Source organism: Bacillus sonorensis NBRC 101234 = KCTC 13918 (genome assembly GCF_001592005.1).
Taxonomy (GTDB): domain Bacteria; phylum Bacillota; class Bacilli; order Bacillales; family Bacillaceae; genus Bacillus; species Bacillus sonorensis.
In genome coordinates this window covers 57672-113640 of sequence record NZ_BCVZ01000011.1, presented here as the reverse complement: position 1 = coordinate 113640, position 55969 = coordinate 57672, and the positions used below count along the sequence as shown (strand labels likewise).

Sequence of the window (55969 nt, the reverse complement as noted above, 5' to 3'; positions counted from 1 at the left end):
CTTTTACCTCTTTCAATACCGCGGCAATGCTTTCAAAGGCGTCGGTTACCTTCCAATCAAGCTGCGCATAAATCGGATAATACGGCACCGTCACGCCAAGAACGGCGATGGCGATGCCGCTTTTCAGCGTTTTGATCCAATACGGCTGCGCCCATGGCGGTCTGTTTCCGTCCATGTCATACAAGTTGGAAACGATGACCGGAAATTCCGCATGATCATAGAGCGTGTCCAGCTCTTGATGCGGAAGCGTGATTCCTTCGTTGTTCCCGATCGTCACCGCATCATAGTGAAGGCGGTTCAAGAGCTCCACATTCGCTTTTCCGAAGGATGCCTCTGATACCGGGTGAAATCTGTCCACATGGTCGCCGATATCGAATAGCAGCACTTCCTCATGCTCAGCCGCGTGTTTTTGTCTTTGGGTTTGGATGTAATCAACGATGGCCGGCCAGTTTTCAAAATGGCTGTGCAAATCGTTTGTGTGATAGATATGGAGCTTTTCCCGCATGCAAATCTCTCCCTAACGTGTAAACTAAAATGCGCCTTGATAGATGAGTCTGAGTCCGATCAGAATCAACACAAGCCTCATGACGAAAACGATCGTTTTCGTCTGCATTTTTTTATTGATAAAAGCGCCGAGCTGCCCGCCGAACCAGGCGCCGGGGATAAGCGCCACAGCATAAAGCCAGTTGACATGGCCGGAAACGACGTGGCCTGCAGAGCCTGCCACAGATGAAAGAAAAATGATGAACATCGATGTGGCGACGGCGACCCGTGTGGGAAATAAAAACAAAAGCATCATCGCCGGCACCATTAAAGAACCTCCGCCGATTCCGAACAATCCGCCGAGGAAGCCGACGAAAAACGCGATTGCGATTCCGGCCCACGCCTGGTAGGAATACGTATAATCATTTCCCTCGTCGTCTTTAAACGTTCTGATGACGCCTGTGTGTATTTTATCGAGCGGTTTCGCTTTTTTCTTGATCATTAATGAAAGGGAAATCAAAATCATAAAAATGCCAAACCACAGGGAAAACGAATCAGCGCTGAAGTATTTTGATACATGGGCGCCGATGATGCTTCCCGGACCAGATCCGATAAAAAAAATAAGCCCGCTCTTGTAATCAACGGTTTTATATTTCATATAGGCGATTGTTGAAGACAAGCCCGTAAAAATGATGACAAGGAGCGAAGTCCCCACCGCCATCTGCGGTGTCACATGGTCAAACACCCCGGGGATGCCTGATAAAAAAAGCAAAGAAGGAACGATGACGATCCCGCCTCCAAGGCCGACGAGACTGCCGATGGTTCCCGCGATCAAGCCGAGTATGATCAGTATAAAATATTCCATCAATAAGTCCTCTTTTCTCAGTTGAATAAATCGAGCTGCCTCGGCGCAAGCCCTTTATAATCAAGGCCGAGCAGTTCCATCATTTGTTTTCCGTTCGCGGCTGCGGCTGCGTCCCCGCCCGAATTGTTGTTGAACAGCACATACAGCTGCTTGGACTGCTGCTGTAAACGCTCCAGATGTTTTGTCCAGTCTTTTAATTCCTGCTCATTATATAAATACAAATATCTGACTTCCCGCCAGTTTTGTCCTGAAGACGGACGGACCCATCCTTCTTTATTGCGGCCGTGGAAGCGGACCAGCGTTTTTTCGCTGTCTGTCGCATGAAGAACGGTCGGAATGCTCCCTTCTCCGATTTGCGGTTCATCGCACACACTATGTATCCAGCCTTGCTCTTCCATAAAAGCAAGCGTCTTATCGTAAAATTGCGGCATGAACCATGACCGGTGCCTGAATTCAAGGGCGCACGGAATCCCTTGCATTTTTTCCCTGCACCATCTTAAGTAATTGACGTTTTCTTTTTTGCAGTCAAACCATGGCGGAAACTGGAACAGAACCATCGCCAGCTTTCGAGCTTTTATATAAGGCGTAAGGGACAGCTTAAAAGCGTCAAACATCTCATCCTTTGATTCAAAAGGAATGTCGCCGCGCTGATGTCCGGTCATCCCCTGATAAGCTTTTATGATAAATTGAAAGGATTCCGGTGTTTCTTTTACCCATTTCTCATTGTTTTTTTCCGGCTGGATCGCATAAAAGCTTGCATCAAGCTCGACGATCGGAAAATGGGACGAATAGTGGATCAGCTTTTTTTGGCTGCTCGTTTTGGGCGGATATAGGCTGTCGTGGTCCCCCCAACCTGTCAATCCGATATAAATCAATCTCGTTCACCTCTCTTTTTAGTTTATCACAGGTTTTTTTCAGAATCCTTTATTTCGGCCTGCTTGTTAGCTTTTCCTTTTTGGAATCCCGAATACTCCGCGTAAAAAAAAGAAGCCGGATCAACCGGCCACTTAAGGCGTTTTCTTTGGAAAAATGGTGAAGCTGAAACTATAGATAAAATCGATGGCAAGTATGATCGACCATGCGGATGCGATGCGCAACAAAGATTGTGTTCTTTCGAAGTCTCCGATGAACAGGTGCAATCCGGCCAACAGCCCCGCCCCGATCACCCAGGCGGCAAAATGGCGGATCCAGCCTTCACGCTCTTTTTTGGCGTGTTCTTTTCCGTACCGCGGGCCCTTATCAGGCTTCGGTCCCCCCGCAAACCGATGAGCGAAGCGGACATCCGCCCATTTGATCATCCGGCTGCCAAACGCGATGCTGACGCCGATATAGATGGCGGCCAATCCGTGGAAAGTGTCCGCTGTCGCACCATTGTGCAGATCTATGGCTGTCGCAATCAACAGCACCAAGTCAAGAACAGGCGTTGCGGCAAGAAAAAACAAACTGATTTTTTTCTTATTAGCGATATAGCGAAAAAACAACCCTAACAAAATAAATGCCCAAAATCCGATTTCACATGCAATAATCAACAATCCGATCATCTATGTTTCTACTCTCCTTTTTTAATACATTTGTGTCAAAAAAATAATAGCACAAATGTATTAAAAAACACAACTGTGTTATAATAAATGTATGCCTAAAATCGTTGACCATGAAAAACAAAAAGAAAAAATTGCCGAGGCCGTCTGGAAGGTGATTCATCATGAAGGCCTCGACCATTGCACAGTCAGGAAAATAGCGAAGGAGGCAGGACTTTCCCCAGGTTCCATGCGCCACTACTTCCCGAATCAGTCACAGCTTTTGATTTATTCGATGCAGCTGGTTACCAATCGGGTCAAAACGCGGATCGAACATATGGAATGGCCGGGGACGCCGTTTGAAGCTGTCAAACAGCTTCTTCTTCAGTTTTTGCCCGTCGATGAGGAAAGAAAACTGGAAATGGAGGCATGGCTGGCATTTACGGCTAAATCGCTCAGTGATCCGGAGCTTAGGCCGTTACGAAAGGAGATGAATGAAGGAATCTATTCGGCCTGCAAAAAGGCCGTTGACACACTGGCCCAAACCGCGGAGAAGCCGGATATCGATGTACGGCTGGAAACGGAGCGGCTTTACGCCCTGATTGACGGGCTTGCGCTCCACTCCCTGATAGAGCCTGAACAAATTTCTCTTGAAGTGATCGATTCCGTGCTGACCAGCCATTTAAAATCTTTGGGCGGATGAACCAGAACCAGTCTGATGGCGGATCAGGCTGGTTCTTGCGTTCTCCGGGCCTTTGCATATTCTACCGTTTTCAGCCATTTGCCGCCGTTCTGGCGTAGCGGCCCGCTGCCGTCATAGACAAGCCTTCCCCTGTTGAACGTCGCCGTTATGCGGCAGGGAAAAACGCGCCCTTCGTAAAGGCTGTGCGACGATGAGAATATGTTTCGCGCTTGGGGCGGAATCAGCGGCGGCCAGTTTACGCTTTTGGCCATGATCGAAACCGCTTTAACATACAAGGTGGCGGACTGGACGGCGCGGACGCCCGCACGACGATTCGGCCTTGGGGAGAAAAAAGGCCGGATCAAAGTCGGTTTTGATGCCGATTTTGCCATCGTCAATTTGAATGACTCCTATACTGTGACAAAGGACACCATGTTTGCCAGACATAACGGCTTCGGCTTCCGCCTCAGGCGGTCTTGATGCCGCATAGGCATTACCGTCTGTCCGCCCCGATTGCTCCGCTTCCTTTTGCAGAAACTGAATCATTGCATCGCTTTCAGCATGAAGCGCCAGTATTTTCTTGCAGGCGGCAATTTCCCTCATGCCCTCTAAAAGGCTCATATCATCTGCGGCTTGAAATTCTGCGGTGCCTGTTTGAGAAAGGAACGCCTTAAAACCGATAGCCCCTGCATCTGTCATTTTCTTAATGTGCCGGCGGTTTCCGTGGACAAGACCGCCCCAAAGCGCAAAATCGACGAGCGATTTTTCTTTTGCAATCCGCGCCTTTTCCTTGAGCGCCTCAACGGTGACGGTTGACGGAATGCCGTTTAAAGGCATGTCAAAATAGGCGGTGCATCCGGCGGCAGCCATCATTTGCGAGCCGTGTGAAATGCCCTCCCAGTCCGCCCGGCCCGGTTCACTGAAATGAACATGGCAGTCGACGGCGCCCGGAAACACGTACTGTCCTGTTGGGATGCCATACCTTTTCGGCAGCTTTTTCGTTCAGCTCGCCGATTGCGGCAATGATGCCGTCTTTAACGCCAATATCGGTTGTTTCCACCCCATCCGGCATTACGGCGTGTGCATCTTTCAGCAGCAAATCGTACTTCGTCATGACACTCCCCCTTTTACAGCCGTTTTTTCATGATAAAAAGAAAGCACTGCCTGCAGGGCACGGCCCGGCTGCACCGGCGCTCCGACATGAATGAGAACCGCTTCAAGCGCCGCCAGCGTAAATAGGACATTTTCCTTGCGGCAGCTGTATCCCATCGTCCCGATCCTCCAAATCTTCCCGTGAAGGGGACCGAAAGAGCTGGCAATTTCGACGCCGAATTCGTCGAGCATCATGTTGCGGACAAGATCAGCATCAATCTGCTCAGGCACCTTCACACAGGTGACAGTCGGCAATTTTCTCCTGCCTTCCGCAAACAATTCCAGCCCCATCGCCCTGATTCCTTCCACCAATGCCGCTTCATGCAGCCGATGCCTCTCAAAGCGTTCGCCAAGCCCTTCTTCAAGAACGACGCGCACGCCCTCGCGAAGGGCATACAGCATGGAGGTTGCTTCTGTATGATGGTTCAGCCGCCGCGGACTCCAATAATCCATCAGCTGGCTGATGTCAAAATAATTGCTGAATATCGGCGCCCGCTCCCTTTCCCGCTTCAGGTCTTCTTCTGTCGCAATACCGCGCTCGACTTTTTTCCTTTCGTTGATCCGCTTTTCAATCCGGCTGTTAAACGTGATCGGCGCCATGCCCGACGGAACGGATAAACACTTTTGCGTACCGCCGATGACCGCATCAAGACACCATTCGTCCGTGTTCACATCAGTGCCGCCGATCGTCGCGACCGCATCGACAACACACAGCACGTCGAGCTCGCGGCAGGCACGGCCGATTTCTTCCAATGGCTGCATGCATCCGGTCGATGTCTCCCCATGGACAATCGCAACAATCTCCGGTGCGACCCGTTTGATTTCCCTGATGACGTCTTCAGGAGCAAAAACTTCTCCCCACGGACATTCCATTGTATAAACATCGGCACGGTACCGCTCGCATATTTCTGCAAGCAGATAGCCGAACCTTCCGAATATCGGAACGAGCACTTTGTCGCCCGGTCTGATGATGCTTGCAAGGACGGCTTCCAGCCCCGCTCTCGACGTTCCGTCAACAGGGAAAGCCCAATTGTTTTTCGTCCGAAAGAGCTGTCTCAGCATCGCCATGACCTCGTTCATCATTTCCGTAAACGCCGGGTCAAACTGTCCAAGCACAGGATATGAGAGGGCCCTCAGCACCCTTGGATGGACCTCTACAGGCCCCGGCGTCATAATCGTCCGCTTAGGAATATTGATTTCTCTGATTGTCATTGTCTTTTCTCCTCTCATTCATAAGCCAGTGTATATAGCAGATTGCTCAAAACTTTGATTCCCGAAATGAGATCTTCGGGTTTTGTCCATTCTTCAGGCGAATGGCTGACACCGTTCCGGCTTGGAACGAACAGAAGGGATGTCGGGCAATGCCTCCCAAAGATCTGGGCGTCGTGCCCCGCACCGCTGATCATTTCCCGATAGGAAACATTTATGTTCTCTGCCGACTGTTTAGAAAGCCGCGTCAATTCCGGATCCATTTTTACCGGCTTCACATCCGTCGTCTGCTGCACGCTGATCTGAACGCCCGATTCTTCGGACAGCTTTGCGAAATCGGCAAAAAGATCCTCGCTGAATTGATCCAAAACCGTTTCATTGTGATGGCGAAGATCAAGAGAAAAAACGGCTTCACCGGGTATGACATTCGGGACGTTCGGCTTTGCTTCAAGCTGTCCGACAGTCGCCGTTAGGAACGGATCTGCGGCTTTTGCTTTTTTCATCAAGCAGGAAATACATAATGACATCATCGCGACCGCATCCTTTCGCATATTCATCGGCGTCGTTCCGGCATGGTTGCTTTCGCCTTTGAGGATGATGGTGTAGCGCCTTTGTCCGACGATGTCGGTGACGATACCGATCTGCCGCCCGCTCGCTTCGAGGATGCCGCCTTGTTCAATGTGGAGCTCGATAAAGCATTTGGCATCATGTCTGAAAGGCTTCCGATACCGTCCTTTTCCAAAGCCGCAACGCTTCATCGCCCCTTCGATCGAGACCCCGTCGCGGTCATAAACAGCGGGGGCCTTTCCGCAGTCAAACAGACCCGTCAAATTGCCCGATCCCCAAAATGTGAGGGGGAAACGGCTTCCTTCTTCCTCACACATGGAGACGACCTCGATTGACGTTTTCGGCGCTCCGTAAGCATCGCGAAGCTGTTTCACTGCGATGAGGCTTGCGAGAATCCCGTATGCCCCATCAAACCGCCCGCCGTTGGTGACCGTATCAATATGAGATCCGGTCAATATCGCACCGCTCATATTCTTCGTTCCTGCGATTCTTCCAAACAGATTCCCGGAGTCATCAAAATACGCCTCCATTCCCCAGTCTGTCATCTTTTCTTTTAACGCATGCTGGGCTTCAAGCCATGGCTTTGAATAAAGAAACCTTGTCACTCCGCCTTCCCCGCTGCCTCCAAATGAAGCGAGCCAGGTGATTAAATGTTCAATTTCGCTTGCCGTGCTGCCGGTTATGCTTGTGTCAAAGGTCATGTAAAGAAACTTCCTTTCTATTTTCTTGTTATATTTCTTTACAACTTTATATATAAATATCAGTTTACTGATAATATAAAAAATAAGCATCGGCATAATCGTCATAATTTCATTGTTTTTTTGTACATCTTAACCAAAACATCGAAAACATTCTTGTCAGATGACATAACAAAAGGAGGCCTGAAAAAGATGAACGTTTTCGACATCATGCAGCTCCCTGTTTTTAAAGGCGCAAGGCTGGCCGCCGGGGAATCGGGGGGCTTTCGCAATATTCAGCATATCAATATGATGGACGCCCCGGATATCGCGGATTTTCTGCATCCGGGCGAGCTGCTTGTCACGACCGCCTATCATGTCAAAGACCGTCCGCAATTGTTAAAAGAATTGATCGAAAAGATGATCAGGCGCGGATGCGCCGGACTCGGCATCAAAACGAAAAGGTTTTTGCGGGAAATCCCCAAAGAGGTGATTGAATATGCCGACAAGAAGTCTTTTCCGATTATCGAACTAAATGAGGGCATCCGCCTCGGCGACATCGTCAACCATACGCTGAGCCATATTCTTGATAAGCGCACCGCTGAGCTTGAACAAGCGATCAATGCGCAAAAGCAATTCACAGACCATGTGATGAGCGGAAAAAGCATACAGTCGCTGTTGAAGAACGTCTCTCGTATCTTGGATCTCCCTGTCCTCCTATTAAATCAGCATCTCAAGCCGAGATTCTCTTCAGGAACGGATAGAACAGAAGCACCGCCGCTTTATGAAGGCGTTTTTCACAGAGGGAGCAAAACGGCATTCACATGCTTTTCCACCCTTTCCAAACAGAAAACCTATTCCGTTTTCCCGATCTACACCCATGAAAAAAAGTGCGGGTTCCTCGTCGTTTGCGGGATGATTCCCTCATCTGACAAAGGCCTGCTTTTAACAATTGAACAGGCAGCCAATGTGATCGGCTTTGAACTCATGAAAGAAAACGCGCTTAAACAGTATGCGAGAAGAGCCCGCAACGAGTTTTTCAGCAATTTTTTGGACGGCGCTTTTTCTTCGCCTGAAGAAATCAAAAATCGGGCCAAAGAGTTTCAGCTTAAGTGGAACCAAAAATATATATGCATCGCCGGCAAATTGGACCGCAATGAAAAAGGCGTCAGCTTCACGGAAAACCAGCTTGATTCAGACAGCGTGTTCGAGTTTTTGGAAGAAGAGCTTGATGCTTTTCCGTTTCCTCCGCATTTGTTCATCAAAGGAAATATGTGCATCCTCCTGGCCGAAGGGACGGACAGCTGGGCGGAAATGAATGCTCCCATTTGCGCGTTTTTAAGGCGGTTTCAGCAAAATGCTGCAGAGTATTTTCAACGAACGATCTCCTTCGGCATCAGCAATCTCAGCCACCAGCTGTTCGATGCTCCTGATATTTGCAAAGAAGCTGTTGATGCTCTGCACTCCGGCCATCTTTCCGGCAGCACCGCATTCATTCAGACGTACCATATGAAAGATGTGTCAGAGCTCCTGCGGATGATCCCGATCGATGATTTAAAAAAATTTCATGCCTATACACTGCAAAACCTGGCAAACCTGCCTGGTGATGACCAAGTGCTGCTGCATACATTATCCGTCTATTTAGAAACGCACTGTCAGATTTCCGAGACAGCCAAACGCCTGTATGTGCACAGGAATACGGTCATCTACAGACTTGAAAAATGCGAGGAGATGCTCGGAAAGAGCCTGAAGGACGCTGATACAACGCTGCGCTTAAGGCTGGCTCTCAGAATTCAAATGCTGCTTGGTTTGTGAGGAGCCTTGCGCTTATGGTCATAAAGAGGGATGATTTTGTATCAACATCTAAATCGAAAATTGAAGATTGGAGAGTGCATACAAAAAACGCCCGGCATTTCTGCCGGACGCTTTACACTTTTTCCGGGATGGCGCTGGTCTGTTTTTTTCGTCCCCAGCTGACAGCAGCAAAAAAACTGAGTACAAGGACGGCGGCGCCAAACATATATGGAATTTCGACGTTTACATCGAAGAGCAGCCCCGCTATTGCCGGTCCGCCAATATTGGCAAGGCTCATGAACGCATTATTCATCCCTGCGGCAAAGCCTTGTTCATCTCCCGCCATTTTCGAAATCAGCGTATTGATCGCCGGGCGGAGGATGGAAGTCAGCATAAAAAAGACAATCGTCGCGCCGAACACTAGCCAATAGGAGCCGGCTAATGAGCAGACGAGAAGAGCTGCCGCCGAACCGATCAATGTGATGTTCATCAGGCGCTTTTCCCCGAAGCGGTTCGTCAGCATTCCAAGCGCAACGGCTTGCACAAACACGCCGATCAAGCTCGCCGCCGTGATGACAAACGCGATGTCTCCAGGTGTAAACCCGTGTTTATGATCGACATACAGGCTGAAGACAGCTTCAAAATTCATAATGCCAAAGTTCAGCACGAACACCAAAATCAGCAGAAATGCGTATGGAGATTTCAGCGCCCGCGCCATTTGCTTCAGCAGCGGTTCGCGCCGTTCAGCCGACTGCCGCTTTTCGAGCATTTTTTCTTTACTGAGCGTTTCAGGGAGCACGAAAAGCGACAATACGGTTGCCAGGCAGGCCAGCCCGGCTGACACGTAAAACGGAAAAGACAGTCCGAACGCCACTAAATAACCGCCGGCTCCGGGGCCGATGACAAATCCGAGGGACATCGCTGCACTAATCAGCCCCATCCCTTTGCTCCGATCCTTTTCCGAGGTGATGTCAGCGATGTAGGCAAACATCGCCGGAACCAAAAAGGCCGCACCGGCTCCCCCCAAAAGGCGCGACACAAACAAGAGCCACAGGTGGCCGGCCCAGGCAAAAATCAGCTGTGATACCGCAAAGGCGCCGATACCCAAAATAATCATTTTTCGTCTGCCATATTTGTCTGTCATTTCACCCGCAACAGGCGAAAACAGCAATTGCGTGACACCTGAAGCCGCAATCAACAGACCGAGGGTGCCTCCTGAGGCGCCGAATTTTTCTATAAATGTAGGCATGAGCGGAATAATCAGCCCGATGCCGAGCATGACGATAAATACGTTCAGCATGAGAATATATAATCTGGCCATTTTTTTCATGTGCAAATCCCTTCCTTCTGTGCGAGATCAGAACCCCTCTTCTCAAAGCCAAACTGCTACTCAATCAGTATATCCAGCAGTGGGATTAAAGTCTAGTTTTTTCATATTTTATTTATTTTTCAAATTTTTACTTATCCAAAGGTCTCAATTGAACGATGTTCTTCACTGATTCTCAAGCTGTTGTGAAACGGTGGGATATGCCGATAACGCGCAGTTTGCAGAGGCTTAAACAGAAGACTGCTCGGGGATGTGGAGGGGATCGGCAAAAGGATCTATAAGGAAAATAAAAGGAATCACGGGAGAAATAAGCGATTAACAAAATAGACTGGCGCACGGCACCAGTCTATTGATCTCAAAACCTATGACCAGCCGGCGGCATGGGCAATCATTAAAAACACGACAGCAGCCGCCATCCAAAGGCAAAAGAGCGGCAGGATGAATGTCAGCCACTTGTTCCAGGGGATCCTACTGATCGCAAGCGTCGCCATAAAGTAGCCTGATGTCGGAAACACGATGTTTGAAAACCCGTCTCCGAATTGAAAGGCAAGGATCGCCGTCTGCCTCGTAATACCGACGATATCGGCCAAAGGAGCCATGATCGGCATCATAATCAGCGCCTGACCGCTTCCGCTCGGCACAAAAAAGTTAAACAGCATCTGTGTAAAGAGCATCGCCGCCACCGTCAAATAAGAAGGAAACTGTGAGACAACATGTGACAAGCCATAAACAATCGTATCCATGATCTGCCCTTCCGTCATCACGACAGCCACAGCCCGCGCGATTCCGCAGACCATCGCGCCGACCAGAACTTCTTTAAACCCTTCATTAAAAGATTCGGCAATCTCTTTTGAATTCATGCCGGCAATCACAGCCGGAATGATGCCGAGCGCCAGAAAATAGCCGGCCATCGCCACCATGTCCCACCTGAAATAAATCACGCACCCAATCAGCCCCATAAAACAGGCAAGCGCCGCAGCCCCGGCCCACTTTACCCGTTTTCCCGCTGAAAAAGCGGGAGCCGGTCCGGCCTCTTCCTTGCCTGTGAGGCTTGTTTCCGGATGCGCTCGTACATGTTCCGCATATTTAAGGACATAAACGGCGGCGACCGCCGTGATAACAAAGAAGATGACCGTCCGGTATCCCATGCCCGAATAAAGCGGAACGCCTGATATCATTTGCGAGATGCCCACAGTGAAAGGATTGGTCAAAGCGCTCGTAAAACCGGCAATCGGCCCGCATAATGCGATGGCGGCGGCCGTCATCCGGTCATAGCCGAAAGACAGCATTAAAGGAAGGATGACAGGAACATAAACGATCGACAACTCGGGCGTCCCGATAAAACAAGCGATCCCTGAAAAAACAAACATCAAAACGGGAATGATCAAAGCCGGCCTGTTCCGGAACATGTGTCCCAATAGGCGCACGCCGAGTTCGATTACCATGGCTTTCCGCAAAACAGCAAAAACGCCTCCGGCAACGAACGTAAAAAAGATAATCGGAGCGGCCTCGGTCATCCCTTGCGGAACAGCAGACAGCACAGTCAGCAAACCGACCGGTGACTGTTCGATCCGCTGATATGAATCCGGATCGATCATCTCCCTGCCGTCAGGGCTCTCAACCCTTTCGTATTCACCTGAAGGGATGATGTATGTCGCAAGAGCCATTACCACAATCATGACGGCAAGAATGACATAAATATGCGGAAATTCCTTTTTGCGCTTTTGATTCTTTTTCAATTCTTCTGTTTGATAAGCGGGCACTCCCATGTCTGTTCATCTCCTTTTCACCTAATGTCAACTTTCTTAACATATTAATCGATTAAAAACGCAATAGCATTGAAAAATCCTCCGAATCCAACTGAGTTTTCGGTTAAAATATCTAAAAAGACAGATTTTCTGACAAACACAATCATCAAAAATACCCCTACTGCAATTCGCCATTTTCATGTAAAGTCATAAGAAAAAGTCATGTTGTAAAGGAGTGGATACACATTGCAGCAATGGATTAAAGAGGTGGCCAGAGGAAAAAGAGGCGCCAGGGATTTAATATATGAAGAGGCGCGGCAGGCTGCCGAAGCGATTGTCGCCGGACAGGCGAGCGCGGCTCAAATCGCGGCCTTTCTGATAGCGGAGCGGATCAAAACAGAATCTCCTGAAGAATTGCTTGCATTTACAGAGGCATTAAGACATTATGCGGAGAAGCTGAACCTTTCTAAAGGAATCAGGGAAAGGGTCATCGATTTTGCCGGACCGTACACCGGGAGACATTCTTTTTTGGCGACGATTCCCGCATCGATTCTTCTCGCCGAACGAGGCATTCCCGCATTTCTGCACAGCAGCGACTCCCTGCCGCCGAAATACGGGACAAGCAGTAAAGAGGTGCTGCAAAAGCTCGGCATCTTTATTGGGGGGGCCGCCCAGGCTGCGAAAACACTGGAGCAGCTTTCCATCGGTTTCGCCGCGGCTGAACAGCTGTGCTCTCCGTTTTCCCGCCTTCGCCAGATTCGTGAGGACATCGGTGTCCGCACTGTATTGAATACGGCCGAAAAATTGGTGAACTTCGCCGGTTCCGACCGGCTCATGATGGGCGCTTTTCACAGAACGGCGATTCAAAAGATGCATCCCGTGTTTACCCGCCTTTCTTACAAAGAAGTGTTTATCGTTCAGGGAATCGAAGGCTCAGAGGATGTTCCGGTGCACAGGGGAAGCTTTGTATTTACGATAAAAAACGGTGACATCTCTTCCTTTATTTTAAATCCGGAAGCATACGGCCTGCATGCGGATGAGCGTATGCTCAACAAACCCCTATCCGCAGAGCGGCAGGCCCAAAAAATCGAGGCGGTCCTGTCGGGAGAGCAGTCGGCTGATGTGGAATATGAAAGAAAGCAGGTCATCATGAACACGGCATTGCGCTACTATTTGTTCAGGCACTGCCCGACGATCGAAGAGGGCGTCCGGATCGCTGAACGCCAGCTTAAAGAGAAAGCGGGGTTAGCCACCCTCAACAAGTGGAGAATGTCATTTACAAGACAGTAAGAAAACCGTAATGAAAATGACATTTCCTTTTCATGAAATGATTGGATAATGAAAACAAATGAAAAGGAGGTTTTCACCCCATGATCAGAATGTTGGTCCTGTCGTTTATGCTGATCCTGTCAATCGTTTGGATGCCCGCCGGGAAAGCGGATGCTTTTTCGCTGTTTCCGCTGAAATCCTTGTCCGGCGCTACAGCCGCTCCTGCAGACTATTATCAAACTGCACAAGGGAAAACCGGGAAAGCATTAAAACAGTCGCTTCACGATATTATCGATAACCACACAGAGCTTTCGTACAGCGATGTGTGGAACGCGCTTAAAACGACTGATGAAGATCCGGCAAACCGCAGCAATGTCCTTTTACTGTATTCCGGAGAATCCCGCTCTAAAAATGAAAGCGGAGGAGACGCGGGCGATTGGAACCGGGAGCATGTCTGGGCTAAATCACACGGCGATTTTGGAACAGCTAAAGGCCCCGGAACAGATCTCCATCATATCAGGCCCAGTGATGTACAGGTGAATGCGGCACGGGGAAACCTTGATTTCGACGAAGGCGGCGCCGAGTATTCGGGAGCTCCCGGAAACTATTATGACGGGGATTCATGGGAGCCGAACAGCCGTGTAAAAGGGGATGTTGCGAGAATGATTTTTTATATGGCCGTCCGCTATGAAGGCGATGATGGGCACCCCAACCTTGAAATGAACGACAGGACAGGAAACGGTTCTCTGCCATACCACGGCAAAATGGCCGTCCTGCTGAAATGGCATCAGGAAGACCCGGTTGATGACCTGGAAAGAAAAAGAAATGACATCATTTATGAACGTTACCAGCATAACCGCAATCCATTCATTGATCATCCCGAATGGGCCGGGGAAATCTGGGAGTAAGCTAAATGTTTTGAAAGTGCAAACGAAGGCGCTTTCTTCGAAGATTTTAAGCAAAGGCTTGACATCTTTCTTTATATTCTTCTTCTGTAGTCGGGACGACTCCATTTTCAGTATTTTTGTAAGTAATGACTTCAGCATCAAATTCAGAGCCGTAAAATCGTTCCGGTTCTGTGTTTTTCTCTACTAGAAAAGGCAGTACCGGAATCTATCAGCCCTTTCATATTCACCCCCCTTATTTCCTTTTAAAACGAGATTGATCAGAGGAAAAGGGGGTGTACATCTTTTTTATGAACGATTCAGACGCGGGTCGCGGCCGGCAGTCCTGGAAGTGGATGGCGCTGAATTTGTAGATTTATAAAAAAAGGCTGATCACTTCAAACAGATTTTGATCGATCCCTGCATCAAAATAGGTTCTTTAACCTTTAATTTAAAGTTATACGTAACCGACCCGATTATCATTAGTCTGATTCTTTTTAGATTGCCGCTTCTGTGTGAGGATCAAAAAAGACGGCATGCTCCATATTGACGGACAGGCTGATTTCCTCTCCGGGCGAAAGGTTTTTAGCACCGTCGAGTCTAGCAATAAGAGGGGCTTCTCCTATTGCGGCGTGCAGAAATTGTTCAGACCCCATATTTTCGCTTAATTCAACCTGCGCCTGAAAGCTTGTTTCTTCTCTCTGCCCCTGTTCGTTCACATGTTCCGGCCGGATGCCGAGCACTGCTTCCTTTCGGAGGTAGCCTTTCCTTTGTAAGACACCGCTTTTTTCTTTCGGAATATGAAGGCGAATCGAAGAATTGGCGAAAAACAGCTCACCGTTCTGCTCCTCGATGATGCCCTTAAAAAAATTGATGCCAGGTGAGCCGATAAAGCCGGCAACAAACTGATTAGCCGGATGGTGATAAATATCGTGCGGACTTGCCACCTGCTGGATTTCCCCGTTGTACATTACGACAATGCGATCTGCCATCGTCATGGCTTCAGTCTGATCATGGGTGACATAGATGACTGTCGTCTTCAGCCGCTGGTGAAGCTTGCTGATTTCCGTTCTCATTGCCGTTCTTAATTTGGCATCCAGATTTGACAGCGGCTCATCCATCAAAAATACTTGAGGCTCGCGGACGATAGACCTGCCGAGCGCCACCCTCTGTCTTTGGCCCCCTGACAAGGCTTTCGGCTTTCGTTTCAGCAAATGGCCGATTTCCAAAATCTCAGCCGCCTCGTGCACCCGTTTCTCAATTTCTCTTTTTGAAAGCTTTCTCAGCTTCAATCCGAACGCCATATTGTCAAAGACCGTCATGTGCGGGTAAAGCGCATAATTTTGAAACACCATGGCGATATCGCGGTCCTTCGGGGGCACGTGATTGATCAGCTCATTCCCGAGATAAAGCTCTCCTTCCGTCACCTTTTCCAAACCGGCCGTCATCCTCAGCGCCGTCGATTTTCCGCACCCCGAAGGACCGACGATGACAAGAAATTCTTGATCCCGGACCTCTAAATGAAAATCTTTTAAAGCATGATGATCTGTCCCGTATTTCTTATGGACGTGATGAAACGTTAATGAAGCCATGTACACCTCTCCCTATTTTCATGTTTGCCGTAATTTTTTAGATCTTCTGCCTGTCCCTGAATTGTATTATAACGTAATAATACATTATAATGGTCTTGAACACGTGAAGGAGGACGTCTATTTTGTTAAATAACGATAGTTCCAAGCCTTTGTATCTCCAGCTTAAACAAATCATATCAGACGATATCAAGCGGGGAATTTATTCACCTTCAGAAAAACTGCCCGCTGAAAATGAACTTTGCGAGAAATATCAAGTCAGCCGAATTACCGTCAGAAAGGCGATTTCCGATCTTGTGGAAGAAGGCTATCTGACACGGCAGCAAGGAAAAGGGACGTTTGTAAAAAGCCCGAAAATGAAACGGGAGCTGGTCGCCGTAAACGGCTATTCCGAATACATGATGTCGACAGGAAAAAAACCGAAGCACAAAGTCATTTCCGCCGAAAAAACAGCGGCCCCCCAGCACATTGCCAAGCGGCTTCAGCTGCCGCCTGAAAGCCCTGTGCTTGAACTGAAGCGGATATTGTTCAATGACGAACAGCCGTTCACATTTGAGATTACGCACTATCCGCTCAGACGGTTTCCCGATATCGACCGTTTCATCAGCGATTCCGTGTCTATGCACCAGATTTTAAAGACTGAATATCAAGTAAGCCCCGCCTACAATACAAAGCTGTTAAATGTCGTTTTTGCAAAAGCGGAAGACAGCAAACATTTGGCATGCGATATCGGGGATGCGCTGTTTGAAATTGATAAAGTCGCCTACTGCGCCAAGGACGAACCTATTTACTGCTCATTGTTTTTGATGCATACGAACCGTGTCACATTTACGATCAACAGTTCTCACTAATTGGCACGATCCTTTAGCGAAAAAGGGTGTCCGCAGCCGAAGGCTCCATATATCAGGCATGTATCTGCCGCCGTTTCGGCTGCTGACATGAGAGCCTTTTTCAGATCGCGTTCTTTCATATAAGCCGTCAAAAATCCTGCAATAAAAGAATCGCCGGCTCCGAGCGTGTCAATCGCCCGTACTGGAAAAACGGGCTGTTCGATGATGCTGCCCTCCCGACAAAAAAGAGCGCTCTCCTCCCCTCTCGTCACACATACCATCTCAGCGCCAAAGCGGCTGGCGTCCCCGATCAGCTGCAGGCACTCCTCTTTTGTCAGCCCGCTTCCCGAAAAGAAGGCATACGTCAAATAAGGGCAAACCCGTTTTACATATTCCCGCTCATAGTTTGTGGAAAAGTCGAATGAAACAGCAGCATGCTTGCCGAGTTCTATCAGCGCGTGTTCCATTCGGCTGTATACACTCGTATGCACGATGTCATGACAGGCGATAAAGTCGGCATCCTCTTCTGTCAAGATCAGGCCGAGCTCAGACTGGATACCGCCTTTGTTTGAACGGACAAACACCCTCTCGCCCTGTTCGTTCAGCTTGACGACAGCCATGCCGTTTTGCCCGTAGGCGCGCCGGATTCTGCTGATATCGATTCCTTCCTGCTTCAGAACTTTCAACACATGATCTCCCGCTTCATCACCGCCAACAATGCCGATATACGAAGCTTCAGCTCCCGCCCGTTTCGAAAGAACGGCGACATTTAGCGCATTTCCTCCGGGATAAAACATATCCTGATCCTCGTAATAATCGACGACATTGTCACCAATTGCAAGCAACTTCACATCCATTCCTCCCCTAGCCTTTTACACTCCCGCCGGCAATGCCGCGGACGAAATATTTTTGCATCAATAAAAACAGAATGACGATCGGCGCCGCCGAAATCGTCAGCCCCGCCAGCAGCACGCCCCAATCAGTTGCAAGTGCGTCCCTGAATTGCATCAGGCCGGCCGGAATCGTCTTCAAGCTTTCATCATCAATAAAAATAATCGCAAACATAAATTCGTTCCAAGTATGGTAAGCCGTCAAAATTCCCGATGTAAGCAGGATCGGCACGCTTATCGGCAAGAAAATTCTGAAAAATACACCGAAGCTTGTGCACCCGTCGATATATGCCGCTTCTTCAAGCTCTTTCGGGATTGATAAAAAATACGAACGAATCAAAATGATCGTAAAGGGGATCCGGTAAGCGGCATAAGGCAAAATCAGCGCCCAGTACGTATTGTAAAGCCCAAGCGACTGAATGATCGAATAAAGCGGAACAATGCTGATCTGCGGCGTCAGCATCAGCCCGCCGAGACAAAGAATGAAAACCGCTGTTTTGCCCTTATATTCAAACCTCGCCAATCCATAGGCCGCCCATGCGCTGACAAACACAGTGATCACACATGTCAAAAATGTCACGATGACACTGTTCATAAAATAAGCGGATATCCCCTGATTCCAGGCCGCCGCGTAATTTTCAAAATGCCATTCTTTCGGGAGGGACCAGCTGTGCTCAAAAATCTCGTCAGAGCTTTTCAGCGAGCTCATCACCATCCAAAATAACGGATAACTGACTGCGGCTGTATACAAAAGCAAATACAAGTAAACTGCGGGCACTCCGATATGCCGCTTTGTCCGCCTTCTTCCCGCCTTCACGCTCCTGTCCGGAACAGCCCCGGGAACAAACGGCTCCGTTTTTTCCGGCTGCATGTTTTCAGCCCCCCTTCCCTGTTTTGAACAGCTTCATTTGTATAACAGAAAGGCTGAGCGTGATCAATAAAATGACGGTCGCAATCGCTGAAGCATAGCCCATCATATCTTTCGAAAACGCCGACTTATACAAAAACGTGCTGAGCACCTCAGAGGCGTTTCCAGGGCCTCCGCCCGTCAAAATATACGGTTCGTTAAACACGGTAAAAGCGCCCGTCAGCGTCATCACGACGGCGACAAATGACATCTCCTTCGTTCCCGGCACGGTGATGGCAAAAAAAGTCCTGATCTTTCCCGCGCCGTCCATGCGGGCCGCTTCATAAAGCTCTGACGGGATTTTTTGGATAGCGATGATATAAAGCATCGCAATATAGCCGACAGACTGCCATTGAGAGACAAAAATGACCGAAAGCATCGCCGTTTCCCTTTCTCCGAGCCAGGCTCTCGTCCATTGCTCAAGTCCTGCGGCCCGCAAAAACTGATTCAGCAGACCCGTTTCCGGATTATAGATAAAATCGAATAATAAAGCGATAACCGTCATCGAAATGACGACAGGAAGGAAAAAAACCGTTCGGAAAAAAGGAGAGCTTTTTCTTAAAAGCCGGTCCTCCAGAATGGCGGCGGTGATCAATCCTCCTCCTACTTGAAAGACGATCGAAACGGCGGCATAAAGCGCATTGTTTTTAAGCGATTGATAAAATACCGGATCATGAAACAGCTCAATGTAGTTGTTGAAACCGATAAACGCTTTTTGCGGCTCAAATGTGCTCCATTGAAAAAAACTCAACACGATGTTTTGCAGGATCGGAATATAGACAAATAACAGAAAAAGCAAAGCCGGAAACAAAAAGACATAGGGAAGCCACCGACTCCGATTCACCACAGCGCTTCATCTCCTTTTCACTTGGATTTGGCCGCTTTTTGCACGTCTTTCATAACCTGTTCAGGCGTCATACCCCCCTCAAGCATCTTTTGAACGTTTGTTAAATACGCATCGACGATTTCCGGGTCGGCATCCATGTCAAACCAGGCGACCATTCCTTTTGCCTTATTCAGGCTTTCGACGGCTTCCAGCTGGTTATCATCGGCGTTGCCTTTATTGGCCGTTCCTTTGACAGGACTGAACTTTCCGACGTCCTTCACGAGTTTTTCCCCCATTTGTTTCGACGTCAAAAACTTCAAAAACGCCATCGCTTCTTTCGGATGCTTCGTTTTCGATGAAATCATAAAGCCTTCCGGAGCTCCCGTCAGCATGTCGGAACTCCCTTTTTGCCCGGCGATATCAGGGAAAGGAAACAAGCCGAGATTGACGGCGCCATTGACAAGCTTGATCTCCGAAGTCTCCGCATAGATCATTCCGGCTTTCCCGCTCTTAAACTGCTGCCTGACATATTCGTGATCGACAGAGTTTACATGTTTCGTAAAGTAAGGAGAGAGCTCCTGGAATTTGGCCAATGCCTCTATATATCCTTTATCTGTAAAGCTCGCGTTTTTCGTATGATAGTCTTTCTCTCTTGTTTTTTCATCGACAAGCCGCTGGTTCAGCGTCCCGATATAGTGCGATATCGCCCATGTCGCTTTAGCGCCGAACGCGACCGGGGTATAGCCGTTTTCTTTTAAAACCTTTGACGCGTGTATAAGCTCGTCCCACGTTTTCGGAGGAGAAAGCTTCAGTTTTTTGAAAATGTCTCTGTTATAAAAAAATTCTTTGGAGGCCATCTGCCAAGGAACGCCGTATGTTTTGCCGCCGTCGGAAAACGGCTCGATCTGGGATGTCAAAAGCTGTGAAGACCATGTCTGATCATCCTGATAATAAGAGGTCAAATCAAGCGCCCTGCCCCCTCTGATGATTTTCTTGGCAAATTCATCGCTCCATGAAAAATAAATATCCGGAGGCTGGCTTGTGCCAAGCATGACTTTGATCTTATCTTTATAAGAATCATTCAAAACCGCTTCCGTTTGGATGGAAATGTCGGGATGGCTGTCTTCAAATTCTTTGACAGCTTCTTCAAAGAAGCTTTTTTCAGGCTCTTTCGGCCAGCGGTGAAACAGCTTCAAGGTGATTTTTCCTGAATCGGCCCCCGAACTTTGAAATCCTGAACAGCCGCTTGCAAGCAGCATGCCGATGATCGCGGCAATTAGGAACACATATCTCTTTTTCAAATCAAAATCCTCCTTTAAAAAAGCATCGATATGATTATTGCCATAGCAACCTGTAATAAAGGGTGACGGCACAAATGCGTCATCATCATCCGGGCCGTCACGCCGTTTCTTTTTCTGATAAGCGGAGAAGACTTAGGATGTTAGAGGTCGTGGAAGTGGTACATGATGTTATATAATGTTATATCAATATTCGACTTTCCACATATACCGTCTTGTCGTCAGCGGATGATTGCGCGCTTCCGCCAGGCGATCGGCATACATGCGCAATACACGGTTCAGCACCAGAGGGGCGAGGTATCCTTTGACAGCTTCGCTGATTCCGGCAAAATCGTAATCCTTGGCATCGAGCACCGTCAGCTTTTTGCCGTATCGTTTTGAGAAAGCGAGGGCGCGTTCTTCAAGAGGTCTTGTTTCATCCAGACCTAGCAGGATGATAAAAGGCACCGACTCATCAATGATTTCAAACGGGCCGTGGAAATATTCGCCGGCATGAATGGCCTGGGAGTGAATCCATTGCATTTCCATGAGGATACAGATGCTGTAGGAATAGGCGGCGCCATAATTCGCACCGCTTGCCATCGTATAAATGACCTCTTCTTTTTGGTGGTTTTTTGCAAATTGATGCGCGTTTTCAGCTTCTTTTTGCAAAGCATGGTCATAAACAGCCTGGAGTTTATCCAAGCCATCGATCGCCTGCTCAAATTTCGGGTGATTTTCCAATACTTGCAGCGTGCCGAAGACGATTTGGTATAAGACGCCGTAATTTGTATTGATCGCGGGCGCTTCATCTCCCCAATCATATTGAACGGCGTATTGCGCCGCCTTTGCCAAAGGAGATTCCGGCTTAAACGTCATGGCGATCGTCAACGCCCCTTTGCTTCTTGCAAAACTTGCGGCTTTCACGGTTTCCGGCGTGTTTCCTGAGTGGGAGCACAAAATAACGAGCGATTTCCCGCCAAGCTGTACAGGATTGCGCTGAATAAACTCGTTTGAGCTGTAAAGGTCTGAACTGATTGCTTTTGATTCTCTGTCAAACACGTATTTGCTCGGATACATAATCGCGGAAGATCCTCCGCATGCCACAAAAAATACGTGATCAATCTCTTTTCCTTTCAAATCCTGCAAAAAAGCCTGAACTCCCGGGTTTACTTTTGCTGTAGCCTGACTGCTCAATTCCTTCACTCCTATTCTCATATTATATAACGTTATATAACATTATATATTGTTATGGTAATAGGGAACACAGAGAGCTGTCAATATAATTTTCTGAACTTTTAAAAAATAAATGCCTTTTTCATTTGCACGATGGTGATCGCCGAGTATTTACCGCTTTTCTTTTCCAACAAAAGAAAAAACGTTCACTCATCTTGGGATGAGCAAACGTTTTTTTATCAAATGGCCAGCGCGCCGGCCGGATCATACAGGCTGACGTCAATGTCGCCCTGTTTGCCGAGAGCGAGCTTTGCCAGCTCTGATCCGAGATAGGGCCCCGATGTCAGCCCTGAAGCACCGAGCCCATTAGCGACCAGCAAGCCTTTTATACCTGGCAGCGGACCGATCACGGGAAGAAATCCCGGTGTAAACGGTCTGAAGCCTACCCGCGCTTCAAGCATCGTTCCATTTTCAAGACCGGGGGCGATGGACAGCGCTTTTGCAAAAATTTCATGAAGCCCGCCGGCGGTTACCCGGCAGTCATCAAGACAGGCCTCATTTTCATGGGTCGCTCCGGCGACGACCCTTCCGTCTTCAAATGAGAGGATATACTGGTCATTCGGCGGCATCACGACCGGCCAGCCGCCGGTATCAAAGCCGTGCAGCCGGAGATGGACGATTTGCGCCTTTTGATAGGTTACTAAGAAATTGATTCCCAATGGCGCGAGCAGTTCATTTGCCCAAGCGCCGGCGGTGACGAGCACCTGATCAGCGGGAATTTCTCTTTCTCCCGCTTTGATTCCGCCCACACGACCGTTTTCAAACAGCAATTCGGCATTCCCTTCGATCACGGCAGCTCCGTGTTTTTTGGCGGCGCTCACAAGCGAACGGCGCAGCGCCTTTCCATTTACCCGCGCTCCCCCGCTGATATGAACCGCGCCATACCCTTCTGCCAAAGGCGGAAATAACCGCTTTGCTTCTTCCGGCGTTAAGCAGGCTATGTCGCCGATTTCCGGAGCATCGTTGCGTCTCTTATACGCCCGTTCTTCCATCTGCCCCAATTTCCGCTCGTCTGTATGAAGGCTGATGGCGCCCGTTCGTTTGTATCCCGTATCCGTTTCGCCATCGGCTTCCAATTGCTTGATTAAGTCAGTATAGTAACTCGCCCCGCCCTTTGCCAGCTTGTACCACGCCTGATTCCGGCGCTGCGACAGCCATGGACAGACGATTCCCGCCGCGGCATCAGTAGCCCGGCCCTGATCCCGGCGGTCAATCAATGTCACATCGGCGCCTTCCTTTGCGAGGTGATAGGCGGCTGACGACCCGAGTATGCCAGCGCCGACAACGATCAATTTCTTCATCTTTCAAACACCTTTTTCATTTCTGATTATTTTACAAATATACCGGATAAGTGCTGCTGAATACAACCCGGGCATTAACCGGCGGCCACCGAAATCACCCCCAGCACCATTAAAAACGCGGCGATGACACGCACTCTTCCAAAACCTTCAGAAAGAAGAACAGAACCCATAATCGTTCCGATTAAAATACTGATCTCGCGAATCGGGGCGACATGACTGACAGGAGCGAAAACCATAACGCCCAGGGCTAAAATATATGCCAGGGAATTAAAAATTCCCACCCCGGCCGCCTCCAGCCGATGATTGTTCCATTCGGCCCTGACGTCATTCCAATTCTTCACCGCAAAAGGCGTCAAGATGATCAGCCGGCCGATCGTATTGCAATAATCCAACAGCAGCGGCGGAATGAGAAAATGGCTGACCGCCGCTTTGTCAAGGATCGTATAGGCTGCGATGATTGCCCCGACGGCCAATCCGTAAAGGATCGGAATGAGCGCCCCCTCCTCCTTTAACTTTTTCATTCCTCCCGTAAAAAAGAGAATGCTCGCCATAATCAGCAGGATGCCTATAAATGTGAACAGCGTCAGTTTCTCATGAAAGATGATGACCGCCAGTATGCCCGTCAGCAGCGGGCTCGTGCCCCTTGCAATCGGATAGACAAGAGAAAGGTCGCCGATTTTATACCCCTTTTGAAGGACGAGAAAACAACCCAAATGAACGAGGATGCTCGCAATGATCAGAATGATTTCCCAGAGTCCTATATCCGGTTTTTCATATAATATAACCCCTATGGCCAAAGGACAGTAAAAAAACGGCTGCGATCGCAGTAAAAAGCCAAATAAATGCAATGCCGCCACCGGCTTTTTTAGAAAGATAGTTCCATGAAGCATGGATGAATGCCGATAATAGCAAAACACAAAACGCCGCAGTGTTCATCAAACACTCCCCCCAAATAACCTATTGGACACCGGCGCAAACTTTTTCATTTATTGTATCATTTTTCCGGTATATTCGGCAGGGCAAAAAAGCCGGACCTGTCATAGATCTGGCTTTTTCGAACGACAAACTGATATGCACCGGCCTCTCGAATCCGCCGAAATGTTAAACAGAGCGTATGACCGGCGGCAGAATACTTGAAGATTAAAGCGATATGCGTTCTTTATCATATTCGTCAAAATCCCGGCAGCACCGCGGCAAACAGATGATGAAGCGTGATCATTATTTGTTACAGAATCGGTATTTGATTGTAGATACATATTAACAATATTTCTATAAAAACGTCGCGGCTTTAAAGAATAGAATTTAGTTTTTTAGAAGAATCGTATGTGAAGACAGTTCCTTAAAAGAACATGACTTACATCTATAGAAAAGCCAGAAGTATAATCATTAAATCATCATTAAAAAACGGTTGAAAGATAGACTGGATGATTATGGGTGCAAATGAAGAATTCGAGGTATACCATTTTTAATCATCAATGTGTCACTAAAGTGTTTTACGGTTTTCATATTATAATTATTGAGATTTTTGAACTTGTATCTTCATCAAGCGGAAATAAATCATCATCATGAAAAAGGGGTTAAGAGCGATCGTCAAACGCTGATGTTCCTATACCGCGAGAGTTTTAGCACCGTGCTCGCCAACCCTGATATGAGAATGTTGAGCTAATCAGTTTAGAAAAAACTAATCGTTATACTGGATTCATTATATTTTTTCAATTAAATCTGCTTTAATCAAATTTTCCCTGAAATTATAAAAAGAGGCTTTCAGTGTATTAATTGAAGCATCTATCCGTTCCACTAAAAATTGCAGGGCGTCTTCTTCATTTTTTGTGCTAATTATGGCCTGCCAAAATAATTGGCCAGTTTCATTAAATGACAAGTACTCTCCAGTACCGGTATTCAATAGTATAATGTCGCCATATAGTGTAGATACCTTGACTTGTCTGCTTGGCTTATACATGCTGCTCCTCCTTCGTTAATTTTTTAACATCTATTCTATGTAAACTTCGAAGCCATATTTCAACCATACAACATGAAATAAGACTCGTTGCCAATTTAGCAGCCATTTTTTTGTTTTCTAAAGCTTTCCTCAGCTTATCCGGGTCAATAATTTTATATTGCGTTAAAAAGGAATCTTCCAATAGCAACTTTACTTGGCCAATATTCTGTATTACGTATTGCTCATCCAAGGCTCCCATATTATAGTTATAATTCTTAGAAACTATCTTAGACGGCAATCGCCCCATATTCATTAGACGAAGTATAGGTTTATCCACCCAAATTCCACCAGTTGGTATGTTTCTATATGCATATGGAATTCGCAGTGCGAACTCAATCAATTCTCTGCTGGCCAAAGGGTACATCATGTGGATATTTTTTTCAAAAAGGTTGCTTTGCAAAGAAGATTCTGTTTCATGATTGAGAATCTCTAAAAAAGCCTCTTTCATATTTTTGGGGAATCTCAATAATTCTGATTTTGATCTTGCTAACTCTATGGATTTATTCGTCAAAATATCCTTATACAAAAACATTTTGGGGGATATTTCTTCCCATTCCTTTTCTAATGCGGGACTCGACCTATCTGTTCCTATACTCTCAAACCAATATTTAAATCTTTCTCGAATTGGTATTGTTCTTAAATGATTATTCATTGAAATGTCAGGTAATGGTCCAAATATATGATCACCAAAATGACCATTAGTAACAGTATCTATATTATATTCTTTAATCTTTTGAGCTGTAAGTTCAAACAATTTATAAAAGCTATGCCCATACGGGGTAAAAAACTTCCAATTTTGGTCGATATAATTTTTATGTTTTAATACGGTTGAAACTTCTATTTCCTTTAAAGGAACGTCAAGATATTCTGTAATTAAACGTGCATCACTTGTTTCATCTCCCGCATCTATACCTTTAAATGACCAATGAAAGGCAATAACCGGTACACCGATATGTTTCAGCCGGCTCAGTACAGACGCTGAATCTATCCCCCCGCTTAACTGGACAGCAACAGTATCGTTAGAAGTAAATCGCCGCTTAAAAGTTTTATCCACTAATTCATTTGCTTCCTCGACATAACCCCAAATACTACGATATTGATTGCCTTTTTTCACTTCTAATTTTTCGATTTGTTCGATTTTAATATCCCCATTCATATAAGTTAAGCTATAACCCGGGGGAAGTCGATATACATCTTGAAAGAAGCTCTCATTATTCGGAGGATTGTTATTAAAGCAGGCCACCAATAATAACTCTGTTTGAATATGATCCAGGATATTGTTATTCAGCAAATCAACAGGATTCATAGACCATTTTAATTTTCCATTATCAAATCGATAGTATAATGACGTTTTGCAAAGCAAACTGCGGTACAAATAACCTCGGCCACGATATTGATCATAAAGCGCTAATAAAAACGCACCATCGACATCGCACAAGGAATCCATTCCCCTTTTGGAAAATAGATCAATAAGATCTTGAGCTGCTTCGCTTTCCCGTTCTTTTAAAAGCCCTTGAAACCACTCGTTATTTACTTTGCCATCATTTTCCCAAATAAAGCCGTTCAGCATTAAATTTTTTTTCATGACTGGAAAATCCGGTGTGAATTCTCCTCGCATTTTTGTATCATATCTCATTTCATCACCCTTTTCTTAAGGAGCACGATGGATTTCCATACACAATTGTTGGTAAGCTATTTTATCATTTACCGGGACATTATCTAATTCAACCCATGCATGGAATTCATAATCAATGACAGACATAATCGTTCTACGCCGTCCGATTACCACCTGAGCCGGTAAGCCAACAAACCGGAGCGCTGCACAAATTACAGCAGCCCTTTCTAAACATATCGCCTGTTTATGCTTAACGTTCACCCATTTTTGTACGAATGAATTTACTTTTCTCGCAAAAAGATACTTCTCAGTTTTGTCGGAAAAATTATAATTTTTTGTTGGCTGGATCTTTTTTAAACGCTTTAAACACTCATTTCCCCCTTTGTTTTTAAATATAGACATAAACTTTATGACAAGAAAAATCATGCGTGCTTTTGTTACGATACCGATTCGCGGAACAGGATAATGGATTTTATCGTCACCAGTTATAAGGAATTGATAGTATTTCATAGCTTCTTCCCTTTCTTTTGATTACACAAATAAATAGACCCAATCCTTCGGGTCTATTTATTTATATAAAGTTAAAATCCCCGTCCTCCATGCATTCCATCCGGAACTCTACCAGCCATGCCGCCTGTTAATTCTTCCAGATTTCCCTCTTTGATGAGTTTAGGTTCTTCAAAAACCAATTTTTCTTTCATTTCGATTACCCTCCCCTCTATTGTATAATTGACTAACTATACTGTGAGTATAAATAATCCAGAAAATATTTTCAACACAAAATAGAAAAGATGGTAATTAAATACTGATAATACAAAAATAATTAATCTCTAATCTTTTATTTTAAGCGAATTTTTTGTCCGTCGAATAGAACGAACGTTGAATGAGAAGACGGAAAAATGCCGATACACGCCATAATATTACATATTTTTCTACTATTTCCTCTTAAGAAGTGCGGCGTATTGACGAAAGGATTATGATGGGAGACGGATATGTTCGCAAGCATTGCATCATCTTGATAGCTGCCAAGTCTCTGCTCAATAATTCGCTCTGTAACGAATACGCCGACAATCTGACAGATGAAATATCATGGCAGCCAGCGGCGAAACGATAATATATGCCGAATCTGATGCGATATTTCCCATAATGGCGATCAAAAAAATCGCATAGTTCATAAGAATTTGGGCGTCTTTAACAGTTTTTTTGAATGGCTGCTTCAAACAGGCCCGCCTTCTCGGCCAAACCGATGCCAAGAGTCAGAGCGAGCACAATGCCCAGCGGTTTGAACCTGATAACATTATCGGGCATCGAGGTCAGCATATATTGCCTTTTGCTGAAAGCAGACTTTTGACCGCTAGCTCTTTATCCGATCCCAGCTGTTAGGAGGCTGCATATCCAGGAAGCGATGATGACAAAAACAGATAAATAGACAAAATCAATACTGGGTGCGGAAGATCCTTTCCAATATGGAAACATATTTAGGGCGCATAGATGATGTACCGGGTTGATGCTGATTCATCTGCCGGCCTCGCGTTCCGTGGTCTGATGTTTGGCGTACGCTCCAAGCGCATGAATGACATGGCATGTACATGTGATTCCATTTAAAAAATAATCGATTTCTATATTTTCATTTGGAGAATGATTGCGCTGATCAAAATTTGCATAAGGAACGATCATGGACGGGGCGTCCAGTATTTTTGTCCAGACATAGTCGGGCAAAGATCCGCCGAGGCTCGGCTGTATCAGGGGCTCTCTCTGGAAAGCGCGCTGGACGGCGCCGGCAACAATGTTCACCACCTCAAGGTCTGCAGATGTTCTGGATGGTTTCATAGACCCTAAGTACTTGACGTCAATGTCTGGTGCATGCCGTTCGACATGCCGGCAAACCTTTTCGTAAATATCGATCGGGTCCTGGTCCGCGATCAGCCGGATATCCATTTTGACAGAGGCTGCCGATGGAATAATCGTCTTAACCCCTTCGCCCGTATAGCCTCCTTCAATACCGCATATATTGAAGGTCGGCTCCATTGTCAGTTTGCGGTAATACGTGTTTCCATCCATATCCAAACGGCTGTAGCCGATTTTCTCGCCGATTTGCCCGCCATCAAAAGGCAGGGAAGCAAGCAGTTCCTCTTCCCTTGCAGTGGCCGGACGGATATGATCGTAAAACCCTTTGATCAATACTCTTCCATCTCGGCCGCGCATTGTCTGCAATAAGTCGATCAGCTGCCAGACGGGATTTGGCAGGATGTTCCCCGTATTTCCCGAATGGTTGTCCCAATCGGCTCCCTTAGCTTTCAGCTCAAGGGCCAAGACCCCCCTGACCCCCAGCAGAATCAGGGGCGCTCCGCTGTTGTGGGAAGAGCCGTCAGATGTATAAACGAGATCGGCTTTTAGCAGTTCCTTATGTTCTTCGACAAAAGCCGGGAGATTGACGCTTCCTTTTTCCTCTTCGCCTTCCAATACAAACTTGACATTGATCGGCAATTCTCCGAAAGCATCCCTATATGTTTGAAAAGCAAGAAGCTGGACCATCAGCTGTCCTTTATTGTCTCCCGCTCCTCTGCCGTATATCCTGCCGTCCCGAATGGAAGGCTCAAATGGAGGCGTGACCCACTCCTCGACGGGTTCCGGCGGCTGAACGTCATAATGTCCGTAAATGAGCATTGTATATGCCTGCTCATGTTTTATATATTCGCCGTACACAACAGGATGTCCCTTCGTTTCAATCAGGCGGGACGAAATGCCCGCTTCCTCCATCATGTTTTTCAGCAGTTTTGCACACTCTGTGATTCCTATATTTTGAGTGCTGATGCTTTTTTGACGCAGGAGAATAAAAAGCTGCTGTAAATAGTCATCTTTTCTGTTATGTATCATATCCAACGCTTTCTCAAGACTCATGCTGTTTATTTCTCCCCCTATCCAAATTCATAAAACATGTAATATTTAGACTAATCAAAATAAATGATTTCTCCATGTTACTATGAATACGCCTAAATGACAAATGTGCACTGAATACAGTTTTCCAAAATCCAGCTAATCAGTTATTATTGTGGTCAAAATACGTTCAGAGGGGAGGCCTTATCAAAATGCAGATTCAACTGTTGCATGAGAATGAAACATATATTGAAGCTGTTGCATATATGGTCTATCAGGAGTTTGCAGCACACGATCGTAAAATGACTTACGATGATGCCGTTGCGTTTTTTTCAAATACCCATTTAACCACGTTTCCGATCACGCTTATCGCTATCATTGACGGCGAATGTGCAGGAACTGTTTCGGCGTTTGAAAATGATTTGAAGGAACGGCCGCAATACAAGCCTTGGCTGGCATCTCTTTATGTTGAACCACAGTACCGCAATCGAAAAATCGGACTCCGTTTAATGGAAGCTCTGCTGTCTCATGTAAAAGCTCTGGGCCATACCAGCATATATTTAAAAACTGAAAATGCTTCTGATTATTACAAACAAAGAGGATGGACATTCATCGAGTCTGTCTCAGACCAAAAAAATAATCATGTGGATATTTTTCAATACCAGCTTGTATAACAAGACTTCAAGAAGCAAGCAGCCATCCTGCGCTTATTGTGCGGGAGGCTGTTTTAATTCATAGGAAGGATGGTGAAGTCCTGTGGGCGGATAATATTCGTCGTGGGTGTATTGAAAGCCCAGTCTTTCCAAGAGCTTTCGCGAGGCAGAATTTTGAGGATGATGTCCTGCGAACAGCTTATTTGCTTTGATATCTTTACATGCATAGTCAATCATCGCCATGGCTGCTTCACTTGCATAGCCTTTTCCCCACATTGAACGCACGAGATGACATCCGAATTCGTACACTCCGTTTTCCAAATCATAAGGACGGAGGCCGCAACATCCGATGAACACATTCTGTTTTGCTTCAAATATGGGGCAGTATTGAACGCCATGATTTTGATATTGTGCGATTTCTTTCAATAAACGGTCTTTCACCTCTTTTTCAGTCCATTTTCCATCCGCAGATATGTATCTTGTCACATCTGCATCTCCCCATAACGCTTTTGCCAAATGTAAATCCGCTTTTGCCCATAAAGAAAAACCAAGGCGTTCTGTCTGAAGAAAATAGGTGCTCATTTATACATCAATCCTTATGCTTTATCAACCACATTGTATCATAACATCTTCCAGCAGTCCCGCCGATATTTTTCCCAACAACAATCTTTTTTCAGCGGCTCCACAAACTTTAAAAGAACCAAAACTTAGCGTGCCTGCCCTTTTCCGTGTGCCAGGTTCACCTCAATCTTCTTGATTTTTTACCTACCGGTAAGTAAAATGAAGATATAAATTATACAAGGAATGATGTTGATGAAAAAGGAAAGCAAAACACAAGAGGCAATTGTAGAAGCTGCATTTGCACTTATCGGCAGACATGGTTTAAAAAATACGAGCTTATCAATGATTGCCTCGGAAGTAGGCATTTCAAAGCCTGCTATATACTATTATTTCTCATCTAAAGAAGAGCTGGTCGATTACCTTTTTCATTTAGTATTTGATGGCCATCATTTCTCTGCTTATTTTTCAATCGAAGAGTACACGAAGAAAAATTTTAAAAAACGGTTAATTGCAGACGGCATCCGCTATTTTGAAGAGTATAAACATAACTCTCCTGCTTTGAAAGTGGTTCACGAATTTGTTTTAAACGCAGCACACAGCCCAAGATATGAGAAAAAGCTTAAAGCGATGGTGGAACATTTCTTAGAAGGTTTTGACTCGTTGCTTTCTTACGGTGTTGAACTTGGTGTGGTCTCTTCTGAAAATACCAGTGTGAATGCACATACGCTTGCGCTTATCATTGATAATTTGGGCAACTTTATGATCTTGGGAATTGAAATAGATTATAAAAAAATTTGGGAAACAGCAGTCAGCAACGCAATGAAAGGCAGTGAAACATATTGAATGAAACGATGATTGGAATAACAAAGCTGGAGAAAGCATTATATTTGATGATTCCGCCGGTTTTAGGAGCTGTTCTGGGATGGTTTTTGCCTGTTATTGCAGATTGGATGCTGATGATTCCGATCGTTCCGTTTAAAGGGCCTTTGGAATTTGTCGCATCATTCAACAGCTACTGGGTATCGATTATCGCTGCCATCATCGGCATCATAGCCGGCCTGTTCTTTTCTCAATATATTTTTAATGAAATCCTAAAAGTATTGATTTCTGATCAAAACGTAAGGCTGTTAATGAAAGAAAAAGAAGAAATGATCGAGAAAAAAGAGATTTCTACGGTTTATCTTGAGAATAAAGATCTTGTTATTCTTGGTGTTAATGGGAATGAATTGTACCGTGAACAGATTGAAGCTAAGAAGCCGCTTGTTGAAAAAGCTTTTAAACATCACGGTTACCAATGGGCGGAAGAAGATCCGTTCAAGAATAAGTACCAGCGCTGGGTTGCGGATCATCCTCATTTCCCCTCCCATATCAATGCTCTTCTTTCAGCAAGAGAACGGGCATTGCAGGAAAATCAACAGGAAGAGGCAAAAATCCTCCGCAAAGACCTGTCAAAGCTTGGAGTGGTCATTCAAGATGATGATAAGCGGCAATATGTAAGGATGGTATAAGTGCATGAATAAACACAATGGGCGCCTTTTATTACAAAGGGCGCTTATTGTTATTTTGAAGCAACTGGATGAGGGCTTCGCAGGCTGCTATACTAGATCAATAAAAAACCGCAGATACATATGTATCTGCGGAATCATGAGATGCAATCAAATATAAATCCGATCACACCCTTTGGGATCAATCATTAGCCAATAGACCCTTCCATTTCGAACTTGATAAGGCGGTTCATCTCAACCGCGTATTCCATCGGCAGTTCTTTTGTGAATGGCTCGATGAAGCCCATGACGATCATTTCCGTTGCTTCTTCTTCGGAAATGCCGCGGCTCATCAAGTAGAAGAGCTGTTCTTCAGATACTTTTGATACTTTCGCTTCGTGCTCCAATGAAATATTGTCATTCAAGATTTCATTGTAAGGAATCGTATCTGATGTTGATTTGTTGTCCATAATCAGCGTGTCGCATTCGATGTTTGAGCGGGCGCCTTCCGCTTTGCGTCCGAAGTGGACGATTCCGCGGTATGTGACTTTTCCGCCTTGTTTTGAAATCGATTTTGACACGATTGTTGATGACGTATTCGGCGCAAGGTGAATCATTTTCGCACCTGCATCCTGATGCTGCCCTTTTCCTGCCAGTGCGATGCTGAGCGTCATGCCGCGGGCGCCTTCGCCTTTCAGGATGACAGCAGGATATTTCATTGTCAGCTTGGAGCCGATGTTTCCGTCGATCCATTCCATTGTCGCGTTCGCTTCACAAACGGCGCGTTTTGTAACAAGGTTAAAGACGTTGTTCGCCCAGTTTTGGATCGTTGTATAGCGGCAGTATCCGCCTTCTTTGACGATAATTTCAACGACCGCGCTGTGAAGGGAGTTTGTCGTGTAGACAGGAGCGGTACATCCCTCGACATAGTGAACGTGCGCACCTTCATCTACGATGATCAGCGTCCGTTCAAACTGACCCATGTTTTCAGAGTTGATGCGGAAATATGCTTGCAGCGGAGTATCGACTTTCACACCTTTCGGCACGTAGATGAATGATCCGCCTGACCATACCGCTGAGTTCAAGGCCGCAAATTTGTTGTCTGTCGGCGGGATGACTTTTGCCCAGTGCTCGCGGAAAATGTCTTCGTTTTCCTTGAGGGCGCTGTCTGTATCTTTAAAGATGATTCCTTGAGATTCAAGGTCTTCTTTCATGTTGTGGTAAACAACTTCTGATTCGTATTGGGCGGAAACCCCGGCCAAATACTTTTGTTCGGCTTCAGGGATGCCGAGTTTGTCAAATGTCTGTTTGATTTCTTCCGGCACTTCGTCCCATGATCTTTCTGAACGCTCAGAAGGTTTTACGTAATACGTAATTTCATCAAAGTTTAATGAGTTTAAATCTCCGCCCCACTGAGGCATTGGCATGTTATAGAAATGCTCGAGAGATTTCAGACGGAAATCAAGCATCCATTGAGGCTCTTCTTTCATGCGTGAAATTTCTTCAACGATTTCTTTTGTCAGTCCCCGCTCAGAACGGAAAATGGAAACGTCTTTGTCGGCAAAACCGTATTTATATTCGCCGATATCCGGCATTTTCTTGGCCATCCATTTTCACTCCAATCTTTATTCATTATCGCTTTCATCTTTGGCAACGCCTTTTTCAAGGGCTTTCCATGAAAGGGTTGCACATTTGATTCGGGCTGGAAACTTTGAAACGCCTTGAAGGGCTTCGATGTCGCCTAAATCGATCGAATCGTCATAGTCTTTGCCCTGCATCATATCTGAAAAAATCTGTGACATGTGAAGTGCGGTCTCCACGTTTTTTCCTTTGATCGCCTGCGTCATCATCGAGGCGGATGCCATGGAAATGGAGCAGCCTTCACCTTCAAATTTTGCATCTTCTACTTTATTGTCGGTAATCTTCATCGTCAATCTGATCCGGTCACCGCATGTCGGATTGTTCATGTCAACGACGATGCTGTCATTTAAAACCCCTTTATTTCTCGGGTTTTTGTAGTGATCCATAATGACCTGCCGATACAGTGTATCCAAGTTCACATTAAAAGACATTTGTGAAATACTCCTTTGTCTTCTGCAGAGCTGCAATCAATTTGTCGATATCTTCTTCTGTATTATACAGATAAAAGCTTGCTCTTGCAGTAGCGGAAACATTCAGCCATTTCATCAAAGGCTGTGCACAGTGGTGTCCGGCTCTGACAGCGACTCCTTCAGCATCCAGTACCGTTGCGACATCGTGCGGATGGACGTCTTCAAGGTTGAATGTCACAAGACCTGCACGGTGCTTCGGACCATAGACCGTCGCGCCTTCAAGCTCCTTAAACCGTTCAAGCGCATATGAAGCTAAGCGATGTTCGTGCTCTGAAATGGCGTCAAGTCCGATTTCTTCCAGGAAGTCAATCGCCGCTCCCAATCCGATCGCACCCGCAATAATCGGTGTGCCCGCTTCGAATTTCCACGGAAGCTCCTTCCAGGTCGATTCATAAAGACCGACAAAATCAATCATTTCTCCGCCGAACTCTGCAGGTTCCATATTTTCAAGCAAAGCTTTCTTACCATACAGTACCCCAATTCCGGTCGGACCACACATTTTGTGGGCGGAGAAGGTGAAGAAATCACAATCCAAATCTTGAACATCAATTTTCATGTGCGGTGTGCTTTGCGCGCCGTCGACGACCATCACCGCGCCGTTTTCATGGGCGATTTTGGCGATTTCTTTAATCGGGTTAATCGACCCAAGAACGTTTGACACATGTGCGGTTGATACGATTTTCGTTTTGGCGGTCACAGTCTGTCTGACATCATCCAGTGAAATGGTGCCGTCTTCCTGCAGCGGAATATACTTCAGTTCTGCGCCGGTCGCTTTCGCCGCCTGCTGCCAAGGAATAATATTGGCGTGGTGCTCCATCGGCGTAATGGCGATTTCATCCCCCGGCTTCAGATTGGCGCGGGCATAGCTGAGCGCAATAGTGTTGAGGCTCGTTGTCGTACCCCGCGTAAAAATAATTTCCTGCATCGATTTCGCGCTGATAAACTTCCTGACCTTCTCACGTGCCCCTTCATATCCATCGGTTGCTTTCGTACCAAGCGTATGAACGCCGCGATGGACATTGGAATTATAAGATTTGTAATACTCATCAAGCGTGTCTATGACGACGCGCGGCTTTTGCGATGTAGCCGCGCTGTCCAAATAGACGAGGTCGTGTCCATTGACTTGCTGGTGGAGAATCGGAAACTGTTCGCGAATATCTTTGACATTCATTATTTTACTTTCCTTTCAATCACAGAGACCAGCTGTTTCTTTACGCCTTCGATCGGCAGTTCGTTGACAACCGGTGCAAGGAAGCCGTAAATGACGAGGCGCTCTGCTTCTTCTTTCGGAATTCCGCGGCTCATTAAATAGTAGAGCTGAACCGGATCGACGCGGCCGACAGATGCAGCATGGCCCGCTGTTACGTCATCCTCATCGATCAAAAGGATCGGGTTCGCATCGCCGCGCGCTTTTTCGCTCAGCATCAATACGCGGGATTCCTGCTCCGCATTTGATTTTGATGCGCCATGCTCGATTTTTCCGATTCCGTTGAAGATCGAAGATGCGGAATCTTTCATGACGCCGTGCTTTAAGATATAGCCTTCTGAATGCTTTCCGTGGTGAATGATTTGCGTTGTAAAGTTTTCAGTCTGTTCCCCTCTGCCGACGACAACCGTTTTCGTATCGCCGAACGTGCCGTCCCCGTGCAGATTTGTCGTATTTTCAGAAATGGTGTCTCCGTCATTCATCAGACCAAGCGCCCACTCGATTTTGCTGTCGCGTCCAAGGGCTGCTCCGCGGCGGCTTACATATGCCGTAACCCCTGCGGACAGATTGTCTACCGCCCCGTATTGAACGCGTGCGTTCGCACCGGTGATCACTTCTGACACGATGTTAAACACCGCTTTTTTAGGGTTCACCGTGCTGATGTAGTTTTCCACATATGTCACTGAGCTGTTGTCTTCAGCGACAATGAGCACATGGTTGAAAAGCGCGGTATCATTGCTTTCATGAACATAAACCGCCTGAACGGGAGCTTCAAGCTCAACGTTTTTCGGAACATAAAGGAATGCTCCCCCGTTCAAAAGCGCCGCATGCAATGCTGTTAATTTATGCTCGTCGGGCTTAACGCCGTCTTTCATGAAATACTTTTTGACAAGGTCGCTGTGTTCGCGGGCAGCGGTATGAATATCTGTAAAGATGACGCCTTTATCCTTGAGTTCTTTGGAAAGTGACAGATATGCAGGCGTCTGGTCTCTTTGGATGTAAAGCGTCTTGTTTTCGTTTTCCAGATCGATCAGCGATTTCACTTCATCTGAAAGATCATCCAAGGAATCAAGCGGTTTATTTTCTACAGTATGCTTATCAAATTGCGTAAAATTCCAATTTGTAATTTTTGTTTTATCAGGTTTTGGCAGCGGCAGGTCTGCTGCTTTTTCAAGCGCTTCTAAGCGCAGGTCCTGCAGCCAAGCCGGTTCCTGATGCTTCTCAGAGAAGCTTTTGACATATTCCCGGTCTACAGATAGTTTTGTTTCCAGTGTCATGATTATCCCCCTAACGCTTACGCTTCTTGACCGACAGTTTCGTCTTCGATTCCCAGCTCATGCTTAATCCAGTCATATCCTTCAGCTTCCAGGCGCTGTGCAAGCTCAGGCCCTCCTGATTTTACGACGCGGCCCTGCATCATGACGTGCACCTTGTCTGGCGTGATGTAGTTCAATAGGCGCTGATAGTGTGTGATGATCAGGCAGCCGAAGTTCTCGCCGCGCATTTTGTTGATGCCTTTTGAAACGACTTTAAGAGCGTCAATGTCCAAACCGGAATCAATCTCGTCAAGAATGGCGATCTTAGGTTCAATCATCATCAGCTGAAGAATTTCGTTGCGTTTTTTCTCCCCGCCTGAAAATCCTTCGTTCAGATAGCGCTGCGCCATGTCAGGGTCCATTTCAAGAAATTCCATGTTTTCATCCATCTTGCGGATAAATTTCATCAATGAAATTTCATCGCCTTCTTCTCTGCGTGAATTGATGGCAGAACGGAGAAAGTCAGCGTTCGTAACACCGCTGATTTCGCTCGGATATTGCATTGCCAAAAACAGGCCTGCACGAGCGCGCTCGTCCACTTCCATCTCAAGCACGTCTTCCCCGTCCAGCAGGATGCTGCCCTTTGTCACTTCATATTTCGGATGTCCCATGATCGCTGCAGATAAAGTCGATTTACCTGTACCGTTCGGTCCCATGACAGCGTGGAATTCCCCGCCTTTTATTTCAAGGTTTACACCTTTTAAAATCTCTTTCCCTTCAATCTCAACGTGAAGATCCTTGATTGTTAATGTCGAAGCAGCCATGAAATATACCTCCAATATAGATAATCATTATTCTCAATTTATTCTCATTCTAATTTTATAACAAATGAAAATTGAATACAACAAAAGTCTTTTTGATCTTTTCATGTACATGTTTTCAAGTGTAACAAAAATTGCTTTTTTCTTAAAGAGATTAAGGAAAGAAACTTTCTCTCATACAGATCCATCCAAAACATAAGTTTATTGACATCTATTACAAAAGAAAAGCCAAGGCCAATATGTGAACGGAGATCGATATGTTTCCATCAAGCATGTCCCCGGTTCGTTCTCAATTGCAAGGATGATAATGGGAATGACCTTCCCCTTCAATCTGCACTGTCACATGTTCCAGTCTGAATTCTTTCCTTAGATATTCTGATACTTGTTGCAGAATTCTATCCCTGTCACCATCCTCGCTGACAACCACATGGCAGCTTAAAGACGGAAAATCGGATGTGATCGACCAAATATGAAGATCATGAATATCTTTCACAGACGGAATTGAAAGAATCCCTTTTTTGAGTGTATCGGTGTCGATATGCTCCGGCTTTCCTTCCATTAATATATGAACCGATTCTTTTGTGACTCGAAAGCCGCTTACAAGTACGAGAAGAGCCGCGATGATGCTGGCAATCGGGTCGGCGATGTTCCAATTGAAGATCATCATCAAAAGGCCGGCGATGATCGCACCAACGGATCCGAGCAGATCTCCAAGCACATGCAGGAATGCGCTTCTCAAGTTTAAATTCCCGCTCATGTCCCCTTTCATCAAAATCCAGGCAGCCGCAATATTGACGGCCAGTCCGACAACGGCGATTCCCAGCATGCCGGCGCTTGCAACTTCAGGAGGGCTGAAAAAGCGATGATACGCTTCCCAAAAAATATAAATCGAGATCGCGAGCAATGTGATGCCGTTGATAAAAGCAGCCAATATCTCAAAACGCTTGTACCCATATGTTTTGCTGGTGTTTGCCTCCTTTCCTCCAAACGCAAGGGCAGCGAGGCTTAATCCAAGGGCAGCCGCATCACTGAGCATATGTCCGGCATCGGACAAAAGAGCGAGGCTGTTGGTCATCATTCCGCCGATGAATTCGATCACCATAAAGGCGAAAATCAGGCCGAAGCTGATGAACAATGCTTTTCTGTTGGCGTTGTGGCCATGATGATGGCTGCGCTTTCCATGACTGTGATGATTGTGTGAATGACTCATCATAAACTCCTCCTTTTCAACCCGGGAAGCTTCATTTTAATTATATATGATCATATGTTCATATATTGATTTTATCTCTTTCTATTTAGACGGTCAACCGTTTTCTTCAATCATTTTGCTTCAGGAAGCATGTTTTGGGAAGGAATGAGAAAGGACGGAATGATATCCGTCCCCCCCTTTAACCTGTCATCATCAGATCCAAGACGATTTCCTTGCTTTTTTTGTATTGCTCTTCACGCTTTTTCTCCACTTCAAGACGAACAGCATGGCTTCTCGTGTATTCGCCGTAGCCGATGCCGTGCGACCTGTGCATCGCTTTTTCCATTTCCGCCGTGAATTCAAGGTCAAGCTGGTCTCTGCTTGAACAAATAATGAATCATCCTTTCAGACTTTCCTACATGATACTCATCATATGCACAATATGGCAAAGTTGAATGTGCTGTCTATATACCCGGATATCTCTGAAAAGGCGGAGATTCACCAGCGAAGCCCCGGGGTGTCTGGGCATCAGTGCTTCATTTGCTTGAATTCTTCCATCGCCTGCAAAACGAGTGTCACCGACTGACTCATCGCCGCTCCTCCGCCAAATGCGGCGGTGACGCCGACAGCTTCCAGAATTTCTTCCTCTGTCGCTCCTCCGTCAAGGCACCCCTTGACATGGTAGATGATGCAATATTCATCCTGTGAGCTGATGCTGATGCCGAGAGCGATCAGCTGCTTTTCTTTTTCACTGAGTGCTCCTTTTTTAAAACATTCTTGTGTAAACTCATTGTATTTGGCGGCAATCCCGGGCATTTTTTCTGAAAAGATGCCGATTCCCGCTTTATACTCATGCAATGCCGATTCGATGATGCCTTCTGATTCCTGCTGGTTCACGTGCGCTTCCTCCATTTGTGTTAGATTTTTTCTTTATTATGGACAACTTTTTGCAAAATACGCGCCAAAAAAACCCCGGTTTTAAACAAACCGGGGTTTCATTTTTATTCTGTTACAGGAAGAACTGATCCTTCATATTTTTTGTCAATGAATTCTTTGATTTTATCTGAGTGCAATACTTCCATCAGCGCTTTGATTTTGGCAGAGTCTTCATCACCTTTGCGAACAGCGATAATGTTCGCGTAAGGATTGTCTTTAGGAGACTCAAGCTCGATGGAGTCCGTTTTCGGGTTCAGCTTGTTTTGGATCGCATAGTTCACATTGATGAACACGGCGTCAGCTTCATTGGCTTCATAAGCTTTTGCTGTCATTTCCGGCGTGATATTGTTTTCGATTTTCAGGTTTTTCTTGTTTTCCGTGATGTCTTTCACCGTCGCGTTGACTTTTTCTATACCGGATTTTAATTTGATCAGACCGGCATTTTCAAGCATTGTCAGCATGCGGCCCTGCTCAGCGGCGTTGTTGCTCATGATAATCTTCGCTCCCTCAGGAAGCTCTTTCAACGATTTATACTTTTTGGAGTAGATGCCGAATGGCTCAAGGTGAACCGCACCGACATTCGCAAGTTTGTAATCTTTGTTTTCTTTCATTTCCTGTTCAAGATACGGAACGTGCTGGAAGTAGTTTGCGTCAAGATCTTTGGACGCGAGCGCCTTGTTGATCAGCTTGTAGTCGGTAAATTTCTTGATTTGCAGGTCATAGCCTTTTTCCTTCAAAAGCGGTTTTGCCTGTTCAAGAATTTCCGCATGAGGTGTCGGCGTCGCTCCGACAGTGATGACTTTGCTGTCCTGATCGCCTTGGCTGCTTGAAGATCCGCAGGCGGCCAAAATGCCGGCAAAAATAATGAACAAAGCAGTTAATAAACCTTTTTTCATTTGGATAGCCTCCCTAACGTTTGTCTAATTTGTTTGTTATGAAATCCCCAATAAATTGGATGATAAATACGATGGCTAAAATAAAGATGGTTGCAATTACAATAATATCGGTGTTATTCATTTGAAACCCGTCGACATATGCAAGGTTGCCTAGTCCTCCGGAACCGATCGCGCCTGCCATAGCTGTTGAACCGATAAGCGCGATCGCCGTGACCGTGATGCCTGAAATAAGAGCGGGCATTGATTCCGGCAGAAGAACTTTGAAAATGATTGTCGACGTTTTCGCCCCCATTGATTTCGCCGCTTCGATCACGCCTTTATCGACTTCCCGCAAAGCGATTTCCACTAGCCGGGCATAAAACGGAGCTGAGGCGACAATCAATGCCGGCAAAGCTGCGTTCGGCCCCAAAATGGTTCCCATTATTATTTTTGTAAAGCTGAGCAAAATGATAATTAATATAATAAACGGGATGGACCGGAATACATTGACGACCGCTGCAATCACGGCGTTTACCGCCTTGTTTTGCCATATATTTCCCTTGGATGTTAAGTACAGCAGCAAACCGAGAATAATCCCGATGATAAACGCAAACAAAAGCGATATCCCTGTCATATAAACCGTTTCGTATGTCGCATTCCACAGGTTCTCCATATTCACATTAGGAAACCATTTTTCAAACATTTGTGATCACCTCTGCTTCTACCTGACGGCTCTTGATGAACTCGACCACTCTGCTGACTTCGCCCGCATCCCCGTCCACATGAATGAATAGGGAGCCGTATGCGCCGTCTTGAGTCTGCGAAATTTTCCCTTGAAGAATATTGACTTCAACATCAAATTTCCGGATGATCTGGGTGATAAGCGGCGATTCGGCGGCTTCGCCGACAAATGTAAGCTGAATCGTCTGACCGGTTTTCGTTTCCTCAAGGAAGTGTTTCAAGGTTTCCTTTGTCTCTTCCGGTTCTGTCACCTGCTGGACAAAGCGTTTTGTCATGTCTTCCTTCGGCTTCCTGAACACGTTCAGTACATCGCCTTCTTCAACAACCCTTCCGTTCTCCATGACCGCCACTCTGTGGCAGATTTTCCTGATGACGTGCATTTCATGGGTGATCAGGACGATCGTCAGCCCCAATCTTTCGTTGATATCAGACAGAAGACCCAGGATCGAGTCAGTCGTCTGCGGATCAAGCGCAGATGTCGCTTCATCACAAAGGAGTACTTTCGGATTGTTGGCGAGCGCTCTTGCAATGCCCACACGCTGCTTCTGGCCTCCGCTCAGCTGGGAAGGATAAGCATTTTCCTTTCCTTCAAGACCGACGAGCTTAATCAGTTCATCAACCCGTTTTAAGCGTTTTTCTTTTTTCACGCCGGCAATTTCCAGCGGAAACGCGATATTGTCGCGGACCGTTCTCGACCATAAAAGGTTGAAATGCTGAAAGATCATGCTGATTTCCTGCCGCGCTTCCCTCAGCTTCTTCCCTTTAATTTGGCTGATCGTTCTGCCCGCTACCTCAACGGTTCCGGATGTCGGCTTTTCCAGTCCGTTCAAGAGGCGGATCAAGGAGCTTTTTCCGGCTCCGCTATATCCAATAATTCCGAAGATTTCACCTTTTTTGATTGCAAGGGTGACATCTTGGACAGCATTGACATCTCCATGCTTTGACCGATAAACCTTTGAAACATGCTGAAGATTTATCAAAGTCATCACCTGCTTTCTTGCTCTATTCTTCGAGGTCCAATCATATTGATGAAAAAAAGCCTTTCTGCACACATGAGCAGAAAGGCTTTTGAAAAGCTCGGCCTTTCTCTCATCTTTCAAAGCATACGCTTCGCGTGAATTGGCACCATTTCAACGACTGTTGATGGTTGCCGGGTTTCATAGGGCACTTCCCTCCACCTCTCTTGATAAGAGAATCATATATTTTATTTTTGATAATGATGATCGGAATTCTTCAAGTAGGATATCATGTGGAAAAATAGTTGTCAACTATTTTTCGTGAGACAAATGTCCTACCAGCTTCTGTATCTAAAAAACCAAAAAGAGGCGGGCTCCGCCAGCCCGCCGTCCAGATCATACGGAGTGAAATATGTCAATTTTTCAACATCTGAATGTTTATGAATGAAGGTCGCTGTTTTTGAAGAACCCGTCTGTCAGCCATAAAATCGCTTCAAGCTTCAATAAAGCCCTGAAAGAGCCTTTGACTTTGACACTGCCGCGCTGAACGAGCTGCTGTAATGAAATGTCCCCGTGAAGAAGGTCAATAATCTCGCTTTGCTCTCCAAAAAAAGTCAAATGAGCTTTTTCAACAGGCGAAGATTTTTCCATTTCCCCCTGCTCATTAATCATTAATGTGAAAGCTTCTTTTTCTCCTTGAAAGGTGATCAGCAAAGCTGTTGTGGATAATAGAGGTTTTAAAAAAGGAGCCCGATCCTCTCTTTCTACCAATCCTATTTTCTCCAACTGTATAACCTCCCGTCAATTGGTCATACATACAGATTCTCTGTATACAGCGGGAGTCCTTTATGATTTGCTCGACAAGTTTGAAGGTTATTTCCCGAGAAATATGTCAAAAACGCCCTTAATCAACAGCATTTTGTTTAATCGTATCATATAAGTAAGAAACAGAATGAAAAGCGTATTCTTTTTTGACGATGCGGCCATTTTTGTAAACAATAAAGCATGGCACTCTTTCAATTTGATTCTCTTTGGCGAATGTCGGGGAATAATTGAGATTATTTTTATAGAAAGGGACATCCGGAAGCATTTCATCAACGACTTCCAGCATTCTGCCTGCTAGCTGGCAGGTTCCGCAGAATGGAGTATATAAATACAAAAGACATGTTTGCCGGCCAAGCTGTTTTAGATCTCGTTCCTCAAATTCCTGCATAAGTTGAACCGCACCTCAATACTTTCTTATCATAAAAATTTTGCGTCTACCCGGATATCGGCCCGGAAAAGGATCTCTGCTACGTGATGATAAGGTGCAGCAGCGACTTCCTTGTAAACCTTGTCAATGTATAAATGGGACGCTTCTGGCAATTCCCTTTTCAGCTGCCTGCGCAGCTTTTCGCCGGAATCATCGGCATCAACCAAAATATAGACGTCTTGATCATACAGAGTTTCGGCAAACTCATCGAGTTTGGATAGACTGATCGTTCCATTTGTGCAGATGATGTCAAGGGGCTCTTCGATGACATGCTTTACTTTCAGCTTATCGGATTTCCCTTCAACGATTATTACTTTTCCATTTATTGGCACTTAGATCACCTTTTGAGAGAAAAATAGATTCATTTCAAAAAAAAGGCAGTGAACACTTTCACCGCCTGAGCCGATTAACACCAGCCTTGATGATCATCACAATCCACATATTTTGCGTCCGGTTTCTTTACAGTATCAGCCATTTTGTAAAATTTTTGATTCTGGAATGAGTATCCGGACTTTAAATCGTATTGATCCATGCCGGTCTTGCGGCCGATCGGTTCATTCTCATGATACAGCTGCATGCCGCCATTTTCAAAACGGCCTTGAACATGTTCTGTTATATCGATTTTCTCTTTTCCCAGCGTCAATTGGACACCCCCCTTATCTCCTAGAGTATCCAAATGACGGGTGATTATCCTAAAATCAGTCTTCTTTAATCATTTCGTCATACTGTTCTGCTGTCATCAGGCTGTCAATTTCTGAAGCGTCAGCAGGTTCAACGACAATCATCCATGCCTTTTCATATGGAGATTCATTTACAAATTCCGGGTTATCATCTAAATCTTCGTTCACTTCAACAACTTTCCCGTTGATCGGAGCATATAATTCGGATACGGTTTTTACAGACTCGACGCTTCCAAAAGGCTCGTCCGCTTTAATTTCGTCTCCTACTTCAGGAAGCTCGACAAAGACGATGTCTCCAAGCTCGGATTGAGCGAAATCGGTAATCCCGATTCTCACTTTGTCCCCTTCTGTTTTGACCCATTCATGCTCTTCGGAATAACGCAGTTCTTTTGGTGTGCTCATGCTAACCCCTCCATATATTGTTTTCATTCTCTTACATTGAAGATATCACATTTTCATGCATTATAACCAGTATGTCTTAAATTCATCTTCTTTAAAACCGACCGTTACCTTCTTGCCGTCAGTCGTAATCGGGCGCTTGATCAGCATTCCGTCCGAAGCCAGCAGTTCGAGCTGTTCCTCCTCTGACATCCCCTGAAGCTTATCCTTTAAGCCAAGCTCGCGGTACTTCTGCCCGCTTGTGTTAAAGAATTTTTTTAATTCAAGTCCGCTTTTTTCATAGAGCTCCTTCAGCTTTTCCTTGCTGGGCGGCTGTTCAGCGATATGTATCCCGTTTACCTCTTTGCCGTGGTCTTCAAGCCATTTTTTCGCTTTTCGGCACGTCCCGCATTTCGGGTACCAATAAAAGTCTAAAGCCATATATTCACCCCTCTCGGTTAATCGAGGCTATTTTAACACAGATCGTTTTAAAAACCTAAAACGTTGCTTTATTCTAAAAGCACTGCAAAGCCCCGCTCGATGGGCGGGGCTTATGGCTTTACACGATGAATTTCTCCGCTTGAAAGACTTCCTTGGCGGCCCGGCGTTTTTTCTCAATGACATTGACAGGTGTAAAGCGGGTCAATTTGCGTAGAGCGGAAAGCATCATCCGCAGCGAATCGCCGGATTCCATCGCAATCAAGGATTCTTTTGCATGACTTTCAATCTCTTGAAAGGCTTCCTGTGTGAAAATCTGCGTGTACAGAATTTTTTGCGCATTTTTTTCTTCGCCTGCGTCAATGACGGCTTTTTCTGTTCTTAAGACGGCCGATTCCATTGCATACACCTGGCTGACAATATCTGCGATGTTGACCAGAATTTCCTGTTCATTATCAATAGCCTTTCCGTATTTTTGCGCGGCCAGGCCTGCGATGAGGAGCGCGATCTTTTTGGCGTTTTTCAGCAGGTATTTTTCCTGATCCAATACGCCGTCTCCCGGTTCTTCAGGCATAAGCATCATCAGCTCTTCCTGAAGCGCCTTTGCTTTTTCAAAAAGCGGCAGTTCTCCTTTCAAGGCTTTTTTCAAGTATGTGCCCGGAACGATCAGGCGGTTGATTTCATTTGTTCCTTCAAAAATCCGGTTGATTCTTGAGTCGCGGTAAGCACGCTCAACTTCGTATTCCTGCATGAAACCATATCCGCCGTGGATTTGGACGCCTTCGTCGACTATATAATCAAGCGTTTCCGAGCCGAACACTTTATTTAATGAGCATTCGATTGCATATTCGGCGATCGATTTTGCCACCTGGCGGCCGTCCTGTTGATCTTCGGCAGAAAGGGTGCCCATTTTGTCTTCAAAAAGCCCGACTGTCCGATAAACAGAGCTTTCCATCGCATACAATTTTGCAGACATATTCGCGATCTTTTCGCCGATTAAACTAAAGCTGGAAATCGGCGTCTGAAACTGGCGGCGCTGATTGGCGTAAGCGGCGGAAAGCTCGATCACCCGTTTGGAAGCGCCGATCGTCCCGACAGCCAGCTTGTAGCGGCCGATATTCAAAATATTGAAGGCGATGACGTGTCCTTTTCCCGCCTCTCCCAGCAGGTTTTCTTTCGGAACGTGCACCTGGTCTAAAATGAGCGTCCGGGTTGATGAGCCTTTAATGCCCATTTTTTTCTCTTCCGGACCGGTTGAGACGCCAGGATAGTCTTTTTCAACAATGAATGCCGAAAAATGTTCTCCGTCTATTTTCGCATAGACGACAAATATATCAGCGAAAGCGGAGTTGGTAATCCACTGTTTTTCCCCGTTCAGGATATAGTGTGTACCGGCCTCATTCAAAACGGCCGTCGTCTTCGCCCCCAGTGCGTCAGACCCCGAACCCGGTTCTGTTAATGCATAGGCGGCAATTTTTTCGCCTGATGCAAGCGAAGGCAAATACTTTTCCTTTTGCTCCTCTGTACCGAAGAATACGATCGGCAGTGTTCCGATCCCGACATGGGCGCCATACGACAGAGAGAAGCTGCCCGCTCTTGAAAACTTTTCCGTGATCAATGCCGAGCTGATTTTATCTAAGCCGAGGCCGCCGAACTCTTCCGGGACATCGGCGCCGAGCAGTCCAAGCTCGCCTGCTTTTCTCAGCAGCTTGACAGAATGGTCGAAATTGTGGTTTTCAATGTCGTCGATATAAGGCAAAACATCGCCGAGAATATAATCTTCCGTCGTTTTGGCGATCATTTTATGTTCGTCTGTGAAATCTTCCGGTGTGAACATTTGATCCGCTGTTACGTCTTCTATCAAAAAGGCGCCGCCTTTTTTCATATGATCCTTTGTTTGTTCCATATTCCCATCCCCTTTTTTAAACTAATTCAAAGACGCCCGCTGCTCCCATGCCGCCGCCGATGCACATCGTCACGACACCGAATTGTTCGTTTCTCCTCCGCATTTCGTGGATGAGCGTCAGAGCCAGCTTCGTTCCCGTACAGCCGAGCGGATGGCCCAGCGCGATCGCTCCGCCGTTTACATTGACTTTCTCTTCATCAATCCCAAGCGCTCTGATGACTTGAATCGCCTGTGATGCAAAGGCTTCATTTAATTCAAATAAGCCGATGTCCTTCAGCTCAAGCCCCGCCATTTTCAACGCGCGCGGCACTGCTTCAACCGGACCGATTCCCATCACTTCAGGCGGAACGCCGCCGACTGCAAACGACCTGAATTTTGCCAGCGGCGCCAAACCAAGCGCATCCGCCTTCTCTCTGTCCATCAGCATGACGGCTGCAGCTCCATCGCTCGTCTGCGAAGAATTTCCCGCAGTAACCGTTCCTTTTGCGGAGAATGCGGGCTTTAAGGCGGAAAGCACTTCCGCCGTCGTCTGCGGACGGACGCCTTCATCGACAGAAAACGTAAACGTTTCTTCCTTTAATCGATGGTTTTCGTCTACTTCTCTGACAGTGACCTCCAGCGGTGCGATTTCGTCTGTGAATTTCCCTTCAGCTATCGCTTTGGCCGCTTTTTGATGGCTGCTGACGGCGAATGCGTCCTGATCTTCCCGGGACACGCCGTATTTCATGGCAACCTGCTCTGCCGTGTGCCCCATTCCCATATAATATTCGGGAGCCGTTTCCGCCAGAGCCGCGTTCGGTCTGACGATATGCCCCATCATTGGCACGATGCTCATTGACTCTGCGCCGCCGGCAATGATCGTGTCCGCTGCGCCGAGCATAATCTTTTCTGCTCCGTATGCAATCGATTGAAGCCCTGAAGAGCAATACCTGTTGACCGTGACAGCCGGCACAGTATGAGGAAGACCGGCAAGCGCTCCGATGTTCCGGGCCATGTTCAATCCTTGTTCAGCTTCGGGTGTGGCGCAGCCGATAATCAAATCGTCGATGTTTCCTTCATATCCGCCGGCTCTTTTCAGTGTTTCTTTTACAGCGTGAGCTCCCAGGTCATCAGGGCGGACTGTTTTCAATGAACCTTTTTTTGCTTTTCCGACCGGGGTTCTTGCTCCCGACACAATGACTGCCTCTTTCATATGTTTCCCTCCTAATTACGCAAAGGTTTTCCTTTCACAAGCATATGCTGCATTCTCGCCTGGGATTTTGGTTCACCCACAAGGCTCAGAAAAGCTTCTCTTTCCAAGTCAAGCAAATATTCCTCTGAAACTTCCGCGCCGTATGGGACTCTTCCGCCGGCAATGACAAACGCCAGCTTTTTCGCGATCTTCATATCATGATCAGAGATTGCCCCGGACAGCATCAAAGCTTCTGCTCCGAGCAGGAGCGCGGCATAACCGGTTTCGCCAACGACCCGGACTTTTTCCTTGACCGGAGGACGGTAGCCTGCTTCATAAAGCGCCAGGACAAGCGATTTCGCGTCGTACAGCAGATGATCCTGATTCATGCTGATCTGATCGTGTGCGGTTAAAATATTTAATTCTCTGGCTTCGTGTGCGGATGTCGATGTTTTCGCCAAGGCAATCTTTTCAAATGTGCGGTTTGCCGCCTGCTGAATATCAGCCTGGCCCCCTTCAGGCAGCCCTTTGATATGATTTAAATAAAGCTCTTTGTTGCCTCCTCCCCCTGGAATCAGGCCGACTCCCGTTTCCACGAGACCCATATAGGATTCACTTGAGGCCTGGACACGCGCTGCAGGCAGGCACAGCTCTGTTCCACCGCCCAGCGTCATGCCGAACGGTGCGGCGACCACCGGCTTTGAGCTGTATTTCACTCTCATCATCGTCTGCTGGAACTGGCGGATGATCATATCAATTTCGAAGTAATTTTCGTCTTGGGCCTCCATGAGCATCATCGCCAGATTTGCGCCGACGCAGAAGTTTTTGCCCTGATTGCCGATGACAAGCCCTTTATAGTTGGCATCCACTTCATCAAGCGCGGCATTCAGCATTTGGATAATATCAAAGCCGATCGCATTGCTTTTCGAATGAAACTCCAGCAGTGCGACATCATCGCCCAAATCTATTAAACTCGCGCCGCTGTTTTTCTTGATGACACCTTTTGTCTCCTTGATGGAAGACAGATGGATGTTTTTCTTGTTTTCCTGAAGCGCCCGATAATCACCGCTTTTGATATCGTAGAAAAACGTTTTTCCATTTTCATGGAGGTAAAATGATTCATGCCCTTTGCCAAGCATCTCCTTGACCCAATCCGCAATCTTCCAGCCGCCGGCTTCAAGTTTTGCCACCGATTTTTTTACACCGATGCTGTCCCACATTTCGAAAGGCCCTTCAGACCAGCCAAATCCCCATTTCATCGCTTGGTCGACAGCTGTTATGCTGTCGGCGATTTTTCCTGTCAGGGCTGCCGAGTATGCCAGGGTAGGCGCCGTGATATTCCAAAGCAGGGTTCCGGCCCGGTCATCCGAATAAACAAGCGCTTTCATTCTTGCCCCGCATCCTTTCATTTGCTTAGCTGCTTCAAGCCCGGGCGTATTTATTTTTTTGCGCTCGCCGTATGTCATTGTCATCGGATCGAGCTCAAAAATGTCTTTTCCTTCTTTTTTATAAAAGCCTTGTTTCGCTTTGCTGCCGATCCAGCCGTTTTGAAGCATGCTGTCAATAAACTCGGGCAGACGGAAAATCTTTTTCTCTTCTCCTTCAACCTGATCGTGCACATTTTTGGCGACGTGTGAAAATGTATCAAGTCCGACGACATCAAGCGTTCTGAACGTTGCGCTTTTCGGCCGTCCGATGAGAGGGCCTGTAATCGAATCCACTTCACCAACCGAATAGCCGCCCTTAAGCATTTCCTGGACCGTCACAAGAAGTCCGTATGTTCCAATGCGGTTGGCGATGAAGTTTGGCGTGTCTTTAGCGACAACCACCCCTTTGCCAAGAACGTCCTCACCAAATGCTTTCATAAAGGACAGTATGTCCGGATCGGTCTCTTCGATCGGAATGATTTCCAGAAGCTTTAAATAGCGGGCTGGATTGAAAAAATGAGTTCCCAAAAAGTGTTTTTTGAAATCCTGTGATCTTCCCTCCGCCATTTGCTTGACGGAAATTCCAGAGGTGTTGCTGCTGACGATGCTCCCTTGTTTTCTGTATTGGTCGACTTTAGAAAACACTTGCTTTTTGATGTCCAGATTTTCAACGACCACTTCAATAATCCAATCGGCTTCTTTGATTTTTTCAAAATCATCTTCCATATTCCCTGTCGTGATATAGCCGATGTTCTTCTTGGAAGTCAGCGGTGCCGGCTTTTGCTTGAGCAGCCTTTTGACAGCCGTTCTGGCCAGCCGGTTGCGGACGTCGGGGTCTTGAAGAGTGCGGCCCTTTTTTTCTTCTTCTTCCGTTAATTCATTTGGAACCATATCGAGCATTAACACAGGAATGCCGATATTGGCTAAATGAGCCGCGATTCCAGATCCCATGACTCCTGATCCTAAAACGGCGGCTTTTCGAATATGCTTGACCATGAATGATCCTCCCCCACACTTTGAATGAATACTCATTCATTTTTGCTTCAAAAAAATAAAACTTCCCTGTCTTCTTCCATCTTAAAAGATTTTGGAAATGAGTTCAATAGCCTTCGTGCAAAATGTCAGAAATTTTTTGAATGGTTGCCGGCAGCCGGGCTTTCGCTTGTTACATGTTTCACGGCTTTTGGGACAGGCTTATACAGAGGAGGTGAAGGCATGGTACGCGAAAGAAAGAACCCTTCTTCTGCGGCAGTCAGCGCGGCAAGCATGAAAGGAAACGCGGGGCCCGACTACAAAAAAGAAAATGCGGGCGGCAAACGCACAAGTCAAAACCAGCAGTATAAAAAGCATAACATAGGTGTTCCTGAAGAACATTAGCCCTTTTTAAAAGCATTGCAATCTTTACGTATTAAAAAACAAAAGGAGGCGTCCAGCATGCAGAATCAGCAGGGAATGACAGCACCGCCGCCAGTCATTTCTACAAAGGATCATTTATATTTGCAGGATATGCTGAATTGGAATTTGCTCGCGATGAAAAAAGCTCATTTTATGGCGGAACAGTGTCAGGATCAGTCGCTAAAAGCAGAGCTTGACCGCGTCGGGCAAATGCACCATAACCACTACAACACGATTCTGGAGCAGCTTCGTCAGGCACAAAACCAGAATCCGTCAGGCTATATGCAATAGGAGGACGAAAGATGAACCAGCAAAATCAGCAAAAAATCGGCAATCAGGAAACCCCCGTTCCAAAGACGAGCGCCATGAATGACAGGGATTTTGTCAATGAACTGCTCACTACCGAAAAATATATCACATCCGCATACTCCACAGCGCTGAATGAACTGAGCCACTCGTCTCTTTATCAGGCCATTCAGCCTCTTTTTCAGGAAGCGCAAAACGCACAGCGGAGATTATACGATGTCATGTTTCAAAACGGCTGGTACAAAGTTGAAGCGGAAGATGCGCAAAAAATCCAGCAGACATACCAGCAGTTTCAATCGACTCTTCACATGCAGTCGCCCTATCAAAACAGCCAATAAAACGAACATAAGCAGAGAGATTGAAGATATCTCTGCTTATTTCTGCTGGTCGGCGCGATGCGCTTCATTCATTTTTTTGATGCTTTGGATGACTTCTTTAATTCCTTCTTTTGCATCTGGATATGTATGATTCCAATGCTTGACGAGCGGCGGCATGCTTTTGGCGATATGCGAATAAACGATCCACATTTTCACCTGTTCCTGAAGCTCTTTATCTGTCCGGCCCAAAAGCAGCTCCGTATATTTTTCAAGGAGTCCGTCCAGCTGCTCCTGAAGTTTCCGCTCCATCATGACACCCTTTCTTTTTGCTTTTTTCTCGGACATGTGCTGCAGGTTACACCGTTTTTGTCCGTTGCATAATACAGACAGCAGGTAGAGCGCGTCTGTTCCTTTGCCTGCCCCGGATAAAATCCGGCAAACGGATGCTCGGACAAGCCAAAAAGCTCAGGCTCCGCTTCATATAACAGAAAATAGAAATCCCGCTTGGCCCGTTTTTTCATTTCCGGATCCGTCATCTCCGTCTGCACCGTGCCATACATCCAAAAAAGGTAAACCGCAATATTTTCCCAAAGAATCCGCTTTGAAATCGAGCATGTCTGACAACATGATGTAATCAGCTGACTCACATGATGCTTGAACACGTCTTCCGTCAGCTTTTTTAGCTGCTCTTCCCGGCTCCCCTCTGCGATTTCCGCCCCCCGGTCAAAATAAAAGGAAGGCAGCCAGCCCTGACTTTCATCATCGATTTCCCAAGACATCAAAGAAGGGTCGCCGGGCAAACGTTTTCCGAAAACAGTAAACAGATAAAAATGAAGCGCGACGAGCATTCCGCAGCTTTTCAGCATCAAAGAGGCGGCAACCTTCTCGTTCGGAGCATTGAGCCGCCCTTTCCTCTCGTGCAGATAGCGTTTCAAAAAATCTTCATTCAAAAGCTGTCCGCCCTTTACAGACAGCAAGGAGCCGGTCCGTTTCGTCCCAAGGCGGAAACGAAGCAGAGACTCAAGCTCCTTTTCTTTTAAATTAAGCATGGGATTCAGCTACCTGCTGTACAATGCATCTTCCCCTGCCGTACGGAATACAGTGCGGTGTGCCGAAAAGCGGATCTCTCGTTACTTCACAATCCATTTCAAACACATCCTGGACAAGCTGACAGTTAATAATCGATTCAGGTCTGCCTTCCGCATAAATCTGCTTATCCTTGATCGCCACTAAATGATGCGCATAGCGGCAGGCGAGATTCAAATCATGAAGCACCATCACAATTGTGCGCTTTTCATGTTCATTTAATTCAAACAGAAGATCGAGAATTTCGATTTGATGGGTCATATCTAAATATGTCGTCGGTTCATCCAATAAAATGATATCCGTTTCCTGGGCGAGCGTCATGGCGATCCAGGCGCGCTGACGCTGGCCGCCTGATAATGAATCGACCGTACGCTCGGCAAGCTCTTCCATTCTGGTCGCTTTTAATGCTTTATTGACGGCTTCTTCATCTTCCGCAGACCATTGTTTGAGCCAATTTTGATAAGGATATCTTCCCTGCTTGACAAGCTGGAGAACCGTCAAGCCTTCCGGTGCCGCAGGTCCTTGAGGAAGAATGGCGAGCTCTTTTGCCACCTCTTTTGTCGGAAGCTTGGCGATCGATTTGCCCTCAAGCAGCACAGACCCGCCTTTTGGCTTCATCAAACGCGCAAGAGACCGAAGGAGAGTCGATTTACCGCAGCCGTTGCTGCCGATAAATACAGTGATTTCACCTTTTGGTATCGTTAAGTTTAATTCATCAATAATGATTGTTTCTCCATAGCCTAAGCTTAACGTTTCTGTTGAAATGGCACTCATAAATGAAATCTCTCCTTTTATTGGTTTCTGCTTTTATACAGCAAGTAGATGAAATAAGGGGCTCCGATTGCGGCCGTGAACACGCCCGCAGGCACTTCAACAGGAGAAAACAGCGTTCTCCCGATCAGATCGGCCGTAAGAACCAGCAGTCCGCCAATCAGCGAAGCGACCGGCAAGAGGGCTCCGAATGAAGAGCCGACAAGCCTTCTTGCGATATGTGGAGCCATCAGGCCGACAAAGCCGACGGTTCCGGAAAAAGCGACAGCGATTCCGGCAAAGCCGGTGCTCAGCAAAAGAAGCAAAAAGCGATTCTGCTGAACGGCGCTGCCTGCGCCTGTCGCCAATTCTTCCCCGAGCGTCTGAATGTTGATGCTTCTGGCAGCTGCAGCGCATATCACTAAAAGGATGAGCGCAGACGGCAATAAAATATGCACATCCTGCCAGTTCGATCCATATACTGATCCGGTAATCCATACATTCGCCTGTGACATTCTGTATATCGGCCCTTTAATCATAAACAGAGTCGTTAAAGACTGGGCCAGCATTGAAAAGCCGATGCCGATTAAAATGAGCCGAAATGTAGAGGCGCCGTTTTTATAAGACAGAACATATACGAGCATCCCGGCCAATGCCGCACCGATAAATGCGGCGACAGGAAGCCAGCCGAGGCTGACCGTAAGCGCGTTGCTGCTGTTTGAGAACAGCATTAAAAACAAGACGACGGCAACCGATGCCCCGCCTGTAACACCGATTACGTCCGGAGACGCCAGCGGGTTGCGAATCAGCCCTTGAAGAATGGATCCGGCCGCCGCCAGACAGATTCCCGCAAACAACGCAACCAAAATTCTCGGCATTCTAAATGACATGATGATCAGTTCATCCGCCGGATCTCCGGCTCCAAAAAAGGTCCTCAACACGGTCCCCGGGGAAATAAACCGTTCGCCGATCCCCGCGCTGAGCACGACGGCCAATGCCGTGGCAAGCAATAAGATGATAAAGGAAAGCAGCGCTTTTTTGCCGATTAAAAATGAGACGCCGCTTTTCCCGATCCGCAGTGTGCGATAATTCTTCAATGTTGGAACCCCCTTCTCGCAATGTATACAAAAATGGGTATTCCAATGATGGCTGTCATGACGCCGACCGGAACCTCTTCAGGCATAATCAGGTACCTTGCGCCGATATCGGCGGCCACGAGCAGGATCGCACCGAGTACGGCGCAGTATGGCAGAACCCAGCGATGATCATGACCGACGATGAATTTCGCAAAATGCGGGATGACGATGCCGATGAAGCCGATCGGCCCGGCAACCGCTACCGAACCGCCGGCAAGCAAAATAATTGAGAGAGCCATCAGCGCTTTGACAAGCCATGTCTTCTGGCCAAGGCTTTTGGCCACTTCCTCCCCCATTGTCAGCACATTGATTTTGGAGCCCAGCAGAAAGCTGATGATGAATGCCGGCACAATATAAGGCAGGACAGATAGCAGCAGACTGAGGTCGCGCCCCTGTACAGAGCCTGCCAGCCAAAAGAGCGCCTGCTCAAGAGCCGCTTCATTAACTGAGAGCATCCCTTGTGTCAAAGATGAAAACAACGCCGACATCGCAGCTCCGGCAAGCGTCAGCTTTACAGGGGTCAAGCCTTCCCTTCCAAGTGAGCCGATAAAATAAACGGCTGAAGCAGCAAACGCCGCTCCGGCAAACGAAATCCACGCAACCGCCTGAAGCGATCCGATATGAAAGAAAAACAGAGCGCAGACGACGAAAAAACCGGCCCCAGCATTCACCCCGAAAATGCCGGGTGAGGCGAGAGGATTTTTCGTCATCGCCTGCATTAAAGCGCCGGCGACTCCGAGTGAAGCGCCAACAACGGCGGCGATCAAAGCGCGCGGCAAACGCACGTTTCTCAGCACGAGGTGCTCGTTTGAACCGTTAAAATCAGTGAACGCTTTGTAGGCCATTGACCAGGACGTATTTGTGTAGCCATAGACGACGCTGGCGCAAATGGCGGCTATTAAAATCAAAATGAAAGCCAGTAGTGCGATTGTTCTATATTTATTCGTTGTGAAGAGCATACATATTTTCTCCTACTTTAACTGCACATCTACTGGCTATTGTATCAGATAACACTGATCTTGAAAATCATTTTCAATTAACAATTGACAAAATTCTTTGTCAAAATTAAGATCATGATGAAAGACTTTCATTCTGAGGAGGACACACATGAAAAGATGGTCATTAATCGGACTCATCGCATTGTTAGCGGTTTCCGCACTTGCGGCCTGCAGCGGCGGTAAAGATGATTCCGCAAGCGGCGGAGAAAGCAAGAATACGATAACCGTTAAGCATGCAATGGGCACTGAGAATAAAGTACCAGCTGATCCCAAAAGGGTGGTCGTGCTGACAAATGAAGGGACAGAAGCGCTTTTGGAGCTGGGGATTAAACCGGTGGGCGCAGTCAAATCATGGACGGGCGATCCGTGGTACAGCCACATCAAAGATGAGATGAAAGGCGTAAAAGAAGTCGGACTT

General features: G+C 46.6%; 62 protein-coding genes, 2 pseudogenes and 1 riboswitch (2 of these 65 only partly in view). Of the genes and pseudogenes, 13 read left to right on the top strand and 51 right to left on the bottom strand.

The genetic code is table 11. From position 1 onward, the window contains the following. The 4 genes from BTR1S_RS13625 to BTR1S_RS13610 all read right to left on the bottom strand — a co-directional run. Positions 1-505, bottom strand: partial view of a bifunctional metallophosphatase/5'-nucleotidase gene (locus tag BTR1S_RS13625; RefSeq protein ID WP_029418500.1) — the beginning only. The gene continues 863 nt to the left of window position 1, outside the view; 505 of the gene's 1368 nt are visible here — the first part of the coding sequence; the start codon lies at positions 503-505; its stop codon lies off the left edge, out of view. Between the two features lie 24 nt (positions 506-529). Then, a complete protein-coding gene (locus tag BTR1S_RS13620) occupies positions 530-1348 on the bottom strand; it encodes a sulfite exporter TauE/SafE family protein (RefSeq protein WP_006638961.1) in 819 nt (272 codons plus the stop codon). Positions 1349-1365: 17 nt separating this feature from the next. Beyond that, the gene (locus tag BTR1S_RS13615; protein ID WP_029418499.1) at positions 1366-2223 is read right to left on the bottom strand and encodes a DUF72 domain-containing protein; all 858 of its coding nucleotides are present in this window, start codon (positions 2221-2223) and stop codon (positions 1366-1368) included. A 132-nt stretch (positions 2224-2355) separates the two neighbouring features. Then, positions 2356-2889 (bottom strand): hypothetical protein, encoded by a 534-nt coding sequence (locus BTR1S_RS13610; protein ID WP_006638963.1) that lies wholly within the window; start codon positions 2887-2889, stop codon positions 2356-2358. A 91-nt stretch (positions 2890-2980) separates the two neighbouring features. On the opposite strand from BTR1S_RS13610, the gene BTR1S_RS13605 reads away from it, so the two are divergent. Continuing rightward, entirely contained in the window at positions 2981-3568 is a 588-nt protein-coding gene (locus tag BTR1S_RS13605) for a TetR/AcrR family transcriptional regulator (RefSeq protein WP_029418498.1), read from the top strand. A gap of 23 nt (positions 3569-3591) precedes the next feature. On the opposite strand, the gene BTR1S_RS22845 is transcribed toward BTR1S_RS13605, so the two are convergent. Further along, positions 3592-3819 (bottom strand): hypothetical protein, encoded by a 228-nt coding sequence (locus BTR1S_RS22845; RefSeq protein WP_006638964.1) that lies wholly within the window; start codon positions 3817-3819, stop codon positions 3592-3594. Between BTR1S_RS22845 and BTR1S_RS22565 the strand changes: the two are divergent. Further along, positions 3758-3994, top strand: a pseudogene (locus BTR1S_RS22565) (amidohydrolase family protein); the annotation flags it as partial. The gene BTR1S_RS22845 and the pseudogene BTR1S_RS22565 overlap by 62 nt on opposite strands. Here BTR1S_RS22565 and BTR1S_RS23325 read toward each other — a convergent pair. The 3 genes and pseudogenes from BTR1S_RS23325 to allC form a co-directional block, all read right to left on the bottom strand. Further along, positions 3995-4661: pseudogene (locus BTR1S_RS23325) on the bottom strand (amidohydrolase family protein); the annotation flags it as partial. Next, positions 4658-5911, bottom strand: a complete 1254-nt coding sequence (locus tag BTR1S_RS13585; RefSeq protein WP_006638968.1) for a pyridoxal-phosphate-dependent aminotransferase family protein — start codon at positions 5909-5911, stop codon at positions 4658-4660. The pseudogene BTR1S_RS23325 and the gene BTR1S_RS13585, both read right to left, overlap by 4 nt. 14 nt (positions 5912-5925) lie before the next feature. Continuing rightward, positions 5926-7176 carry an allantoate deiminase gene (allC, locus tag BTR1S_RS13580; RefSeq protein WP_029418496.1) on the bottom strand — a complete coding sequence of 417 codons (1251 nt, stop codon included), beginning with the start codon at positions 7174-7176 and terminating at the stop codon, positions 5926-5928. Between the two features lie 189 nt (positions 7177-7365). Between allC and BTR1S_RS13575 the strand changes: the two genes are divergently transcribed. Beyond that, the gene (locus tag BTR1S_RS13575) at positions 7366-8967 is read left to right on the top strand and encodes a PucR family transcriptional regulator (RefSeq protein ID WP_006638970.1); all 1602 of its coding nucleotides are present in this window, start codon (positions 7366-7368) and stop codon (positions 8965-8967) included. A gap of 112 nt (positions 8968-9079) precedes the next feature. Here BTR1S_RS13575 and BTR1S_RS13570 read toward each other — a convergent pair whose 3' ends face one another. Together BTR1S_RS13570 and BTR1S_RS13565 are read right to left on the bottom strand one after the other, a co-directional pair. Next, on the bottom strand, positions 9080-10276 hold the full coding sequence (locus tag BTR1S_RS13570; RefSeq protein ID WP_029418495.1) for an MFS transporter: 1197 nt from the start codon (positions 10274-10276) through the stop codon (positions 9080-9082). Between the two features lie 359 nt (positions 10277-10635). Further along, complete coding sequence (locus tag BTR1S_RS13565) at positions 10636-12042, bottom strand: YfcC family protein (RefSeq protein ID WP_029418494.1); 1407 nt, start codon at positions 12040-12042, stop codon at positions 10636-10638. Between the two features lie 225 nt (positions 12043-12267). Here BTR1S_RS13565 and BTR1S_RS13560 point away from each other — a divergent pair, with 225 nt between their 5' ends. Continuing rightward, positions 12268-13311, top strand: coding sequence for an anthranilate phosphoribosyltransferase (locus tag BTR1S_RS13560; protein ID WP_006638973.1), 1044 nt, complete (start codon positions 12268-12270; stop codon positions 13309-13311). 80 nt (positions 13312-13391) lie between these two features. Next, a complete protein-coding gene (locus BTR1S_RS13555) occupies positions 13392-14198 on the top strand; it encodes an endonuclease I family protein (protein WP_006638974.1) in 807 nt (268 codons plus the stop codon). A gap of 473 nt (positions 14199-14671) precedes the next feature. Here BTR1S_RS13555 and BTR1S_RS13550 read toward each other — a convergent pair whose 3' ends face one another. Next, complete coding sequence (locus tag BTR1S_RS13550; protein WP_029418493.1) at positions 14672-15766, bottom strand: ABC transporter ATP-binding protein; 1095 nt, start codon at positions 15764-15766, stop codon at positions 14672-14674. Positions 15767-15888: 122 nt separating this feature from the next. Between BTR1S_RS13550 and frlR the strand changes: the two genes are divergently transcribed. Then, positions 15889-16614, top strand: a complete 726-nt coding sequence (gene frlR, locus BTR1S_RS13545; RefSeq protein WP_029418492.1) for a transcriptional regulator FrlR — start codon at positions 15889-15891, stop codon at positions 16612-16614. Here the strand turns inward: frlR and BTR1S_RS13540 are convergent. The 14 genes from BTR1S_RS13540 to BTR1S_RS13485 form a co-directional block, all read right to left on the bottom strand. Beyond that, positions 16611-17444 carry a PfkB family carbohydrate kinase gene (locus tag BTR1S_RS13540; RefSeq protein ID WP_029418491.1) on the bottom strand — a complete coding sequence of 278 codons (834 nt, stop codon included), beginning with the start codon at positions 17442-17444 and terminating at the stop codon, positions 16611-16613. The two genes, frlR and BTR1S_RS13540, sit on opposite strands and share 4 nt — an antisense overlap. A gap of 13 nt (positions 17445-17457) precedes the next feature. Continuing rightward, positions 17458-18354: a carbohydrate ABC transporter permease gene (locus BTR1S_RS13535; protein WP_006638978.1), complete on the bottom strand. Its 897-nt coding sequence runs from the start codon at positions 18352-18354 to the stop codon at positions 17458-17460. Between the two features lie 4 nt (positions 18355-18358). Beyond that, positions 18359-19237 carry a carbohydrate ABC transporter permease gene (locus BTR1S_RS13530; protein WP_029418490.1) on the bottom strand — a complete coding sequence of 293 codons (879 nt, stop codon included), beginning with the start codon at positions 19235-19237 and terminating at the stop codon, positions 18359-18361. 17 nt (positions 19238-19254) lie between these two features. After that, positions 19255-20517 (bottom strand): ABC transporter substrate-binding protein, encoded by a 1263-nt coding sequence (locus BTR1S_RS13525; protein WP_029418489.1) that lies wholly within the window; start codon positions 20515-20517, stop codon positions 19255-19257. Positions 20518-20700: 183 nt separating this feature from the next. Then, complete coding sequence (locus BTR1S_RS13520; protein ID WP_034325738.1) at positions 20701-21711, bottom strand: SIS domain-containing protein; 1011 nt, start codon at positions 21709-21711, stop codon at positions 20701-20703. Positions 21712-21908: 197 nt separating this feature from the next. Next, entirely contained in the window at positions 21909-23030 is a 1122-nt protein-coding gene (locus BTR1S_RS13515; RefSeq protein WP_029418487.1) for an NAD(P)/FAD-dependent oxidoreductase, read from the bottom strand. Between the two features lie 74 nt (positions 23031-23104). Next, positions 23105-23827, bottom strand: coding sequence for an EamA family transporter (locus tag BTR1S_RS13510; RefSeq protein ID WP_439951639.1), 723 nt, complete (start codon positions 23825-23827; stop codon positions 23105-23107). Continuing rightward, a complete protein-coding gene (locus BTR1S_RS23320) occupies positions 23802-23966 on the bottom strand; it encodes a hypothetical protein (protein ID WP_255265717.1) in 165 nt (54 codons plus the stop codon). The genes BTR1S_RS13510 and BTR1S_RS23320 overlap by 26 nt, the downstream gene beginning before the upstream one ends. Before the next feature lie 766 nt (positions 23967-24732). Further along, positions 24733-24990, bottom strand: a complete 258-nt coding sequence (locus BTR1S_RS13505; protein ID WP_029418486.1) for a PqqD family protein — start codon at positions 24988-24990, stop codon at positions 24733-24735. Further along, positions 24983-26665, bottom strand: coding sequence for an asparagine synthase-related protein (locus BTR1S_RS13500; RefSeq protein WP_029418485.1), 1683 nt, complete (start codon positions 26663-26665; stop codon positions 24983-24985). Before BTR1S_RS13500 ends, BTR1S_RS13505 begins: the two co-directional genes overlap by 8 nt. A gap of 15 nt (positions 26666-26680) precedes the next feature. After that, on the bottom strand, positions 26681-27154 hold the full coding sequence (locus BTR1S_RS13495; protein ID WP_006638987.1) for a lasso peptide biosynthesis B2 protein: 474 nt from the start codon (positions 27152-27154) through the stop codon (positions 26681-26683). Positions 27155-27681: 527 nt separating this feature from the next. Further along, positions 27682-27819, bottom strand: coding sequence for an AbgT family transporter (locus BTR1S_RS23605; protein ID WP_157678854.1), 138 nt, complete (start codon positions 27817-27819; stop codon positions 27682-27684). Positions 27820-27835: 16 nt separating this feature from the next. Then, positions 27836-27964: an AbgT family transporter gene (locus BTR1S_RS22555; RefSeq protein WP_118310559.1), complete on the bottom strand. Its 129-nt coding sequence runs from the start codon at positions 27962-27964 to the stop codon at positions 27836-27838. Between the two features lie 195 nt (positions 27965-28159). Next, positions 28160-29545 (bottom strand): M20/M25/M40 family metallo-hydrolase, encoded by a 1386-nt coding sequence (locus BTR1S_RS13485; protein WP_029418484.1) that lies wholly within the window; start codon positions 29543-29545, stop codon positions 28160-28162. A 188-nt stretch (positions 29546-29733) separates the two neighbouring features. Between BTR1S_RS13485 and BTR1S_RS13480 the strand changes: the two genes are divergently transcribed. Then, positions 29734-30195: a GNAT family N-acetyltransferase gene (locus tag BTR1S_RS13480; RefSeq protein ID WP_029418483.1), complete on the top strand. Its 462-nt coding sequence runs from the start codon at positions 29734-29736 to the stop codon at positions 30193-30195. 33 nt (positions 30196-30228) lie between these two features. On the opposite strand, the gene BTR1S_RS13475 is transcribed toward BTR1S_RS13480, so the two are convergent. Continuing rightward, positions 30229-30756: a GNAT family N-acetyltransferase gene (locus BTR1S_RS13475; protein ID WP_029418482.1), complete on the bottom strand. Its 528-nt coding sequence runs from the start codon at positions 30754-30756 to the stop codon at positions 30229-30231. A gap of 231 nt (positions 30757-30987) precedes the next feature. Between BTR1S_RS13475 and BTR1S_RS13470 the strand changes: the two genes are divergently transcribed. Then, positions 30988-31578 carry a TetR/AcrR family transcriptional regulator gene (locus BTR1S_RS13470; protein WP_029418481.1) on the top strand — a complete coding sequence of 197 codons (591 nt, stop codon included), beginning with the start codon at positions 30988-30990 and terminating at the stop codon, positions 31576-31578. After that, positions 31575-32243, top strand: a complete 669-nt coding sequence (locus tag BTR1S_RS13465; RefSeq protein WP_006638993.1) for a YqeB family protein — start codon at positions 31575-31577, stop codon at positions 32241-32243. Before BTR1S_RS13470 ends, BTR1S_RS13465 begins: the two co-directional genes overlap by 4 nt. A 185-nt stretch (positions 32244-32428) precedes the next feature. Here BTR1S_RS13465 and sufB read toward each other — a convergent pair whose 3' ends face one another. The 20 genes from sufB to BTR1S_RS13370 all read right to left on the bottom strand — a co-directional run bounded on the left by sufB (position 32429) and on the right by BTR1S_RS13370 (position 50559). Further along, positions 32429-33826 (bottom strand): Fe-S cluster assembly protein SufB, encoded by a 1398-nt coding sequence (gene sufB, locus BTR1S_RS13460; RefSeq protein WP_006638994.1) that lies wholly within the window; start codon positions 33824-33826, stop codon positions 32429-32431. Positions 33827-33844: 18 nt separating this feature from the next. Further along, on the bottom strand, positions 33845-34291 hold the full coding sequence (sufU, locus tag BTR1S_RS13455; protein ID WP_029418479.1) for a Fe-S cluster assembly sulfur transfer protein SufU: 447 nt from the start codon (positions 34289-34291) through the stop codon (positions 33845-33847). Further along, entirely contained in the window at positions 34281-35501 is a 1221-nt protein-coding gene (gene sufS / locus BTR1S_RS13450) for a cysteine desulfurase SufS (RefSeq protein ID WP_006638996.1), read from the bottom strand. Before sufS ends, sufU begins: the two co-directional genes overlap by 11 nt. Beyond that, positions 35501-36814 (bottom strand): Fe-S cluster assembly protein SufD, encoded by a 1314-nt coding sequence (gene sufD, locus BTR1S_RS13445; RefSeq protein ID WP_006638997.1) that lies wholly within the window; start codon positions 36812-36814, stop codon positions 35501-35503. Before sufD ends, sufS begins: the two co-directional genes overlap by 1 nt. A gap of 17 nt (positions 36815-36831) precedes the next feature. After that, positions 36832-37617, bottom strand: coding sequence for a Fe-S cluster assembly ATPase SufC (gene sufC / locus BTR1S_RS13440; protein WP_006638998.1), 786 nt, complete (start codon positions 37615-37617; stop codon positions 36832-36834). A gap of 286 nt (positions 37618-37903) precedes the next feature. Then, positions 37904-38824, bottom strand: coding sequence for a cation diffusion facilitator family transporter (locus BTR1S_RS13435; RefSeq protein ID WP_029418478.1), 921 nt, complete (start codon positions 38822-38824; stop codon positions 37904-37906). A gap of 178 nt (positions 38825-39002) precedes the next feature. Next, positions 39003-39149 (bottom strand): YuzK family famiily protein, encoded by a 147-nt coding sequence (locus BTR1S_RS22840; protein ID WP_006639000.1) that lies wholly within the window; start codon positions 39147-39149, stop codon positions 39003-39005. Positions 39150-39331: 182 nt separating this feature from the next. Next, positions 39332-39715, bottom strand: coding sequence for a carboxymuconolactone decarboxylase family protein (locus BTR1S_RS13430; RefSeq protein ID WP_034325733.1), 384 nt, complete (start codon positions 39713-39715; stop codon positions 39332-39334). Positions 39716-39804: 89 nt separating this feature from the next. Then, positions 39805-40635 carry a methionine ABC transporter substrate-binding lipoprotein MetQ gene (metQ, locus tag BTR1S_RS13425; protein ID WP_006639002.1) on the bottom strand — a complete coding sequence of 277 codons (831 nt, stop codon included), beginning with the start codon at positions 40633-40635 and terminating at the stop codon, positions 39805-39807. Positions 40636-40648: 13 nt separating this feature from the next. Further along, positions 40649-41317: a methionine ABC transporter permease gene (locus BTR1S_RS13420; protein WP_006639003.1), complete on the bottom strand. Its 669-nt coding sequence runs from the start codon at positions 41315-41317 to the stop codon at positions 40649-40651. Beyond that, positions 41310-42335 (bottom strand): methionine ABC transporter ATP-binding protein MetN, encoded by a 1026-nt coding sequence (gene metN / locus BTR1S_RS13415; RefSeq protein ID WP_029418477.1) that lies wholly within the window; start codon positions 42333-42335, stop codon positions 41310-41312. The genes BTR1S_RS13420 and metN overlap by 8 nt, the downstream gene beginning before the upstream one ends. Positions 42336-42441: 106 nt before the next feature. After that, a riboswitch (SAM riboswitch) is annotated at positions 42442-42548 on the bottom strand. 201 nt (positions 42549-42749) lie between these two features. Continuing rightward, positions 42750-43097, bottom strand: coding sequence for an SCP2 sterol-binding domain-containing protein (locus tag BTR1S_RS13410; protein WP_006639005.1), 348 nt, complete (start codon positions 43095-43097; stop codon positions 42750-42752). Between the two features lie 118 nt (positions 43098-43215). Beyond that, positions 43216-43524 carry a thioredoxin family protein gene (locus tag BTR1S_RS13405; protein ID WP_029418476.1) on the bottom strand — a complete coding sequence of 103 codons (309 nt, stop codon included), beginning with the start codon at positions 43522-43524 and terminating at the stop codon, positions 43216-43218. A 29-nt stretch (positions 43525-43553) separates the two neighbouring features. Next, the gene (locus BTR1S_RS13400) at positions 43554-43895 is read right to left on the bottom strand and encodes a toprim domain-containing protein (protein WP_029418475.1); all 342 of its coding nucleotides are present in this window, start codon (positions 43893-43895) and stop codon (positions 43554-43556) included. A gap of 74 nt (positions 43896-43969) precedes the next feature. Next, positions 43970-44206: a YusG family protein gene (locus tag BTR1S_RS13395; protein ID WP_029418474.1), complete on the bottom strand. Its 237-nt coding sequence runs from the start codon at positions 44204-44206 to the stop codon at positions 43970-43972. Positions 44207-44261: 55 nt separating this feature from the next. Further along, positions 44262-44645 (bottom strand): glycine cleavage system protein GcvH, encoded by a 384-nt coding sequence (gene gcvH / locus BTR1S_RS13390; protein ID WP_006639009.1) that lies wholly within the window; start codon positions 44643-44645, stop codon positions 44262-44264. A 60-nt stretch (positions 44646-44705) separates the two neighbouring features. Further along, positions 44706-45062: an arsenate reductase family protein gene (locus BTR1S_RS13385; RefSeq protein ID WP_006639010.1), complete on the bottom strand. Its 357-nt coding sequence runs from the start codon at positions 45060-45062 to the stop codon at positions 44706-44708. Between the two features lie 118 nt (positions 45063-45180). Next, the gene (locus BTR1S_RS13380; protein ID WP_006639011.1) at positions 45181-46965 is read right to left on the bottom strand and encodes an acyl-CoA dehydrogenase FadE; all 1785 of its coding nucleotides are present in this window, start codon (positions 46963-46965) and stop codon (positions 45181-45183) included. 16 nt (positions 46966-46981) lie between these two features. Continuing rightward, on the bottom strand, positions 46982-48157 hold the full coding sequence (locus BTR1S_RS13375) for an acetyl-CoA C-acetyltransferase (RefSeq protein ID WP_029418473.1): 1176 nt from the start codon (positions 48155-48157) through the stop codon (positions 46982-46984). An 11-nt stretch (positions 48158-48168) separates the two neighbouring features. Further along, a complete protein-coding gene (locus BTR1S_RS13370) occupies positions 48169-50559 on the bottom strand; it encodes a 3-hydroxyacyl-CoA dehydrogenase/enoyl-CoA hydratase family protein (protein WP_029418472.1) in 2391 nt (796 codons plus the stop codon). 219 nt (positions 50560-50778) lie between these two features. Here BTR1S_RS13370 and BTR1S_RS22035 point away from each other — a divergent pair, with 219 nt between their 5' ends. From BTR1S_RS22035 to BTR1S_RS13360, 3 genes are read left to right on the top strand one after another with little or no spacing between them, the layout of a single operon-like run. After that, complete coding sequence (locus BTR1S_RS22035; RefSeq protein ID WP_081605413.1) at positions 50779-50940, top strand: YuzL family protein; 162 nt, start codon at positions 50779-50781, stop codon at positions 50938-50940. Positions 50941-50997: 57 nt separating this feature from the next. After that, complete coding sequence (locus tag BTR1S_RS13365; protein ID WP_006639015.1) at positions 50998-51249, top strand: hypothetical protein; 252 nt, start codon at positions 50998-51000, stop codon at positions 51247-51249. An 11-nt stretch (positions 51250-51260) separates the two neighbouring features. After that, positions 51261-51602 (top strand): spore coat protein, encoded by a 342-nt coding sequence (locus tag BTR1S_RS13360; RefSeq protein WP_006639016.1) that lies wholly within the window; start codon positions 51261-51263, stop codon positions 51600-51602. Between the two features lie 36 nt (positions 51603-51638). Here the strand turns inward: BTR1S_RS13360 and BTR1S_RS13355 are convergent, their stop codons facing one another. From BTR1S_RS13355 to BTR1S_RS13335, 5 genes are read right to left on the bottom strand one after another with little or no spacing between them, the layout of a single operon-like run. Next, positions 51639-51890, bottom strand: coding sequence for a YusU family protein (locus tag BTR1S_RS13355; RefSeq protein WP_006639017.1), 252 nt, complete (start codon positions 51888-51890; stop codon positions 51639-51641). After that, positions 51890-52630 carry an IucA/IucC family C-terminal-domain containing protein gene (locus tag BTR1S_RS13350; RefSeq protein WP_029418471.1) on the bottom strand — a complete coding sequence of 247 codons (741 nt, stop codon included), beginning with the start codon at positions 52628-52630 and terminating at the stop codon, positions 51890-51892. The genes BTR1S_RS13355 and BTR1S_RS13350 overlap by 1 nt, the downstream gene beginning before the upstream one ends. Continuing rightward, positions 52623-53441: an ABC transporter ATP-binding protein gene (locus BTR1S_RS13345; RefSeq protein ID WP_006639019.1), complete on the bottom strand. Its 819-nt coding sequence runs from the start codon at positions 53439-53441 to the stop codon at positions 52623-52625. The genes BTR1S_RS13350 and BTR1S_RS13345 overlap by 8 nt, the downstream gene beginning before the upstream one ends. Before the next feature lie 17 nt (positions 53442-53458). Beyond that, positions 53459-54514 (bottom strand): FecCD family ABC transporter permease, encoded by a 1056-nt coding sequence (locus BTR1S_RS13340; protein ID WP_006639020.1) that lies wholly within the window; start codon positions 54512-54514, stop codon positions 53459-53461. Then, positions 54511-55512, bottom strand: a complete 1002-nt coding sequence (locus tag BTR1S_RS13335; RefSeq protein WP_006639021.1) for a FecCD family ABC transporter permease — start codon at positions 55510-55512, stop codon at positions 54511-54513. The genes BTR1S_RS13340 and BTR1S_RS13335 overlap by 4 nt, the downstream gene beginning before the upstream one ends. Positions 55513-55660: 148 nt before the next feature. Between BTR1S_RS13335 and BTR1S_RS13330 the strand changes: the two genes are divergently transcribed. Continuing rightward, positions 55661-55969 carry the beginning of an ABC transporter substrate-binding protein gene (locus tag BTR1S_RS13330; RefSeq protein ID WP_006639022.1) on the top strand. It continues 669 nt past the right edge of the window, so the window shows 309 of its 978 coding nt (coding positions 1-309); its start codon is at positions 55661-55663; its stop codon lies off the right edge, out of view.

What these genes read in the sequence shown, in the direction of transcription:
- BTR1S_RS13620 (WP_006638961.1), bottom strand. Translation starts at nt 1,348, where the DNA reads ATGGAATATTTTATACTGATCATACTCGGCTTGATCGCGGGAACCATC.
- BTR1S_RS13610 (WP_006638963.1), bottom strand. Translation starts at nt 2,889, where the DNA reads ATGATCGGATTGTTGATTATTGCATGTGAAATCGGATTTTGGGCATTT.
- BTR1S_RS13605 (WP_029418498.1), top strand. Translation starts at nt 2,981, where the DNA reads ATGCCTAAAATCGTTGACCATGAAAAACAAAAAGAAAAAATTGCCGAG.
- BTR1S_RS22845 (WP_006638964.1), bottom strand. Translation starts at nt 3,819, where the DNA reads ATGGCCAAAAGCGTAAACTGGCCGCCGCTGATTCCGCCCCAAGCGCGA.
- BTR1S_RS13585 (WP_006638968.1), bottom strand. Translation starts at nt 5,911, where the DNA reads ATGACAATCAGAGAAATCAATATTCCTAAGCGGACGATTATGACGCCG.
- allC (WP_029418496.1), bottom strand. Translation starts at nt 7,176, where the DNA reads ATGACCTTTGACACAAGCATAACCGGCAGCACGGCAAGCGAAATTGAA.
- BTR1S_RS13575 (WP_006638970.1), top strand. Translation starts at nt 7,366, where the DNA reads ATGAACGTTTTCGACATCATGCAGCTCCCTGTTTTTAAAGGCGCAAGG.
- BTR1S_RS13570 (WP_029418495.1), bottom strand. Translation starts at nt 10,276, where the DNA reads ATGAAAAAAATGGCCAGATTATATATTCTCATGCTGAACGTATTTATC.
- BTR1S_RS13565 (WP_029418494.1), bottom strand. Translation starts at nt 12,042, where the DNA reads ATGGGAGTGCCCGCTTATCAAACAGAAGAATTGAAAAAGAATCAAAAG.
- BTR1S_RS13555 (WP_006638974.1), top strand. Translation starts at nt 13,392, where the DNA reads ATGATCAGAATGTTGGTCCTGTCGTTTATGCTGATCCTGTCAATCGTT.
- BTR1S_RS13550 (WP_029418493.1), bottom strand. Translation starts at nt 15,766, where the DNA reads ATGGCTTCATTAACGTTTCATCACGTCCATAAGAAATACGGGACAGAT.
- BTR1S_RS13535 (WP_006638978.1), bottom strand. Translation starts at nt 18,354, where the DNA reads ATGCAGCCGGAAAAAACGGAGCCGTTTGTTCCCGGGGCTGTTCCGGAC.
- BTR1S_RS13520 (WP_034325738.1), bottom strand. Translation starts at nt 21,711, where the DNA reads ATGAGAATAGGAGTGAAGGAATTGAGCAGTCAGGCTACAGCAAAAGTA.
- BTR1S_RS13515 (WP_029418487.1), bottom strand. Translation starts at nt 23,030, where the DNA reads ATGAAGAAATTGATCGTTGTCGGCGCTGGCATACTCGGGTCGTCAGCC.
- BTR1S_RS23320 (WP_255265717.1), bottom strand. Translation starts at nt 23,966, where the DNA reads ATGAACACTGCGGCGTTTTGTGTTTTGCTATTATCGGCATTCATCCAT.
- BTR1S_RS13505 (WP_029418486.1), bottom strand. Translation starts at nt 24,990, where the DNA reads ATGTATAAGCCAAGCAGACAAGTCAAGGTATCTACACTATATGGCGAC.
- BTR1S_RS13500 (WP_029418485.1), bottom strand. Translation starts at nt 26,665, where the DNA reads ATGAGATATGATACAAAAATGCGAGGAGAATTCACACCGGATTTTCCA.
- BTR1S_RS13495 (WP_006638987.1), bottom strand. Translation starts at nt 27,154, where the DNA reads ATGAAATACTATCAATTCCTTATAACTGGTGACGATAAAATCCATTAT.
- BTR1S_RS23605 (WP_157678854.1), bottom strand. Translation starts at nt 27,819, where the DNA reads ATGAACTATGCGATTTTTTTGATCGCCATTATGGGAAATATCGCATCA.
- BTR1S_RS22555 (WP_118310559.1), bottom strand. Translation starts at nt 27,964, where the DNA reads ATGCTGACCTCGATGCCCGATAATGTTATCAGGTTCAAACCGCTGGGC.
- BTR1S_RS13485 (WP_029418484.1), bottom strand. Translation starts at nt 29,545, where the DNA reads ATGAGTCTTGAGAAAGCGTTGGATATGATACATAACAGAAAAGATGAC.
- BTR1S_RS13480 (WP_029418483.1), top strand. Translation starts at nt 29,734, where the DNA reads ATGCAGATTCAACTGTTGCATGAGAATGAAACATATATTGAAGCTGTT.
- BTR1S_RS13475 (WP_029418482.1), bottom strand. Translation starts at nt 30,756, where the DNA reads ATGAGCACCTATTTTCTTCAGACAGAACGCCTTGGTTTTTCTTTATGG.
- BTR1S_RS13470 (WP_029418481.1), top strand. Translation starts at nt 30,988, where the DNA reads ATGAAAAAGGAAAGCAAAACACAAGAGGCAATTGTAGAAGCTGCATTT.
- sufB (WP_006638994.1), bottom strand. Translation starts at nt 33,826, where the DNA reads ATGGCCAAGAAAATGCCGGATATCGGCGAATATAAATACGGTTTTGCC.
- sufU (WP_029418479.1), bottom strand. Translation starts at nt 34,291, where the DNA reads ATGTCTTTTAATGTGAACTTGGATACACTGTATCGGCAGGTCATTATG.
- sufS (WP_006638996.1), bottom strand. Translation starts at nt 35,501, where the DNA reads ATGAATGTCAAAGATATTCGCGAACAGTTTCCGATTCTCCACCAGCAA.
- sufD (WP_006638997.1), bottom strand. Translation starts at nt 36,814, where the DNA reads ATGACACTGGAAACAAAACTATCTGTAGACCGGGAATATGTCAAAAGC.
- sufC (WP_006638998.1), bottom strand. Translation starts at nt 37,617, where the DNA reads ATGGCTGCTTCGACATTAACAATCAAGGATCTTCACGTTGAGATTGAA.
- BTR1S_RS13435 (WP_029418478.1), bottom strand. Translation starts at nt 38,824, where the DNA reads ATGAGTCATTCACACAATCATCACAGTCATGGAAAGCGCAGCCATCAT.
- BTR1S_RS22840 (WP_006639000.1), bottom strand. Translation starts at nt 39,149, where the DNA reads ATGGAAAAAGCGATGCACAGGTCGCACGGCATCGGCTACGGCGAATAC.
- BTR1S_RS13430 (WP_034325733.1), bottom strand. Translation starts at nt 39,715, where the DNA reads ATGGAGGAAGCGCACGTGAACCAGCAGGAATCAGAAGGCATCATCGAA.
- metQ (WP_006639002.1), bottom strand. Translation starts at nt 40,635, where the DNA reads ATGAAAAAAGGTTTATTAACTGCTTTGTTCATTATTTTTGCCGGCATT.
- BTR1S_RS13420 (WP_006639003.1), bottom strand. Translation starts at nt 41,317, where the DNA reads ATGTTTGAAAAATGGTTTCCTAATGTGAATATGGAGAACCTGTGGAAT.
- BTR1S_RS13405 (WP_029418476.1), bottom strand. Translation starts at nt 43,524, where the DNA reads ATGCAGGAATTTGAGGAACGAGATCTAAAACAGCTTGGCCGGCAAACA.
- gcvH (WP_006639009.1), bottom strand. Translation starts at nt 44,645, where the DNA reads ATGAGCACACCAAAAGAACTGCGTTATTCCGAAGAGCATGAATGGGTC.
- BTR1S_RS13385 (WP_006639010.1), bottom strand. Translation starts at nt 45,062, where the DNA reads ATGGCTTTAGACTTTTATTGGTACCCGAAATGCGGGACGTGCCGAAAA.
- BTR1S_RS13380 (WP_006639011.1), bottom strand. Translation starts at nt 46,965, where the DNA reads ATGGAACAAACAAAGGATCATATGAAAAAAGGCGGCGCCTTTTTGATA.
- BTR1S_RS13375 (WP_029418473.1), bottom strand. Translation starts at nt 48,157, where the DNA reads ATGAAAGAGGCAGTCATTGTGTCGGGAGCAAGAACCCCGGTCGGAAAA.
- BTR1S_RS13370 (WP_029418472.1), bottom strand. Translation starts at nt 50,559, where the DNA reads ATGGTCAAGCATATTCGAAAAGCCGCCGTTTTAGGATCAGGAGTCATG.
- BTR1S_RS22035 (WP_081605413.1), top strand. Translation starts at nt 50,779, where the DNA reads ATGGTACGCGAAAGAAAGAACCCTTCTTCTGCGGCAGTCAGCGCGGCA.
- BTR1S_RS13365 (WP_006639015.1), top strand. Translation starts at nt 50,998, where the DNA reads ATGCAGAATCAGCAGGGAATGACAGCACCGCCGCCAGTCATTTCTACA.
- BTR1S_RS13360 (WP_006639016.1), top strand. Translation starts at nt 51,261, where the DNA reads ATGAACCAGCAAAATCAGCAAAAAATCGGCAATCAGGAAACCCCCGTT.
- BTR1S_RS13355 (WP_006639017.1), bottom strand. Translation starts at nt 51,890, where the DNA reads ATGGAGCGGAAACTTCAGGAGCAGCTGGACGGACTCCTTGAAAAATAT.
- BTR1S_RS13350 (WP_029418471.1), bottom strand. Translation starts at nt 52,630, where the DNA reads ATGCTTAATTTAAAAGAAAAGGAGCTTGAGTCTCTGCTTCGTTTCCGC.
- BTR1S_RS13345 (WP_006639019.1), bottom strand. Translation starts at nt 53,441, where the DNA reads ATGAGTGCCATTTCAACAGAAACGTTAAGCTTAGGCTATGGAGAAACA.
- BTR1S_RS13335 (WP_006639021.1), bottom strand. Translation starts at nt 55,512, where the DNA reads ATGCTCTTCACAACGAATAAATATAGAACAATCGCACTACTGGCTTTC.